The organism is Enterovibrio paralichthyis, from assembly GCF_019209835.1.
Taxonomy (GTDB): Bacteria; Pseudomonadota; Gammaproteobacteria; order Enterobacterales; family Vibrionaceae; genus Enterovibrio; species Enterovibrio paralichthyis.
Window position 1 is genome coordinate 1 of sequence record NZ_JAHUTS010000005.1, and the last position, 57671, is coordinate 57671.

General features: G+C 52.3%; 53 protein-coding genes, 7 tRNA genes and 1 other RNA gene (1 of these 61 running past the window's edge). 15 read left to right on the plus strand and 46 right to left on the minus strand.

All coding sequences use genetic code 11. The annotated features are described in order from the left end of the window. Nucleotides 1-161: 161 nt before the first annotated feature. The 21 genes from KU854_RS07560 to pncC all read right to left on the minus strand — a co-directional run bounded on the left by KU854_RS07560 (nt 162) and on the right by pncC (nt 17956). The gene (locus KU854_RS07560) at nt 162-770 is read right to left on the minus strand and encodes a transglycosylase SLT domain-containing protein (RefSeq protein WP_054779904.1); all 609 of its coding nucleotides are present in this window, start codon (nt 768-770) and stop codon (nt 162-164) included. Between the two features lie 77 nt (nt 771-847). After that, nucleotides 848-2422 (minus strand): glutamate--cysteine ligase, encoded by a 1575-nt coding sequence (gene gshA / locus KU854_RS07565; protein ID WP_418885844.1) that lies wholly within the window; start codon nt 2420-2422, stop codon nt 848-850. 113 nt (nt 2423-2535) lie between these two features. After that, complete coding sequence (locus KU854_RS07570; protein ID WP_218357831.1) at nt 2536-5370, minus strand: M16 family metallopeptidase; 2835 nt, start codon at nt 5368-5370, stop codon at nt 2536-2538. 20 nt (nt 5371-5390) lie between these two features. Continuing rightward, the gene (locus tag KU854_RS07575) at nt 5391-5822 is read right to left on the minus strand and encodes a YqaA family protein (RefSeq protein WP_218357833.1); all 432 of its coding nucleotides are present in this window, start codon (nt 5820-5822) and stop codon (nt 5391-5393) included. Further along, on the minus strand, nt 5809-6396 hold the full coding sequence (yqaB, locus tag KU854_RS07580) for a fructose-1-phosphate/6-phosphogluconate phosphatase (RefSeq protein WP_218357835.1): 588 nt from the start codon (nt 6394-6396) through the stop codon (nt 5809-5811). Before yqaB ends, KU854_RS07575 begins: the two co-directional genes overlap by 14 nt. Further along, nucleotides 6396-7328 carry an NADP-dependent oxidoreductase gene (locus KU854_RS07585; protein ID WP_218357837.1) on the minus strand — a complete coding sequence of 311 codons (933 nt, stop codon included), beginning with the start codon at nt 7326-7328 and terminating at the stop codon, nt 6396-6398. The genes yqaB and KU854_RS07585 overlap by 1 nt, the downstream gene beginning before the upstream one ends. Before the next feature lie 113 nt (nt 7329-7441). Continuing rightward, nucleotides 7442-8575 carry a sodium ion-translocating decarboxylase subunit beta gene (locus tag KU854_RS07590; RefSeq protein ID WP_218357839.1) on the minus strand — a complete coding sequence of 378 codons (1134 nt, stop codon included), beginning with the start codon at nt 8573-8575 and terminating at the stop codon, nt 7442-7444. Nucleotides 8576-8585: 10 nt separating this feature from the next. Continuing rightward, the gene (gene oadA, locus KU854_RS07595) at nt 8586-10370 is read right to left on the minus strand and encodes a sodium-extruding oxaloacetate decarboxylase subunit alpha (protein ID WP_218357840.1); all 1785 of its coding nucleotides are present in this window, start codon (nt 10368-10370) and stop codon (nt 8586-8588) included. Nucleotides 10371-10407: 37 nt separating this feature from the next. Further along, nucleotides 10408-10647 carry an oxaloacetate decarboxylase subunit gamma gene (locus tag KU854_RS07600; protein ID WP_054779901.1) on the minus strand — a complete coding sequence of 80 codons (240 nt, stop codon included), beginning with the start codon at nt 10645-10647 and terminating at the stop codon, nt 10408-10410. Nucleotides 10648-11086: 439 nt separating this feature from the next. Further along, a tRNA-Arg gene (locus tag KU854_RS07605) sits at nt 11087-11163 on the minus strand. A 45-nt stretch (nt 11164-11208) separates the two neighbouring features. Further along, nucleotides 11209-11285 (minus strand) — tRNA-Arg (locus tag KU854_RS07610). Nucleotides 11286-11383: 98 nt separating this feature from the next. Next, a tRNA-Arg gene (locus KU854_RS07615) sits at nt 11384-11460 on the minus strand. Between the two features lie 17 nt (nt 11461-11477). Next, nucleotides 11478-11570: transfer RNA gene (locus KU854_RS07620), tRNA-Ser, on the minus strand. Nucleotides 11571-11580: 10 nt separating this feature from the next. Beyond that, a tRNA-Arg gene (locus KU854_RS07625) sits at nt 11581-11657 on the minus strand. 47 nt (nt 11658-11704) lie between these two features. Beyond that, nucleotides 11705-11781, minus strand: a tRNA-Arg gene (locus KU854_RS07630). Between the two features lie 12 nt (nt 11782-11793). Beyond that, nucleotides 11794-11886: transfer RNA gene (locus KU854_RS07635), tRNA-Ser, on the minus strand. Between the two features lie 552 nt (nt 11887-12438). Then, a complete protein-coding gene (gene csrA, locus KU854_RS07640) occupies nt 12439-12636 on the minus strand; it encodes a carbon storage regulator CsrA (RefSeq protein WP_002537591.1) in 198 nt (65 codons plus the stop codon). A gap of 485 nt (nt 12637-13121) precedes the next feature. After that, nucleotides 13122-15704 (minus strand): alanine--tRNA ligase, encoded by a 2583-nt coding sequence (gene alaS / locus KU854_RS07645; protein ID WP_218357841.1) that lies wholly within the window; start codon nt 15702-15704, stop codon nt 13122-13124. Between the two features lie 144 nt (nt 15705-15848). Beyond that, entirely contained in the window at nt 15849-16301 is a 453-nt protein-coding gene (locus KU854_RS07650; RefSeq protein WP_418885846.1) for a regulatory protein RecX, read from the minus strand. Beyond that, entirely contained in the window at nt 16298-17347 is a 1050-nt protein-coding gene (gene recA / locus KU854_RS07655) for a recombinase RecA (protein WP_218357843.1), read from the minus strand. The genes KU854_RS07650 and recA overlap by 4 nt, the downstream gene beginning before the upstream one ends. 111 nt (nt 17348-17458) lie before the next feature. Further along, nucleotides 17459-17956 (minus strand): nicotinamide-nucleotide amidase, encoded by a 498-nt coding sequence (gene pncC / locus KU854_RS07660; RefSeq protein WP_218357844.1) that lies wholly within the window; start codon nt 17954-17956, stop codon nt 17459-17461. A 145-nt stretch (nt 17957-18101) separates the two neighbouring features. Between pncC and mutS the strand changes: the two genes are divergently transcribed. Further along, nucleotides 18102-20636 carry a DNA mismatch repair protein MutS gene (mutS, locus tag KU854_RS07665; RefSeq protein ID WP_255555480.1) on the plus strand — a complete coding sequence of 845 codons (2535 nt, stop codon included), beginning with the start codon at nt 18102-18104 and terminating at the stop codon, nt 20634-20636. A 63-nt stretch (nt 20637-20699) separates the two neighbouring features. On the opposite strand, the gene rpoS is transcribed toward mutS, so the two are convergent. The 10 genes from rpoS to lysE form a co-directional block, all read right to left on the minus strand. Next, entirely contained in the window at nt 20700-21677 is a 978-nt protein-coding gene (gene rpoS, locus KU854_RS07670) for an RNA polymerase sigma factor RpoS (RefSeq protein ID WP_218357846.1), read from the minus strand. A 54-nt stretch (nt 21678-21731) separates the two neighbouring features. Next, entirely contained in the window at nt 21732-22685 is a 954-nt protein-coding gene (nlpD, locus tag KU854_RS07675; RefSeq protein ID WP_218357848.1) for a murein hydrolase activator NlpD, read from the minus strand. Between the two features lie 10 nt (nt 22686-22695). Further along, on the minus strand, nt 22696-23316 hold the full coding sequence (locus KU854_RS07680; RefSeq protein ID WP_418885845.1) for a protein-L-isoaspartate(D-aspartate) O-methyltransferase: 621 nt from the start codon (nt 23314-23316) through the stop codon (nt 22696-22698). A 5-nt stretch (nt 23317-23321) separates the two neighbouring features. Beyond that, nucleotides 23322-24077, minus strand: coding sequence for a 5'/3'-nucleotidase SurE (surE, locus tag KU854_RS07685; protein ID WP_218357850.1), 756 nt, complete (start codon nt 24075-24077; stop codon nt 23322-23324). Continuing rightward, complete coding sequence (gene truD, locus KU854_RS07690; RefSeq protein ID WP_218357852.1) at nt 24058-25116, minus strand: tRNA pseudouridine(13) synthase TruD; 1059 nt, start codon at nt 25114-25116, stop codon at nt 24058-24060. The genes surE and truD overlap by 20 nt, the downstream gene beginning before the upstream one ends. Continuing rightward, nucleotides 25109-25591: a 2-C-methyl-D-erythritol 2,4-cyclodiphosphate synthase gene (ispF, locus tag KU854_RS07695; protein WP_336245240.1), complete on the minus strand. Its 483-nt coding sequence runs from the start codon at nt 25589-25591 to the stop codon at nt 25109-25111. The genes truD and ispF overlap by 8 nt, the downstream gene beginning before the upstream one ends. Further along, entirely contained in the window at nt 25591-26295 is a 705-nt protein-coding gene (gene ispD, locus KU854_RS07700; protein ID WP_218358139.1) for a 2-C-methyl-D-erythritol 4-phosphate cytidylyltransferase, read from the minus strand. Before ispD ends, ispF begins: the two co-directional genes overlap by 1 nt. A gap of 75 nt (nt 26296-26370) precedes the next feature. Next, nucleotides 26371-26643, minus strand: coding sequence for a cell division protein FtsB (gene ftsB / locus KU854_RS07705; protein WP_054779895.1), 273 nt, complete (start codon nt 26641-26643; stop codon nt 26371-26373). Between the two features lie 200 nt (nt 26644-26843). Beyond that, nucleotides 26844-27335: a YbaK/EbsC family protein gene (locus KU854_RS07710; RefSeq protein ID WP_218357855.1), complete on the minus strand. Its 492-nt coding sequence runs from the start codon at nt 27333-27335 to the stop codon at nt 26844-26846. Beyond that, on the minus strand, nt 27336-27965 hold the full coding sequence (gene lysE / locus KU854_RS07715; RefSeq protein WP_218357856.1) for an L-lysine exporter: 630 nt from the start codon (nt 27963-27965) through the stop codon (nt 27336-27338). A gap of 108 nt (nt 27966-28073) precedes the next feature. Here lysE and KU854_RS07720 point away from each other — a divergent pair, with 108 nt between their 5' ends. Together KU854_RS07720 and KU854_RS07725 are read left to right on the plus strand one after the other, a co-directional pair. Next, nucleotides 28074-28979: a LysR family transcriptional regulator ArgP gene (locus KU854_RS07720; protein WP_218357857.1), complete on the plus strand. Its 906-nt coding sequence runs from the start codon at nt 28074-28076 to the stop codon at nt 28977-28979. A gap of 99 nt (nt 28980-29078) precedes the next feature. Further along, nucleotides 29079-29780, plus strand: coding sequence for an oxidative stress defense protein (locus tag KU854_RS07725; protein ID WP_218357858.1), 702 nt, complete (start codon nt 29079-29081; stop codon nt 29778-29780). A gap of 91 nt (nt 29781-29871) precedes the next feature. Here KU854_RS07725 and serA read toward each other — a convergent pair whose 3' ends face one another. The 5 genes from serA to zapA form a co-directional block, all read right to left on the minus strand. Beyond that, the gene (serA, locus tag KU854_RS07730) at nt 29872-31101 is read right to left on the minus strand and encodes a phosphoglycerate dehydrogenase (protein ID WP_218357859.1); all 1230 of its coding nucleotides are present in this window, start codon (nt 31099-31101) and stop codon (nt 29872-29874) included. 331 nt (nt 31102-31432) lie between these two features. Further along, entirely contained in the window at nt 31433-32086 is a 654-nt protein-coding gene (gene rpiA / locus KU854_RS07735) for a ribose-5-phosphate isomerase RpiA (protein ID WP_218357860.1), read from the minus strand. A gap of 115 nt (nt 32087-32201) precedes the next feature. Continuing rightward, nucleotides 32202-32807, minus strand: coding sequence for a 5-formyltetrahydrofolate cyclo-ligase (locus tag KU854_RS07740; protein WP_218357862.1), 606 nt, complete (start codon nt 32805-32807; stop codon nt 32202-32204). A 33-nt stretch (nt 32808-32840) separates the two neighbouring features. Further along, nucleotides 32841-33023, minus strand: a non-coding RNA gene (ssrS, locus tag KU854_RS07745) — 6S RNA. A 16-nt stretch (nt 33024-33039) separates the two neighbouring features. Further along, nucleotides 33040-33351 (minus strand): cell division protein ZapA, encoded by a 312-nt coding sequence (zapA, locus tag KU854_RS07750; protein ID WP_054779892.1) that lies wholly within the window; start codon nt 33349-33351, stop codon nt 33040-33042. Between the two features lie 272 nt (nt 33352-33623). Here zapA and KU854_RS07755 point away from each other — a divergent pair, with 272 nt between their 5' ends. The 3 genes from KU854_RS07755 to KU854_RS07765 are packed head-to-tail and all read left to right on the plus strand — an operon-like array spanning nt 33624 to nt 36637. After that, the gene (locus tag KU854_RS07755) at nt 33624-34193 is read left to right on the plus strand and encodes a YecA/YgfB family protein (RefSeq protein WP_218357864.1); all 570 of its coding nucleotides are present in this window, start codon (nt 33624-33626) and stop codon (nt 34191-34193) included. Between the two features lie 27 nt (nt 34194-34220). Further along, a complete protein-coding gene (ubiH, locus tag KU854_RS07760; RefSeq protein WP_218357866.1) occupies nt 34221-35423 on the plus strand; it encodes a 2-octaprenyl-6-methoxyphenyl hydroxylase in 1203 nt (400 codons plus the stop codon). Continuing rightward, on the plus strand, nt 35423-36637 hold the full coding sequence (locus KU854_RS07765; protein ID WP_218357868.1) for an FAD-dependent 2-octaprenylphenol hydroxylase: 1215 nt from the start codon (nt 35423-35425) through the stop codon (nt 36635-36637). The genes ubiH and KU854_RS07765 overlap by 1 nt, the downstream gene beginning before the upstream one ends. 217 nt (nt 36638-36854) lie before the next feature. Here KU854_RS07765 and eno read toward each other — a convergent pair whose 3' ends face one another. From eno to rlmD, 5 genes are all read right to left on the minus strand, one after another. Next, complete coding sequence (gene eno, locus KU854_RS07770; protein WP_054779890.1) at nt 36855-38156, minus strand: phosphopyruvate hydratase; 1302 nt, start codon at nt 38154-38156, stop codon at nt 36855-36857. 80 nt (nt 38157-38236) lie between these two features. Next, nucleotides 38237-39871: a CTP synthase gene (locus KU854_RS07775; protein WP_218357870.1), complete on the minus strand. Its 1635-nt coding sequence runs from the start codon at nt 39869-39871 to the stop codon at nt 38237-38239. 144 nt (nt 39872-40015) lie between these two features. Further along, on the minus strand, nt 40016-40831 hold the full coding sequence (mazG, locus tag KU854_RS07780) for a nucleoside triphosphate pyrophosphohydrolase (protein ID WP_218357871.1): 816 nt from the start codon (nt 40829-40831) through the stop codon (nt 40016-40018). 67 nt (nt 40832-40898) lie between these two features. Beyond that, nucleotides 40899-43109 (minus strand): GTP diphosphokinase, encoded by a 2211-nt coding sequence (relA, locus tag KU854_RS07785; RefSeq protein ID WP_218357872.1) that lies wholly within the window; start codon nt 43107-43109, stop codon nt 40899-40901. 59 nt (nt 43110-43168) lie between these two features. Continuing rightward, complete coding sequence (rlmD, locus tag KU854_RS07790) at nt 43169-44485, minus strand: 23S rRNA (uracil(1939)-C(5))-methyltransferase RlmD (protein WP_218357873.1); 1317 nt, start codon at nt 44483-44485, stop codon at nt 43169-43171. Between the two features lie 191 nt (nt 44486-44676). Between rlmD and barA the strand changes: the two genes are divergently transcribed. The 9 genes from barA to KU854_RS07835 all read left to right on the plus strand — a co-directional run bounded on the left by barA (nt 44677) and on the right by KU854_RS07835 (nt 54733). Further along, nucleotides 44677-47424: a two-component sensor histidine kinase BarA gene (barA, locus tag KU854_RS07795; protein ID WP_218357874.1), complete on the plus strand. Its 2748-nt coding sequence runs from the start codon at nt 44677-44679 to the stop codon at nt 47422-47424. Between the two features lie 333 nt (nt 47425-47757). Next, nucleotides 47758-48477 carry a beta-ketoacyl synthase chain length factor gene (locus KU854_RS07800; protein WP_218358141.1) on the plus strand — a complete coding sequence of 240 codons (720 nt, stop codon included), beginning with the start codon at nt 47758-47760 and terminating at the stop codon, nt 48475-48477. Between the two features lie 133 nt (nt 48478-48610). Further along, nucleotides 48611-48871, plus strand: a complete 261-nt coding sequence (locus tag KU854_RS07805; RefSeq protein ID WP_054779888.1) for a phosphopantetheine-binding protein — start codon at nt 48611-48613, stop codon at nt 48869-48871. Nucleotides 48872-48898: 27 nt separating this feature from the next. Further along, nucleotides 48899-50254: an AMP-binding protein gene (locus KU854_RS07810; protein ID WP_218357875.1), complete on the plus strand. Its 1356-nt coding sequence runs from the start codon at nt 48899-48901 to the stop codon at nt 50252-50254. Nucleotides 50255-50276: 22 nt separating this feature from the next. Further along, nucleotides 50277-50624 carry an ApeI family dehydratase gene (locus tag KU854_RS07815; protein ID WP_218357876.1) on the plus strand — a complete coding sequence of 116 codons (348 nt, stop codon included), beginning with the start codon at nt 50277-50279 and terminating at the stop codon, nt 50622-50624. Between the two features lie 56 nt (nt 50625-50680). Then, a complete protein-coding gene (locus tag KU854_RS07820; protein WP_218357877.1) occupies nt 50681-52243 on the plus strand; it encodes an HAL/PAL/TAL family ammonia-lyase in 1563 nt (520 codons plus the stop codon). Nucleotides 52244-52327: 84 nt separating this feature from the next. Then, a complete protein-coding gene (locus KU854_RS07825; RefSeq protein WP_218357879.1) occupies nt 52328-53533 on the plus strand; it encodes a beta-ketoacyl-[acyl-carrier-protein] synthase family protein in 1206 nt (401 codons plus the stop codon). Beyond that, nucleotides 53530-54003, plus strand: a complete 474-nt coding sequence (locus KU854_RS07830; RefSeq protein ID WP_218357880.1) for a hotdog family protein — start codon at nt 53530-53532, stop codon at nt 54001-54003. The genes KU854_RS07825 and KU854_RS07830 overlap by 4 nt, the downstream gene beginning before the upstream one ends. Next, nucleotides 53996-54733, plus strand: coding sequence for a 3-ketoacyl-ACP reductase FabG2 (locus KU854_RS07835; RefSeq protein ID WP_218357881.1), 738 nt, complete (start codon nt 53996-53998; stop codon nt 54731-54733). The genes KU854_RS07830 and KU854_RS07835 overlap by 8 nt, the downstream gene beginning before the upstream one ends. A gap of 34 nt (nt 54734-54767) precedes the next feature. On the opposite strand, the gene acpS is transcribed toward KU854_RS07835, so the two are convergent. The 5 genes in view from acpS to rnc are tightly spaced (at most 32 nt apart) and all read right to left on the minus strand, a layout consistent with a single transcriptional unit that may run on beyond the window. Beyond that, the gene (gene acpS / locus KU854_RS07840) at nt 54768-55154 is read right to left on the minus strand and encodes a holo-ACP synthase (RefSeq protein WP_218357882.1); all 387 of its coding nucleotides are present in this window, start codon (nt 55152-55154) and stop codon (nt 54768-54770) included. After that, the gene (gene pdxJ / locus KU854_RS07845; RefSeq protein WP_218357883.1) at nt 55154-55885 is read right to left on the minus strand and encodes a pyridoxine 5'-phosphate synthase; all 732 of its coding nucleotides are present in this window, start codon (nt 55883-55885) and stop codon (nt 55154-55156) included. Before pdxJ ends, acpS begins: the two co-directional genes overlap by 1 nt. Next, on the minus strand, nt 55882-56595 hold the full coding sequence (gene recO / locus KU854_RS07850; protein WP_218357884.1) for a DNA repair protein RecO: 714 nt from the start codon (nt 56593-56595) through the stop codon (nt 55882-55884). Before recO ends, pdxJ begins: the two co-directional genes overlap by 4 nt. A gap of 32 nt (nt 56596-56627) precedes the next feature. After that, nucleotides 56628-57542, minus strand: a complete 915-nt coding sequence (gene era, locus KU854_RS07855) for a GTPase Era (RefSeq protein WP_218357885.1) — start codon at nt 57540-57542, stop codon at nt 56628-56630. Continuing rightward, on the minus strand, nt 57539-57671 hold the final stretch of the coding sequence (gene rnc / locus KU854_RS07860; RefSeq protein WP_218357886.1) for a ribonuclease III. The gene runs 542 nt beyond the window's last position; only the last 133 of its 675 coding nucleotides appear in the window; its start codon lies beyond the right edge, outside the window; its stop codon occupies nt 57539-57541. Before rnc ends, era begins: the two co-directional genes overlap by 4 nt.

Sequence of the window (57671 nt, forward strand, 5' to 3'; positions counted from 1 at the left end):
TCGCGAGGGTAAGGGCTGTGGTCAATTGCAAAATAAAAGGCTCTAAGTATGGGGACTTAGAGCCTTTATAAGCCATCTGTTGGATCGTTCAACCGATCATTTATCTCTTAACTGATCGGCATTAGCCGACAACGGCGCTTTTTGGCTTGATAGTGCAGGGATTAAAACGGCCACCAGCTGCGGTTGTCTTCCAGCTCCTTGCGGCAACTCTGTAGCTGAGCACCATAGGTTTTGGCCTGGCGCTCCACTTTACGAGCTACCTGCATCACCTTGGGTTTGGATTTATACACACCGCGCTTATATCCCCCGCGCCCTTCGTGATAGGCCAGGTACTGGTTATAGGCATCCCATTTGGAAATGCCCAACTGGCGCTGGGTTTCACTGGTGTACCAACCGATAAACTGCAGCGCATCCCCGAAATCTGTCCGCGACCCACCATTATCCGTCGCTTTCTGGTAATCCTCCCACGCCGGATCCTGTGCCTGCGCATAGCCGTAAGCGCTGCTCACGCGCCCCCATGGGATCACCCAAAGCACATAGTCTCGTGGTGGCAATGCATCATGAACATAGGAACTTTCCTGTTTCACAAAAGCCATGGCAACGTGGATCGGTGTTCCCCAGTCCTCTTGCATATCCACCGCATCTTCATACCAGTCGTCATACTGGCGGAATATGCTGCAGATGTTGTCCTGGTTTTTCGGTGGCGCTGCCGCGCAACCGGTCAGTGCGAGCGCCGTGAACATGAGCATCCACTTGGAACAAGCATGCATGGTGTTTTCTCTTTCTCTGGGTATCAAACGTAAAAAAGGCCGGTAATACCGACCTTTATACAAGATGTTGGGTATCACTACAGGGATACACTATCACCAAAATACTCAGCCAGGTACTGCTCAAAGCTGATTGCGTCGCCCTGTTCCACATCTTGCTGACGCTTCACACTGGCTTCGCTTTCATCTTTGAACTGCTGCTCTGAAAACGTGACATAGTCGCCGCCGGCAAACAGCTCGCGATTTCCTTTGGCGATCTCCAGACCCACTTTACCAATACTCTCGGTTTCCAGAATGGACTTCAGCATACGGGCTGACAGTGTTTTTTCCGGCTCGTCGAACCAGGTCACCAGCTCGTTACAGGTGCGCAGGTAATTATCACCGCCAAAGGCTTCGTCCATCACCACCGCCAGTGCAGACAAGTCCGCAAAGACACGGCGTCCCCACTCCGCCTGGGTTAGTTGCTCACCGTCACAACCGATCTGCAGGGTCAACCCAGGCTTACGGCCTTCCAGTACCACCTTGCTCCAGTTTTGGCGCCAGCATTGCAGCTCGCAATCAGTCATTGGTGCAGACTCTGACAGCACACTCCAGGTCAGGAACAGGTCGAGGAAGTACACCTGGTAGTCATCAATACCGACCGGACTGAACGGGTTGACGTCCAGCGAGCGGACTTCGATGTACTCAACGCCACCACGCTCCAGCGCTTCCGACGGTTTCTCGCCACTTTTCGTGACACGTTTCGGACGGATTGGCGCATAAAGCTCGTTTTCTATCTGCAGTACATTGCTGTTGAGCTGACGGAAACCGTTCTCGTCCTTCACGCCAATTCTGGCGAAATCTTCTGATGGAGTACCAATCGCCGCACGTACGCCCTGAAGGTATTGCTCCAGACCGTTAAAGCCGATTTTCAGGCTGCTTTGCGCGTTGTTGGTATAACCCAGATCGCTCAGGCGCAGGGAGGTGGCATACGGCAGGTAACAGGTACCATTGCCGACAGTTTCAAACGGCAGGTTAGTCGCTGCTTTATTGATAAAAGAGCCACACAGCGCCGGGGATGCACCGAACAGATACGGGATCATCCAGCCAAAGCGGTAGTAATTACGGATCAGGCCGAAGTACGCTTCAGACACGGATTCCTGTCTCGCGTAAGGTGTCTGATCGCCAAACAACTGCTGCCAAAAACTGTCTGAAAACGAGAAGTTGAAATGCACACCGGAAATGATCTGCATGACACTGCCGTAGCGGTGTTTCAGTCCCTGGCGGTACAGGGTTTTCATGCGGCCAACATTGGACGATCCATACTGTGCTAGCGTGATGTCATCTTCCTCACCGACATAGCACGGCATCGACAACGGCCAAAGGGACTCTTCTCCCAGCGCACGGTAGGTGAAACGGTGGATGTCCTGGAGTTGGTTGAGCATCTCCGGCACCGAATGGCTGACAGGCGTGATAAATTCCAGCAACTGCTCAGCAAAATCGGTTGTGATCCATTTGTGGGTCAGGGCAGAACCTAACGCATCAGGGTGGTGGGCGGCTGACAGGGTACCTTGCGGGGTGATCCGCAATGCTTCGCGTTCAACGCCTCTGCCAATGCCGCTGAGCGCTTCCGGGTTTGCGGAGAACGCTTCCAACCTTTGGGAAAAACTAGTCAAGGCTGCACTCTTTTATTGTAATTAAAGCAGTAAGATGACTAAGCATAATCACTCTTGGTGGCAAAAGCCATCTCACTGTTTCTCACTCGGCTTACACTGTCGGTAACGTGGCGTCAGTTCTCAATAGTCAGACGCTTAACCGGCAGTCCCAAGGTGCTCAATGATGGCGCCAGCGCCTTTGCATCACCGACAATAATCACCTGATAATCTTCGGGCGCAAACCAGATTTTTGCCAGTTCATTGAGTGTTTCTTTCGAGACTGTATCGATGATCGCTTTCTGTTTTGCCTTGTAGTCGGCGGGCAGATTGTTGCGCATCATATTGGCGATCAGTCCCGCCTTATCCCCCGGCGTTTCATAGCTCAGGGCTTCATTTTGCCCGACAGCCAGGCGCAAAAAGGCCAGCTCTTCGTCAGTCATACCGTTCTCGGCCATGTTGCGCAGTTCACTTTGCATCTCTTTGACCGTATCGGCTGTGCTGTCTGCGCGCACCTGTGCCTGATATACGACAACGCCTTTATCCTGATCGCCATAGACATAACCGCTTGCCCCATAGGTGTAACCCTTGTCTTCGCGCAGGTTCAGGTTCAGGCGTGAGTTAAAGTTTCCGGCAAGGTTGAAGTTAGCCAGCTGGGTTTTAAACATCTCGCCGGTGGCGTCGTAAGGCATGGCATGGCGCACCATCTGCACCACGCTTTGCGGTGCACCAGGTTTGTCCACCAGCCAGATTTGCGGTTTGCTGTATTCCTTAATCAGGGTCTTAGCCGGTGCCGTTGCAGGCTCCCCTTTCCATGCTGCCAAGCCGTTAATACTCGACAACAGGGTGGATTTGTCGATATCACCGACAGCAATCAGTCTTGCCGAATCCGGGGTGTAGTGACGGGCATAGAAGTCTTTCACATCGCCGACAGTCAGCGCACCCAGCGTTTCAAGGGTGCCTTCCGATGGCAATGCATGCCACGGGTCACTGAACAGCACATGGCGTCTTGCCTGACTTGCCTGCCACTGGGGTGTCTGGTGACTGAACTGGATACTTTCCAACGCCTGTTTTTTCAGACGTTCGAAATCAGCCTCGTCGAACTTGGGATGAAACAGCATATCGCCTGCAAGGGTCAGGGTTTCTTCGAGGTTTTTAGTCAGGGAAGAAACACTGATAGTGGTGCCACGGGAAGACGCACTGACGCTGATACTGGACCCAAGGCGATCCAGCTCGGCTGCAATCGCTTCACTGGTGCGGTTGGTGGTTCCCTCTGCCAGCAGATCAGCAGTCAGCGACGCCAGGCCATTTTTACCTTCCGGCTCCATCAAGCTGCCTGCAGGTAAAATCAGGTGAACGGTCACTGTTGGCGTTTCATCTGACGTTGCACCGGCAATTTGAATACCATTGTCCAATTTGGCCCTGTAAAGCTTCGGCACTTTCACCGTTACAGCGCTGTCTGGTTTTGGTATCACAGAACGGTCAAAGGTTTCCGGTGTTTCACGCAACGCTAACGATGCATCACCGGTATCCGCGTTACCGTCTGTTTTGGCACGCACCGGCGAAAAGTTGGGGGCTGCAGCAGCGAGGCTGGTTTTGCCAACCGGCACGACCGACAGGCTCAGTGATGGCTTATTCCAGATAAAGCGGTCAAAGGCTGCTTCCACTTCCCCGGTCGAGACATCGTCTAGCTCATCAAGCCAGATAGCCAGCCTATCCGGCTCGCCATAGAAGGTCTCATTGGAGGCCAGTTGTGCCACTTTACCGTGCACACTTTGCAGGCCAAATACGGCGCTGGCCTCAGCACTGCCTTTCACCTGCGCCAGATCATCCGCTTTGATGCCCCGCGTCTTGAGGGAAGCCAGTACACCCATGACATCTTTACGTAGCGATTGCAGGCTCTGGCCCTGATTGCCCAGCACGTATACCTGAAGGTTACAGGCAAGCTCGGCACAGTCCTGATATGCGCTGGCACTCAGTACCTTGCCCGGTTTAACCAGTTCCTGATAAAGCAGACTGTTACGTCCCTGCCCCAGCACAGAGGCGAGCATGTCGAGCGCGACACGGGAGTCTGCCCCTGGGTATTCCGTTGGCCAGGTCATCACCAGCATCGGCTGCTGGATATTGTCTTCAAGAGTAACGAAGCGGTTAGCGTCCAGGGTCACCGGCCATTTATCTGCGGTTTTCACCTCGGGCCCGGCAGGAATATCGCCAAAGTATTTCTCTACCCACTCTAGGGTTTTGGCAACATCGATATCACCGCCAATGCTGAGGGTGGCGTTGTTCGGGCCATACCAGTGCAGGAAGAAGGCTTTCAGATCATCCACGTCCACGCCATTGAGATCTTCGACATAGCCGATAGTCGGCCAGCTGTAGGGATGCGTCGGCGGGTACAGACTGGCTGACAGGGTTTCCTGCACCAGGCCATAAGGGCGGTTGTCGTAGTTCTGTGCCCGTTCGTTTTTTACCGTATCGCGCTGGATTTCAAACTTGCGCTGGGAGACGGCATCCAGCAAAAAGCCCATGCGGTCAGATTCCAGCCACAGCATTTTTTCCAGCTCATTGGCAGGCACGGTTTCGTAGTAGTTGGTGCGGTCTCGGTTGGTCGTCCCGTTCACGCTGCCGCCGGATTCCGTCACCAATTTGAAATGCTGCTGGTCGCCGACATGCTCCGATCCCTGGAACATCATGTGCTCAAAGAAGTGGGCAAAGCCGGACTTACCCGGCTCTTCACGAGCCGAGCCGACATGATAGGTCACATCCACATGAACCAGTGGATCGGAATCATCAGGGTGAAGCAACACCGTCAAGCCGTTGGAGAGACGGTATTTTTGATAGGGGATGGCCGGGGCGTCACCCGTAGCGCCTTTTTCTTCAATAAAAGTGACGCCATCAGGCAGCACGGGTGTGGACGGAAAGATGCCACACCCTGACAACCCAAACAGGGTTGCCGTCAGGATAAAATAACGCACACGCTATCCTTTGATAAAAATTAAAACAGTAAGCCTCGGGTCACGAGTGCCAGTATCACGTATCTGAGGGCTTTGCCCATGGCAATCAAGAGCCAGCACCAACGCTGCTTGAGTCTCAGCCAGCCAGCAGCCAGGCAAAGCGGGTCGCCGATAATGGGTAGCCAGCTCAGCAACAAGGTCCAGTAACCGTAGCGTTGAAGCCAGTTAATGGCTCTTTGACCGTGTTTCTGCTCAAGGGTTCGCGCAGGAATGAAACGACCAATCCAATAGTTGGTCATGCCCCCCAGCGTGTTACCTAAGGTGGCGACCAACACCAGTGTCGCCACGCTGAACTGGTTTTGCTTAAGCAGTAAAACGAGGTTGGCTTCCGAACCGCCAGGAAGCAAGGTGGCGCTGAGAAAACCGGTTGAAAACAACACCCACAGCGCCGAGTCACCACTAATCCAATCCAATGTCTGTCACCCGAACATCAATGACATCCATGCCTGCCGCTTTCGCTGCGTTGATACCAAACACCGCATCTTCGAACACCAGGCATTTTTCCGGTGCCACGTTTAATCGTTCAGCACAGCGCAGGAAAGTATCCGGTTCGGGTTTATGGGCAGACACCTGATCAGCACCGACAACGACATCCATCAAAGGTAAAAGACCGGTCTTTTCCAACATTCGTTCAGCAATATCTGTCAGGGTACCGGTTCCAACTGCTATCGGCTTTTTACCTGCGAAATGCCGAGCCACTTCCGCAAACGGCAAGATCTCGAGATGATCTTCCATGATGGCTTTGAATTGCTGTGTTTTATGGGCAGCAAGCACCGCCGGATCTATATCCAGGTCTTTCTCTTCCACCAGCGACTTGGCCGTCAGCAGGGTTGGGCTGCCACCGCGTGTGTGGTACCAAGCTTCATCAACGTCAAATCCAAAATCTGCAGCTGTTTGCAGCCAGGCCGCATAGTGACCCGGCATTGAATCAATCAAAGTGCCATCGAGATCGAAAATAAAGGCTTCATATTTGTCGTAACGACACATTACTGGGGGATCTCCAAAATGATTTTGCCGCGTGTGCGGCCACTTTCTATATCTTTATGGGCTTGGACGCCTTGCTTTAACGGGTAGGTGGCACTGATGGTGATGCGCAGTTTCCCTTCATCGGCGGCGTGAAGCAGAACATCCAGATCCTCTACACTTGGCTGCACCAGCATCCCTTTGGCTTCAATGCCTCGTTGCTTGGCTGCCTCGATGATACGCGGTGCAGTGATGGTAGGGACAGTTACCACGCGCCCTGACGGCTTGACGCATTGAAGCGCCGCTTCACCTACATCGCCGCCCATCAAATCAATCAGCACATCGATATCTTTCACCTGCTCTTCCACGGGAGCTTTGTGGTAATCCACCGCCTCCGCCCCCAGGGAAGAGACAAAGTCCACATTGGCTGTCGAACAAGAGGCATACACTGTTGCACCGTTGATGTTGGCAAGCTGGATTGCGATATGACCAACCCCACCGGCACCGGCGAGGATCAACACTCTGTCCTGATGGCGCACATCGGCATGTTCCAGCACCTGAAGTGCCGTCAGCCCTGCGACGGGAAATGTGGCGGCAATCTCCAGCGGGACACTGTCTGGCACCCTTGCCAACGCTGACTTGTCTGCACAGAGATACTGGCCATAGCCACCACCTTCGACAATGCGGCCGACCACACGGTCACCGGCTTTAAACTCTCCGGCATCCCGAGCAACGATACCGGCGACATCAAAGCCAGGTACCCACGGCAGGCTGTCTTTGATTTTCTCTGCGCCCCATCCCAACCCTGCGCGGGTTTTGGCATCAATCGGGTTTACCCCGGCATAAGCGACTTTGACCAATACCTGATTGTCTGCAGGTACCGGGATGTCGGTGGTTTGGAGCTTGAGGGTTTCCGGCCCGCCAAACGCGGTGATTGCCAGTTGAAGGTTAGCCATGCGTATCGTCCTTTTTTGCAGCCTCGAGCTTTTCAGTGTTAATAAAAAAGGCGGAAGACTCAATGCCTTCCGCCCTATTATTTTGTGAATGTCTTTTAAACCGGCTTTCTTGGCTAACCGCCGACCAGTGCCAAAAGCACACCCGCCGCTACCGCTGAGCCCAATACACCCGCCACGTTCGGCCCCATTGCATGCATCAACAGGAAGTTGTGCGGGTTGGCATCCAGACCCACTTTGTTCACCACACGTGCAGCCATAGGTACAGCAGAAACACCCGCTGCACCAATCAATGGGTTAATGCTGTCTTTACTCACCTTGTTGAGCAGTTTAGCCATCAACACACCCGCTGCGGTACCGATACTGAAAGCAACGGCGCCCAGAATCAGGATACCCAGGGTCTCAAAGTGAAGGAATTGATCCGCCTGCAGTTTTGAACCAACAGCCAGTCCCAGGAAGATGGTAACCACGTTGATCAGCTCGTTTTGCGCTGTATTGGACAGACGGTCAACAACTCCACATTCACGCATCAGGTTACCCAGACAGAACATACCCACCAGCGGCGTAGCTGAAGGCAGGAACAGGATTGCCATCATCAGCACTGCCAATGGGAACAGGATCTTTTCTGTTCTTGATACATGGCGGAGCTGGCGCATTTCAATCTTACGTTCTTCCTCGTTGGTCAGCGCCTTCATGATAGGCGGCTGGATAATAGGTACCAGCGCCATGTAGCTGTAAGCCGCCACCGCAATCGCACCCAGCAAGTCAGGAGACAAACGGCTGGCGAGGAAGATCGCCGTCGGGCCATCTGCACCACCGATGATAGCGATAGACGCCGCATCAGCGAGGTTGAACTCCATACCCGGCACAAGGTTCAGCAAAATCGCGCCAAACAACGTCGCGAAGATACCAAACTGCGCTGCAGCCCCTAACCAGAGCGTGCGTGGGTTGGCGATGAGCGCCCCGAAGTCTGTCATGGCGCCAACGCCCATAAAGATCAACAGCGGGAAGATGCCCGTTTCGATACCCACATAGTAGACGTAGTACAGCACGCCGCCTGGCTCTGTAAATCCCGCATTCGGAATATTGGCGAGAATGGCACCAAAGCCGATCGGCAACAGCAGCAAGGGCTCAAAGCCCTTGCGGATGGCGAGAAACAGCAAAGTACAACCAACGGCGATCATGATGAGCTGACCAAAATGGAAATTAGCCAGGCCAGTCTCCGTCCAGAGGATCCTTAAACCTTCCATGTTTACCCTCTTACGCCAGACTCATCAGCGGTGAACCGACAGTGACTGAGTCACCCTCTTTCACCATCACATCTTGAACTGTACCCGCGCGGGTCGCACGGACTTCGGTTTCCATTTTCATCGCTTCCAGGATCAGCAGTACATCGCCTTCCTGAACCTGATGGCCTTGTTTAGCCACCACTTTGAAAATGTTACCTGCCAGCGGTGCAGCCACAGCTTCAGATGGCCCTGCGCTAGGCGCTGGCGCAGTAGGTGCTGCTTGTGAAGCCGCAGGCGTTACCGACGTCAATTCGCCCTGGGGACCAACAACCACATCATAAGTCTGACCGTTCACCTGAACGCTGTAAGCTTCCACGCCCCCAGTAGACGCAGGCGCAGTCGTTGGTGCAGGAGCCACAGCTGGCTCTGTACCGGGTGCCGGCTCGAACGCTTCCGGATTACCACGGTTTTTCAGGAACTTCAGACCGACTTGTGGGAACAGTGCATACGTCAGTACGTCATCTACCTGCGCTTCAGCCAGCAAGATGCCTTCTTCTTTCGATTTGACGATCAGCTCGTCGGTCAGAATATGCAGTTCAGGCTTCAACAGATCAGCAGGACGGCATGTTATTGGGTCTGCACCATCCAGAACCCGCGCTTGCAGGTCTTTATTGACTTCGGCAGGTGCCGCGCCGTATTCACCTTTCAGCACACCGGCTGTTTCTTTGGTGATGCTCTTGTAGCGCTCACCGGTCAATACGTTGATCACCGCCTGGGTGCCCACGATTTGGGATGTTGGCGTTACCAGTGGGATATAACCCAAATCTTCACGTACGCGCGGAATTTCCAGCAGTACTTCGTCGATGCGATCTGCTGCGCCCTGCTCTTTGAGCTGGCTTTCCATATTGGTCAGCATGCCACCCGGTACTTGAGCGATCAGGATTCGGGAATCCACACCTTTGAGCTGGCCTTCGAACTTGGCATATTTCTTACGCACTTCACGGAAGTACGCCGCAATAGGTTCAATTTTCTCCAGATCCAGTCCGGTATCACGCTCCGTTCCCTGAAGCATGGCAACTACGGTTTCGGTTGGCGTGTGGCCGTAAGTCTGGCTCATGGAAGAAATCGCCGTGTCCAGAACGTCCAGACCCGCTTCAACCGCTTTCACAGCGGTGGCAGTGGAAAGGCCAGTTGTTGCATGACAATGGAGTGCCAGTGGAATATCACAGGAGGCTTTAATACGTTTGATCAGCTCTTCCGCTTCATACGGCTTGAGCAGGCCAGACATATCTTTAATACAAAGTGAATGACAACCAAGGTCCTCAAGACGCTTTGCCAGATCGGTCCAAGTGTCCAGGGTATGGTAAGGACTGGTGGTATAAGAGAGTGTACCCTGGGCGTGCGCACCGACAGAGACCGCAGCTTTTACCGCTTTCTCAAAGTTACGTACGTCATTCATTGCATCAAAGATGCGGAAAACGTCCATACCATTGGCGTGGGCACGTTCAACAAACTTATCGACGACATCATCCGCGTAGTGGCGGTAACCCAACAGGTTCTGCCCACGAAGCAGCATTTGCATCGGGGTTTTCGGCATGGCTTTTTTCAATTCGCGCAGACGAACCCATGGATCTTCACCAAGATATCGGATACAGGCATCAAACGTTGCGCCGCCCCAGGTCTCTAACGACCAGTAACCCACATCATCCAGCGCTGCAGCAATCGGTAACATATCATCCAGACGCATACGGGTCGCAAACAGCGACTGGTGCGCGTCACGCAGGACAACGTCTGTAATAGCGAGTGGCTTAGACATACGACAATACTCCTTGTAATTGTATGTTTCGCATCAGCTAACGCTGGCGATTACGGTATTTATGCACCGCTGCAGAAATGGCAGCGATGGTTTCCCCTGGAATTTGACCACTATTATTGGGCGTGGTGGTCGTGGTTGCCTGAGGTGGCAACTCTTCGGGGACAAGACGGGACATCAGTTTGACCAAACCGACCAAAACTGTCAGAAAAATAAAGACGACCAGCATGCCCGTTATCATGAGCGCTGCGGCCTGTTGGAGTGTGCTACCCAAATCCATATGTCAGCTTCCTTTCCATTTCACCACCGGTCTGACACCGACAGGTGGTCACAGCAAATCCCAGCGACGCGCCTCTCAACATTTTGTAGAGAATTTATTCACTGAGTTAAGTTATTGGTCAAAATACTAACAAATCACAATAATGACAATCCTGTAATACTCTTCATTTGCGCCATTTTCGGCCTCTGACGCAATAAAATCGCACAATTGTTATCATTTTGTTAATGCACATGCAGGGTTATCTGGGGTGTTTGATTGCAAAAACTTTATAGGAGAAATATACGGAAATTCAGGGAATTAAAAGTGGGTTTTGTTGCAGATATGACCGCTGGAAAAGCGAATTTGGAAAAACTGGAAAAGTGCGGGTAACGACAAGAAGTGTGTGTTTTGAGAAAAACGATAATCCAATCGGATTAATTGAATAGACATTCAAAAGAAATGGCGCGACCGGGAGGATTCGAACCTCCGACCGCCTGGTTCGTAGCCAGGTACTCTATCCAGCTGAGCTACGGTCGCGCAGGCAATGATTGATTATAGGTGTCAATCAGGGTGAAAGTGAAATGGCGCGACCGGGAGGATTCGAACCTCCGACCGCCTGGTTCGTAGCCAGGTACTCTATCCAGCTGAGCTACGGTCGCGCAGTAATCACTTCATGCATCATCCAGATGCCAGCGCTTCGTCGGAAACGGAGCTTCGTCCTTGGTAGGCGATAAGCCTAGGTTGGAGCAAGTAAGGATGGCGCGACCGGGAGGATTCGAACCTCCGACCGCCTGGTTCGTAGCCAGGTACTCTATCCAGCTGAGCTACGGTCGCACAACTTACTTACTAAATGGCGGTGAAGGAGGGATTCGAACCCTCGATGCGGCTATAAACCGCATACTCCCTTAGCAGGGGAGCGCCTTCAGCCTCTCGGCCACCTCACCGCACAAATCATGGCGCGCTCGGGAGGATTCGAACCTCCGACCGCCTGGTTCGTAGCCAGGTACTCTATCCAGCTGAGCTACGAGCGCACAACAATTCGGGCTTGTTTACTGACGCTATCAATAAACATAAATAATGGCGCGACCGGGAGGATTCGAACCTCCGACCGCCTGGTTCGTAGCCAGGTACTCTATCCAGCTGAGCTACGGTCGCGCAGTGCAAGAATGGCGGTGAAGGAGGGATTCGAACCCTCGATGCGGCTATAAACCGCATACTCCCTTAGCAGGGGAGCGCCTTCAGCCTCTCGGCCACCTCACCGTCTTGCGGAGGCACATATTACTTTGAGCCGAGAATAAGTCAAACATTTTATCGGGAAAAATCTGCATTCACGTTGCGTTTGCACACTTCTCACTCAACATGCGCAATATTTGATTTATCAAACCATCAATTGCGTTTTAAATGAACAACCTGACGTGTCTCCCAAATTGTATAAATTCAGGAAAGCGTTTTAAGCCATTTCTATTTTATACCGATCGATATACCTAAACGACCTGAAGATGCTCGTATTCAGAGGTCATCAATGCGTTCAATTTGAGGCAAATTTCACGAGGAATAGTCGTTCTATTTCCGTGGAATTTAACGAAGAAGTGGGTACATTGATGGCCTCCCTTCGGGCGAGTCGACTGACGCAGTGCTCTTTGTTGTTCCTTTTTGATGGAGGTGACTACACCTACAAAGGAACGCCGCGATCACAACGTCAGTCAATCTCGCTGAATCCTGCCTCTTCAGGTTGTTTAGGTATATGTATTCTTCAGATACAGAAAAGGCCGTTAAATTTTCCGGCCTTTACGAATACGTTAGTGCGTTTACTTAGAAGTTACCGCCCGTCGGTGCAGGGTTACCTTTCTCTGCTTGTATACGCATGTAGATTTCTTCACGGTGCACAGACACCTCTTTCGGTGCGTTTACGCCGATACGTACTTGGTTACCCTTAACGCCCAGTACAGTAACAGTCACTTCATCACCAATCATCAGCGTTTCACCTACGCGACGAGTCAAAATCAGCATTCTTCTACTCCTTGAGTATTTACAACTTTCTTATTAGTTGAGTCGGTATGGTCTTCATACTGCGCGAAGTCAATATGCACGGCAGCGTAAGCGCCGGGGCGGACAATCAACTACTTTCCTTCCTTGCGAGCATCCTTTTGCAAGCTTGACTTCAAATTAGCCAGCGCCAGTCTGGTTTTTCAATATGGCTTATTTCTCCAGCTAACTCCAGTTAACCCATGAGAAAATACACATCGAATCCAGACATTGTGACCCCTGTGCCCAGAAGATCACGTTGTCAGATACTGCGAGGCAGGAAAAGTTCATCCCACCGGCGCGAATAATCGAAACGGGTACTGCTCAAAAAAGTAGCCGCACCGTTATTGAGGCGATGCACTATACAGTGTTAAAAAAAAAGTGCAAAGAATAAACGCGAGTTAAGGTACTAAAGAAAAAAGGCTTCCATAGGAAGCCTTTCTTTACGCATTTGTCTCAGGGACTTTACCTTACAGGCGCTCAGTCAACCATGGTGTAACGGTTTCCAGAGCCGCAGGCAGTGCAGCAACATCGGTACCACCCGCCTGTGCCATGTCAGGACGGCCACCGCCCTTACCACCCACTTGCTGCGCAACCATGTTAACCAGGTCGCCAGCTTTTACTTTGCCAACCAGGTCTTTAGTCACACCGGCAATCAGGCCAACTTTGTCATCAGCCACGTTCCCCAGGAACACGACACCGCTGCCCATCTGATTTTTCAGATCGTCAACCATGGTGCGCAGTGCTTTGTTGTCAGCGCCATCAAGCTTGCTGATCAGCACTTTGATGCCGTTGATTTCCTGAACCTTGTTGATCAGGCTAGCGCTTTCCTGAGCCGCCAGTTTCTCTTTCAGCAATTGGATTTCTTTTTCCAGTGACTTCGCACGGCTTTGAGACTCAGCCACTTTCTGTGCGAACTCTGATTGCTGACGGTAGAACGCTTCTTCTGCACCCTGGCCGGTTACCGCTTCAATACGGCGTACGCCTGCTGCAATACCACCCTCAGAAGTGATCTTCAGCATACCGATGTCACCAGTACGGTTAGCGTGGGTACCACCACACAGCTCGATAGAAAAATCACCCATGGTCAGTACGCGCACATTGTCGTCGTACTTCTCACCGAACAGTGCCATTGCGCCTTTTGCTTTCGCAGACTCAATGTCCATGATTTCGGTGCTAACGTCGTGGTTGCGGCGAATTTGTTCGTTCACCAACTTTTCTACCGCACGCAGCTCTTCAGCCTTCACCGCTTCCAGGTGAGAGAAGTCAAAACGCAGGCCTTCAGCGCGCACCAAAGAACCTTTCTGCTGTACATGGTCGCCCAGTACGATACGCAGCGCTTCGTGCAGCAAGTGAGTTGCAGAGTGGTTCAGGGCAATCGCCTGACGACGTGATGCATTCACCTGCGCTTCAACGTTGTCGCCAACGCTCAGGGTACCGTCAACCAGCTTGCCGCGGTGGCCAATCGCCGCGCCGTATTTCTGGGTATCGATAACTTCAAACTTGCCCGCATCAGTGATCAGGAAACCTGCATCACCACACTGACCGCCAGATTCCGCATAGAACGGCGTCTGGTCAAGAATGATAACCGCTTCATCGGCAGTCGCTACCGTCTCAGCAGCCATACCATCAACAAAGATATCCGTAATGATGCCTTTGCCTTCTGTCGCGCCGTAGCCGGTGAACTCAGAGTTACCTTCTACTTTGATCACTGCGTTGTAGTCTGTACCGAACTGACCCGCTTCACGGGCACGCTGGCGCTGCTCTTCCATCGCCGCTTCAAAGCCAGCTTCATCGATAGAGAAGCCACGCTCACGCGCTACGTCGTTAGTCAGGTCAGCTGGGAAGCCATAGGTGTCGTACAGTTTGAACACGGTTTCACCGTCCAGTACATCACCTTCAACCGCTTCCAGTGCATCGTTCAGGATCGCCATACCGCGGTCCAGAGTACGACCGAAGTTTTCTTCTTCGATCTTCAGCACTTTCTCAACCATCGCCTGCTGCTTCTTCAGCTCTTCACCGGCAGTGCCCATGATGTCAGCCAGAGGGCCAACCAGCTTGTAGAAGAATGCACCGTTTGCACCCAGCTTGTTACCGTGACGCACTGCACGACGGATAATACGGCGCAGTACATAACCACGGCCTTCGTTTGAAGGCATTACGCCGTCAACGATCAGGAAGGCACATGAACGGATGTGGTCAGCCACAACGCGCAGAGACTGGTTAGACAGGTCTTCATAGCCAATCACTTCCGCAGCTGATTTGATCAGGGTTTGGAAGATGTCGATTTCGTAGTTTGAATGAACGCCCTGCATGATCGCAGCAATACGCTCAATACCCATACCAGTATCAACAGAAGGCTTAGGCAGCGGTTCCATGGTGCCATCGGCGTGACGGTTATACTGCATAAATACGTTGTTCCAGATTTCGATGAAACGGTCGCCATCTTCTTCCGGAGAACCTGGAGGACCACCCCAGATGTGATCGCCGTGGTCATAGAAAATTTCGGTACATGGACCACAAGGACCGGTGTCACCCATTTGCCAGAAGTTATCTGACTCGTATGGCTTACCGCCTTTCTTGTCGCCAATGCGCACGATGCGATCAGCCGGAATACCGATTTTCTCGTTCCACAGCGCGAATGCTTCGTCGTCTGTTTCGTACACGGTCACCATCAGGCGATCTTTTGGCAGTTGCAGTACTTCAGTCAAAAACTCCCACGCGAACGCGATAGCATCGTCTTTGAAGTAATCACCAAAGCTGAAGTTACCCAGCATTTCAAAGAAGGTGTGGTGACGGGCAGTGAAGCCTACGTTTTCCAGGTCATTGTGCTTACCACCGGCACGTACACAGCGCTGTGCTGTTGTCGCTCGGGTATAGGCGCGTTTTTCTAGGCCTAGGAAGCAATCTTTAAACTGGTTCATACCTGCGTTTGTGAACAACAGTGTTGGGTCGTTGGCAGGCACGAGCGATGAGCTAGGCACGATGGTGTGCCCTTTGCTTTCAAAGAATTCGAGAAACGCGCGGCGGATCTCGTCGGTGCTCATGTACATTGGCTAATCCTGAAAATTGGAGTGGTAGTTATCACTGCGTCGCATAACAGGCGACGTGATCAGAGTCAATTGGCGGTCATTGTAAACAACCTAACCAATTGCGAAAAGAGGCAGAAACAAGATAGAAGCAGACCGAGCAGGGATTTAATGCTCTTTTGACAGTGCGTAGTTGATTTGATCGAAGCTGAAACCGCGACTTTGCAGGTATCGCGTCCATTTGGCACGTTGCTTGAAATCGACCTCTGGCAGGTTACCGTCGATATCACCAAAACGGCGACAGGCTAACTCTTTTGCCAGTTCATACCAGTCATGCTGCTGGCTATCCTGCGCAGTTTCAAGCAGTGCGGTACTGATGCCTTTGCGTTTGGCATCAAAGCAGATACGTTGCCAACCATGGCCTTTGCCAACGCCGTGGCGCAGGAGCATTTCCGCAAACCGTTTATCATCCAGCCAGTTGTGGTAAAGACAATGTTCAATGGCAGCGTCAATTTCGTCAGCAGGGCACTGTCGCTGCGCCAGTTTTTGACGCAGCTCCAGTTCAGAATGGTCGCGGCGGGACAACATGCCCACCGCTAATTCTCGGGCAGTTAAACTCAGAACGCTTCCTCTTCAGGCAGATCTGCATCTTCAACTTGCGCTTTGCCTTGGGTGTCATTGTTTTGCAGCAACATATCGCGCAGGGTCTTATCCAGCTCCTTCGCAATCTCAGGGTTTTCTTTCAGGAACTTACAAGCGTTCGCTTTACCCTGGCCGATTTTGTCGCCGTTGTAGCTGTACCACGCACCGGCTTTCTCAACCAGTTTGTGTTTCACGCCCAGGTCAATCAGCTCGCCGTAAAGGTTGATACCTTCACCGTACATGATTTGGAATTCAGCTTGTTTAAATGGTGCAGCAATCTTGTTTTTCACCACTTTCACGCGGGTATCGTTACCCACTACTTCATCACCTTCTTTGATAGAGCCGATACGGCGGATATCAAGACGGACAGAAGCATAGAATTTCAGTGCGTTACCACCGGTAGTGGTTTCTGGGTTACCGAACATTACACCGATCTTCATACGGATCTGGTTGATGAAGATCATCAGGGTGTTACTGTTTTTGATGTTAGCAGTCAGCTTACGCATTGCCTGAGACAGCATACGTGCCTGCAGACCCATGTGAGAGTCACCCATTTCACCTTCGATTTCCGCTTTTGGCGTCAGTGCCGCCACGGAGTCGATGATGATAACGTCAACCGCACCAGAGCGGGTCAGGGCATCTGCGATTTCCAGTGCCTGCTCACCGGTGTCTGGCTGAGATACCAGCAGGTTATCGATATCAACATGCAGTTTACGTGCATAGACTGGATCCAGCGCGTGCTCAGCATCGATAAACGCACAGGTTTTACCTTGCTTTTGTGCTTCCGCAATGACTTGCAGAGTCAGTGTGGTTTTACCTGATGATTCAGGACCATAGATTTCAACAATACGGCCGTATGGCAGACCGCCAGCGCCCAGCGCGATATCTAGAGACAACGAACCGGTTGATACGGTTTCAATGTCCATCGTGCGGTCGTCACCCAAACGCATGATCGAACCTTTACCGAATTGTTTTTCGATCTGACCCAGGGCTGCGGCTAACGCCTTCTGTTTGTTGTCGTCCATTTGATTCTCCAACGGAAGCAATAATCGTTCGATAGCTGTGAATTGCTGTTAAGTATACTGTCCATTTATACAGTGTCTAGCCCTGTATAAAATTTTTTCTCCGCTTTCGTGTTACTGCTCCGGTTTTTCGCTTTCCAAGTAACTGAGCAAACGACAAAGGCTGTGGGCAATGGTATTGCGGCGGATATCATGCCTGTCTCCATCAAACAGACACTTTTCTGTTACCACACCATTACGGGTCGCCCAACCAAAACAGACCAACCCCACCGGCTTTTCTTCCGTTCCTCCGGTTGGGCCTGCAATGCCGCTTACTGCAAGGGCAAAATCTGCCTTGGCAGCTTCCAGCGCACCGGTCGCCATTTCAGCAACCACCTGCTGACTGACCGCACCATAAGCTTCCAGCGTGGCTGTCGATACGCCGACCAGATCGTGCTTCGCCTCATTACTGTACGTCACAAAACCGCGTTCAAACCATGCCGAGCTTCCTGCAACCTCTGTCAGGATATACGCAATGCCACCGCCAGTGCAGGATTCTGCCGTCGTCACTGTTTGCCCGCTCTCTTTGAGTTTTTCGCCAACCTGCGTGGCCAGTCTTACCAGTTGTTCCATCTCACCCCCTGTTATTTCATTCACACCATCGCGATATCGATACTTTACCCATTTACCGCGATTCACGTATCCTTGTTCCCTCTTCTTATATCGTAATTTTGCAGGCCAGATAGTGACAGTACAAGCGACAGCCAATCATACGCCCATGATGCAGCAATACCTGAAAATAAAAGCGCAGCATCCTGAAGAACTGCTTTTCTACCGTATGGGTGATTTTTACGAGCTGTTCTACGACGATGCCAAACGTGCATCACAGTTGCTTGATATCTCTCTGACCAAACGCGGCGCCTCGGCCGGTGAACCTATTCCGATGGCAGGCGTTCCCTACCATTCTGTCGAAGGCTACCTTGCCCGTCTGGTTCAGCTGGGAGAATCGGTGGCGATTTGTGAGCAAATTGGCGATCCGGCCACCAGCAAAGGGCCGGTAGAACGTCAGGTTGTCCGTATCGTGACACCGGGCACTGTCTCGGATGAAGCCCTGCTTAACGAACGTGTCGATAACCTGATTGCCGCAATCTTCGCGAATGGCAACCGCTTTGGCTATGCCACCCTAGATATTACCTCTGGCCGCTTTTTGCTGAGCGAACCTGGCAGCGAAGAAGAAATGCAGGCAGAGCTTCAGCGCACCCGTCCGGCAGAATTGCTTTATCCGGAAGATTTTGCTTTCCCGGCTTTAACAGAAATGTGTAAAGGCAGCCGCCGCCGTCCTATCTGGGAATTTGATCTTGAAACCGCCAAACAGCAGTTAAACCAGCAGTTTGGCACCCGTGATTTGGTGGGCTTTGGCGTAGAAAGCTGCTCTTTAGGGCTTGCCGCTGCCGGTTGCCTGATGCAGTACGTCAAAGATACCCAGCGTACCGCCCTGCCCCATATCCGTTCGCTGGTAAAAGAAAATAAAGACCAGTCAGTGATTCTGGATGCGGCCACCCGCCGTAACCTGGAGCTCACCCAGAACCTCTCCGGCGGCTTTGAAAATACCGTTGCCTCAGTGCTGGATAAAACTGCCACTGCAATGGGTAGCCGTATGCTCAAACGCTGGCTGCACCAACCGATGCGCGACTTTTCCATTGTTAATCGCCGCCTGGATGCCATTACCGCGCTGAAAGATACCGGCCTGTATGTGGAATTGGCATCAGTATTGCGACCTGTAGGTGATATGGAGCGCATCCTGGCGCGGCTGGCGCTTCGCTCCGCACGTCCACGTGATATGGCAAGACTACGCGGCGCGCTGCAACAACTGCCGGAGATTAAATGCCTGTTGGAGGAAGTGCAGGACGAATCCATCGCACCGCTGAAAACGGCCAGCATGCCGATGCCTGAGCTGACTGCGCTGCTTGAGCATGCCATTGTAGAAACGCCACCGGTGGTTATTCGTGATGGTGGTGTGATTGCCCCTGGCTACAACGCCGAACTGGATGAGTGGCGCGATCTGGCGGACGGCGCTACCCGCTTCCTCGAAGAGCTGGAAATCCGCGAACGTGAGCGCCATGACATCGATACCCTGAAAGTCGGTTTCAACTCCGTCCACGGCTTTTATATACAGGTCAGCCGTGGCCAGAGCCATCTGGTGCCACCTTACTATGTGCGCCGCCAGACACTGAAAAACGCTGAGCGCTACATCATTCCTGAATTGAAAGAGCACGAAGACAAAGTGCTGAACTCCAAATCCAAGGCGCTGGCGTTGGAGAAAAAATTGTGGGAAGAGCTGTTTGATAAGCTACTGCCACACCTGGAGCAACTGCAGAAAGCGGCAGAAGCCCTCTCGACACTGGATGTGCTTGCAAACCTTGCCGAGCGTGCAGAGTCACTGGGTTATTGCCGCCCAACATTGACGTCAGAGCGAGGCATCGCCATTGCCGGTGGTCGTCACCCTGTGGTTGAACAGGTGCTGGATGCACCCTTCATCGCCAACCCAACTTCGTTGAGCCCGGATCGCCGTATGCTGATCATCACAGGGCCAAACATGGGTGGTAAATCGACCTACATGCGCCAGACTGCGCTGATCACCCTGATGGCCCACATTGGTTCTTATGTGCCAGCAGAGTCTGTCACACTGGGCCCAGTCGACCGTATCTTCACCCGTATCGGCGCATCGGATGATTTAGCGTCTGGCCGCTCAACCTTTATGGTAGAGATGACAGAAACCGCCAACATCCTTCACAACGCAACCGAAAACAGCCTGGTATTGATGGATGAAATTGGCCGGGGCACCAGCACTTATGATGGCCTGTCTTTAGCATGGGCAAGCGCTGAGTGGCTGGCAGAAAAACTCAAGGCCATGACCTTGTTTGCTACCCACTATTTTGAACTGACCGAACTGTCAGGCCAAATCCCAGGGCTGGTCAACGTCCATCTGGATGCTGTAGAACACGGTGATGAAATTGCCTTTATGCACGCGGTGCAGGAAGGTGCGGCGAGTAAATCCTATGGCCTAGCCGTAGCTGGCTTGGCTGGCGTGCCAAAAACCGTCATCCAGCGCGCGAAAACAAAATTGCGCCAACTGGAAGCGAGTGGTCATGAAGTGGTTACTGGTGAGCATACGGTTTCCCAGCCTGCCGCGCAGCTTTCCTTGTTGCCCGAATTGAGTGAAGTAGAAAAAGCCCTGGCGGATGTGGACCCGGATAACCTGACGCCACGTCAGGCACTGGAAGCTCTCTATCGCCTTAAAGCACTACTGTAAAAATTGAAAAAGCCCCGGACGGGGCTTTTTTATTGAGCACAAAATGAAGAACTAAAGGAAGGCTTAGTGCTCAGCGTTGAACAGGCATTCAATGTTCAGGCCTTGATGGGTCAGCATATCGCGCAGGCGACGAAGACCTTCAACTTGAATTTGACGTACACGCTCACGGGTTAACCCAATTTCACGTCCCACATCTTCCAACGTGGACGCTTCGTGTCCCAATAAACCGAATCGACGCGCCAGCACTTCGCGCTGTTTTGGATTCAATTCTTGCAGCCAGTGGACGATAGATTTTTTCATGTCATCGTCTTGGGTCGTGTTTTCAGGGCCACCCTCTTTCTCATCCGGAATGATATCCAGCAGGGCTTTCTCAGAATCACCGCCAATCGGATTATCAACTGAGCTGATACGCTCATTCAGACGAAGCATGCGGTTAACGTCTTCAACCGGCTTATCGAGTTGCTGCGCGATATCTTCAGCCGTTGGCTCATGATCCAGCTTCTGTGCCAATTCACGTGCAGTACGCAGGTAAACGTTCAGCTCTTTAACCACATGGATAGGCAGACGGATGGTACGTGTTTGGTTCATGATGGCGCGTTCAATTGTCTGACGAATCCACCATGTAGCATAGGTAGAAAAACGAAAACCACGCTCTGGGTCGAATTTCTCAACCGCACGGATAAGCCCCAAGTTACCTTCTTCAACCAGATCCAACAAAGCCAGACCACGGTTTGAATAACGGCGGGAAATCTTCACTACTAATCGAAGGTTACTCTCGATCATTCGTTTGCGGGCAGCTTCATCACCACGCAGGGCACGGCGCGCATACAGCACTTCTTCTTCAGCTGTAAGCAAAGGCGAATAGCCTATTTCGCTCAGGTAAAGCTGGGTTGCATCAAGGGCTTTCGAAGAAGCAGCAAACGATATGGACTCTTCAGCCTCTTCAATCGTCTCTTCTTCATTCTCAAGCTCGATTTGCTCCATTTCGACGTCTTCAACCATCATGTCGTCGACTTTTTTTGCAGTATTATTCTGACTCATAGCGCCTCCCGATTTGGCGTAGCAGCAAGACAGTACAACAAAATCTGTCCCGGTTTACCGTTTGGGTAGATACCTCAAAGGGTTTACCGATTTTCCTTTATAGCGAATCTCAAAATGCAACCGAACACTGTTAGTACCAGAACTTCCCATCGAGGCTATTTTCTGCCCTTTTTTAACACTCTGGCGCTCTGAAACAAATATACGATCATTGTGTGCGTATGCGCTCAGGTAATCATCGTTGTGTTTAATAATGATTAAATTACCGTATCCACGAAGCGCGTTACCTGCATACACCACTTTACCGTCTGCTGATGCATTGATTTGCTGCCCACGTTTACCGGCAATATCAATGCCTTTGTTACCAAGCTCTGAGCTTGAAAACCCTGATATCACCCGACCGCTTGACGGCCATTGCCAATTTATTTTGGCAGGGGTATCAGACGATTTATTTATAGGTTTATCAACAGGTGGTTTACTTTTTGTTACAGCTCGACTGTACTCCTTCACTTTTTGCTGTTCAACATTTTTCTTAATTTGAGATGTTGATCCCGACTTATTTTGCGACACGTATTTTTGATTATCTTTCGCGGTCTTAGCAGAAGATCCTGAAACCGCTACCGGTTTAGAAGCCGCCACAACAACCGGTGCTGTCGATGCTGCAGCCACCACCACCGCCGCTTCTGGCTTGCCTTTCTTGCCGTAACTTGGCGGGACATATTTTTCCCGCCACAGGTTCAGCTTTTGCCCGGGATAAATGGTGTAAGGTTTAGACAGCTTATTTGCATCAATAATGTCATTCACATCACGATCAGTGATGTAAGCGATATAGTACAGTGTGTCGCCTTTTTGCACCTCATAGAAGCTTCCGCGGTAACTCCCCCGTTCAACTTGATTGTAATCCGGCCCGACACTGGACACAGGTGCAGGGCTTGATACCGAACACGCAGACAATAATCCCAGTACTGAGATGATTACTAATATTTTCAACTGAATTGAAAGGGCTGTCACCGCTCGTTACCTATGCCAAATCACCCGCAACAAGTGGGACAAAGCGCACAGCTTCAATCGGTGAGGTATCAAACTCATCACCGTGACGTGTCACTTTGTAGAGGGTCTGATCGGCCTCACCGACAGGAACAATAAGGGTTCCACCGTCCGCAAGCTGTGTTAACAATGCATGCGGCATGCTGGCAGCAGCGGCTGTTACTATAATGGCGTCAAACGGCCCTTTACTGGCCCATCCTTGCCATCCATCCCCATGTTTTGTCGAAATATTATAGAGCTCAAACTGCTTGAAACGGCGCTTTGCGACCATTTGCAGTTGCTTAATTCGCTCTACGGAATAAACATGCTCAACCAGTTGCGCAAGCACACATGTCTGAAACCCGGAACCGGTTCCCACCTCTAATACACGGCTATTGTGTTTAAGACCTAACAACTCGGTCATTTTGGCCACAATGTAGGGCTGAGAAATGGTCTGGCCGAAGCCTATCGGCAGTGCATTGTTGTCGTAAGCCTGATGAGCCATGGCTTCAGAGACAAACAGATGGCGTGGTAAACGACCGATTGCCTCCAGCACACGCTGATCGGTGATTCCCTGCTGACGTAATAGTTGTATAAGTGAATGCGAGTAATTCACCAATATCACCCTTTTTGTTCCGTAGTTTGTGACAACCAATGCGTTAAGGTCGCAATAGAATCATGCGCGGTTAAATCAACCTGCAATGGTGTCAGTGAGACGCAATTGTTTTCAATGGCATAAAAGTCAGTCCCTGGACCGGCATCCTGTTTGGCACCTGGAGGGCCAATCCAGTAAATCGCATGTCCACGGGGATCTGTGTCTTTTATCATGTCTTCAGCACGGTGACGCGCACCAAGACGGGTGATTTCCCACCCTTTGAGTGCTTCCAGAGGGCAATCCGGTACATTGATATTCAACAACCGGTTACGAGGCAACGGGTGCTCTTTATCACTGAGCACCACCTCTTTTACCACCTGCGCCGCAGTATGGAAATGCGTGTCACCACAAAGGGAGACCGCTATCGCAGGGGCTCCCATGAAAAAGCCTTCTGTTGCTGCCGCAACCGTGCCCGAATACAGCACATCGTCACCCAGGTTGGCACCATGGTTGATTCCAGCAATAACGAAATCCACTTTCTCGGTCAGCAACGCATTTAAAGCCACATGTACACTGTCCGTCGGCGTTCCCTGCACGGCATAACGGTTTTCACCCACCGCACGGACACGCAGGGGATTTTCCAGCGTCAGTGAGTTAGATGCGCCAGAACGGTTCCGATCCGGCGCTACCACGGTCACTGTGGCAATGTCTGACAGCACCTCTGCCAGTACATTGATCCCTTCTGCAAACACACCATCATCATTACTGATCAGTATGTGCATCAGCATCTCCGTCTGATAAATCTTCGATGACTTCCCGCATCACTGCCGTTGCAAAACAGCCTGCTGGCAAAGCGAACTCCACCTCCAGGGTGTTTCCGTCACGTTGCCACTGCATATCCTGTGGGTAGAGCAGCAATGGACGGCGCTCGTGACGCATACGGTTGGAACGGATCACAGCCAGTAAATGTGGCTCGGTATCCACGATGTCCTGCTCAAATTGCTGCGCTTCACCTTGGGTTGGCAATGCATTGTCGCCGGTCATTGGGCCAGAGATCTGCCAGTGACGCTTGGTGAGCTTTTCTTGCGCAGTTGCAATGTCGTCCACCAGCTTTGTGTTTTCCTGATCATCAATGAGCAAGTCACCTAATATTGGTGTATGGCAGAGTTGCTTTTCAATACGTGCAGATAACACCTGGTTGAACAGGTAAGAGCGTGCGGCTGAAAGATAGAAACTGCGCTTGCTCTTGTCGCGGACACGGAACTTGTCCTGTCCCCAGTCACGGGCTGACGTCACGTTATTGCCGTTACGGCCAAAACGCTGGCTGCCAAAATAGTTTGGTACACCTTGGTCGCGAATGTTGGCCAGACGGGTTTCAATCGCATCATCACCATCAAAATCTGTGATCACCAACTTGAAGTGGTTACCGATAAGGTCACCCGGACGCAATTTCTTGTCATGGCGGGCGGTTTCGAGAATCGCATCCACCCCTTCATGGGTCGCCACAAATTCGCTCAGATCCGGATCCGGTTGCCCTGGCAGGTGTACACTGAACCACTGCTCGGTTACTGCATGGCGATCCTTCAGACCAGCCCAGCTGACATCCCGGGAAGTCACACCACATGCTTTTGCCAGTTCATTGGCAACATATTTGGTGTTTTCACCAATTTTACGGATGCGAACCAGGAAATGCTCGCCGTGCCCTGCAGGGGTGAAGTCGAGGGTTTCACTGACAAAGAAATCTTCAGGTTTTGATTTCAGACGGCCAGTGGCGGTCGGCTGGCCATGCAAATAGGCCAGCGAGTTCATTAAATCAGTCATTGGAGTCCTTACGGATGATTACCACGGCTTCGCAGGCGATGCCTTCTTTGCGGCCGGTAAAGCCCAGTCGCTCCGTGGTGGTAGCTTTCACATTAATGTTTGTGACATCCGTTTCCAAATCTTCGGCAATCGCCGCACACATGGCGTCGATATGCGGTGCCATTTTCGGCGCCTGTGCCATGATGGTGACGTCCAGGTTACCTATCACATAGCCTTTCGCTTTCACTTTGGCGAACACATCGCGCAATAAAAAGCGGCTGTCTGCCCCTTCCCATTCTGCGTCAGTGTCCGGGAAATGACGGCCGATATCGCCAGCTGCAATTGCCCCCAACAGGGCGTCACAGACTGCGTGTAATGCAACGTCGCCATCAGAGTGGGCAACCAGCCCCTGCTCGTAGGGAATGCTGACGCCACCAATAATTACCGGGCCTTCGCCGCCAAACTTGTGAACGTCAAAGCCGTGTCCAATTCTTATCATTTGCTTTCTTCCAATCCGTTATCCTGACGGCGCTGTGCCAGGAAAAAAGAGGCCAGAGCCAGATCTTCCGGCTGTGTCACTTTGATATTGTCTGCGCGTCCTGCAACCAGCTTTGGGGCGCCGCCTGTCAGTTCAATGGCCGATGCTTCATCGGTCACATTCAACGATTTTTCCAGCGCACTTTTCAGCGCCTCAAGCAGTTGGGTACGGCGAAACATCTGCGGCGTCAGGGCATGCCAAAGCTGCTCCCGGCACACGGTGGTCTCAATGCCGCTTTCAGCATTTCCACGTTTCATGGTGTCACGCACCGGCGCAGCCAGAATAGCGCCATCATTGTGGCTTACAGCGGTAGCAATCAAAGCGTCAATATCGTCATGGCGAACACATGGGCGGGCAGCATCATGCACCATCACCCATTCTGCATCCGTGGCTTCGAGCCCGGCCAACACTGAGTCTGCCCGCTCACCACCACCGGTCGCAATCACCACTCGTGTATTGCCGCTCAGTGACGTGGAATGAAAATAGGCGTCTTCGGCACTTATCGCTATCACGACCTTTGAAATTGCCGGATGCTCCAGCAGGTAGTGCACCGTGTGCTCCAACAGGGTTTTATTTTCGATGGTCAGATATTGTTTGGGCACGGCAGATTGCATCCGCTTGCCCACACCAGCCGCAGGAACAATGGCAACAATGCCAGAAATGGTGTTCTGCGTTTGGTGCAGTGTTTCTTCACTGGACGGGGTGGTCATCTTTCTCTTCTTTGATAGGTGAGCGGGTTATTCGCTAACGATGCGGAAGAAGGTTTCTCCCGGCTTGATCAGCCCAAGCTCATTGCGCGCACGCTCTTCAATGGCTTCCTGCCCGCGTTTCAGATCGGCAATTTCTGCGTACATCTGCTGGTTACGCTGATGAAGGTTTTCATTGGCCAACGCAACAGATTCAGCAACGGCACTCACCTCCAGGTAGTCGGTGACCCCGTTCTTTCCCCACCATAAGTGGTACTGGAGCCATCCAAACAACACGAGCAACATCAGTGTCAGCATTCGCATCGTGTTTTGCCCTCCGCCACAACGCCAATTAACAAGATAGATTATACCCAAACATCCTGATCTTGTTGGTTTTGAGGCCGCTTGGGTATAGGAGAGCTAATAATCCCATATTCGCTACTGCCACACCAGCAATGGCAGTGGCAGATCATGCAATTGGAAGTGGAAAAGGTGCAATATGCGCAGCGCTGTGACAGCAATTGTCACGCATTGAGATAATAGACAGGATTAGGTAATGCCCCCAGGATATCTGGAAGGGCTTTGGCGGGAAACGCAAAGGTCAGCTCTGGTGGCCCCGGTGTGTACATCAATTCGTCGAAAGTAAACAAAACCTCATCAACAACCAGTGGAATATCTTCAGGCAGAGCAAATGGGCACACTGCACCTGGCCTGCACCCTAGTTGTGTGATCATTTCTTCATCCGAGGCAATTGACGGACGTTTACCGAGCAAGGTTTTGATTTGTTTACTGTCCAGTCGGGCATCACGGTGTGTCAGCAGCAGCGCGTTCCCGCCATTTTTCAACCGAAGGAAGAGGCTTTTGGTCGGCGTTGCCGTCCAACCTAACTCGGCGCCGATTTTCCCATCCATCTCAAAGTCCAGGATCGGCTCATGCGTCCATTGTCGGTATGCCACTCCACAACTTTCAAGCAGGTCGATATTGCGCTGTAAAATCTGCGCCAAAGTCATTGCCATTTATCCCCCCAACATCCATTTTTGAGCCAGCAGAAAAGCCACATATATCATCATCGCCGCCACCAGCACATCAATCACCTGGCGCACCCTTGGTTTTGACAACCAGGGAGAAAGCGACGCCGCACCGATTGAGATACCGTAAAACCAGACACAGGACGCCAGCATGGTACCGAGGGCAAACGCCACCCGTTGTGAAGCATCAAACTGTCCGCCGATAGAGCCCAGCACCACCACGGTATCGAGATACACATGCGGATTGAGCAACGTCACCGCCACTGCACCGGCAAGTACCGCAAGCATGCCTTTTTTTGCCTGTCCGCTTGCGACCTCCACCTCCTCATCCTCCCCTCGCCAAGCGCGTTTCAACGACTGAAATGCATAGGTCAGCAGGAAGGCTATCCCCCCAATAGTCACCACACTGAGCAACATTTCATTGCTGGCAAGCAGCGCCCCACCGCCGAATACCCCAAGGAAAATCAACGCCACATCGCAAATAAAACAAAGCGTTGCCGTGGCGATATGATGATGACGCCGAATGCCCTGATTCAGCACAAAGGCATTTTGTGCGCCGATAGGAATGATCATACTCAACCCTAAACCAAATCCCTGTAATACGATTGCACTGCTCATGACTATTCCCTGATTCCCGTCATCTTTAAACAGCTTCAAGGTAGGAGGATGACAAAGGTAAGTAAATCTAATAATTTTAATCACAAATAAGACTAGCTAATGAGAATCATGAAAGGACTCGATTACCGCTGGCTGGAAGCACTGGATGCCGTGATTGCCCACGGCGGGTTTGATAAAGGGGCTGAGGCGCTGTTTATCACCCAGTCCGCCGTGTCACAGCGAATCAAACAACTGGAAAAGTGGCTGGCACAACCTGCGTTAGTGCGTGAATCCCCGCCTCAACCTACCGCCATTGGCAAAAAACTGTTGGGGCTCCATCGCCGGGTACAATTGCTGGAAAAAGAACTGTTGCCGGAGCTGGCTACTGAAGGGCTTTCCCATGCGGTGCCGGTGTCGATTGCCACCAACGCCGACAGCCTGGCGACCTGGTTGCTTCCTGCCCTGACCCCGCTCATGAAAGCACAGGCGTTGGAAATCAGCCTGCTTGTCGATGATGAAAGCCGCAGCCTGAACCGCCTGCGCTCCGGTGAAGCAGTGGTTGCCATCAGCGCTGAGCCGACGCCCCTTCATGGCTGCAGCGCCCAGTTTCTCGGTGCAATGGATTATCTGTGTGTCTGCACACCGGAATTTAAAGCGCGGTACTTTCCCGAAGGTCTTAATGCCGATACTGTTAGCCGCGCCCCCGCGGTGGTTTTTGATCGCTTCGATGATATGCACACTCAATTTGTTTACGAGCGCTTCCGCTTGCCCGCGGCAGGCTGGCGCAGCCATATGGTTCGCTCATCCGAGGCATTCGTAAAAATGGCTAAGCTTGGGGTTGCCTACTGCCTGATCCCCCGCTTGATGATTGAGGATGAACTGCAATCCGGCGCGCTTATCGATTTGTGTCCGGGCGATGGGATCACCCGTCATCTATACTGGCATCACTTTACAACTGAAAGCGGCATTCTGGCTGAGATGACACAGGCGTGTCTGAACCATGCCCGTCAGGTGCTTCGCTCAAATACAGACTAGGTTGAAACGGCCAGCGGCTGAAAATTTTTCCCTTGCTGTGAATCATTTGATATCCAATGTGGTCATACAACCAAACATCATCAGGATGGAAATATCACCATGCGAAAACTTCTTCTTGCTTCTATCGTCAGTGCAACGGCTGCCCTGTCCCCCTTTGCCCTAGCCGATACGCCTAGCTTTCCCCATCTGGAAACAGTCGGCGTCGGCGAAGTAAGCGTTCAACCGGATATGGCAACAATCAATGTCGCCGTGTCCTTAAACCGCACCACAGCCCAGGCAGCAAAGAAAGCCTCTGATGATGCTATTACCGCACTGCTGGGCAGATTGGAAGGCATGGGTATCGCCCGAAAAGATATCGAAAGCGCCAACCTTTCCCTGCAACCCCAATACAGCTACCCGAAAAACGGCGAGCCCAAGCTCACCGGCTACAGGGCCACACGAAATGTTTCCGTGACTGTCCGCGAACTTGCCAGCCTCAACGATATCCTCGATGGCGCACTTGCCGATGGCCTGAACCGCGTCAATACCATCTCCTTCTCTTCCAGCAAGGAAGGTGAATACAAAGACCAGGCGCGGATGGCAGCGATTGCAGACGCAAAAGCCAAAGCCGCGTCTTTGGCAAAAGGTTTTGGAGAACCGCTTGGCGGCGTGTGGCAGATCAGCTACATGACAGAATCACCAGTTCGCCCGATCATGATGCGCATGGCGGCAGAAGCTGTTTCCAACACCAATGCCAGCTATCAGGACGCAGAAATTACCATCCGCGATCAGGTGGAAGTGATATACGCCCTTGGCGAATAAACTAAAAAAAATGGCCGCTGTATGCGGCCATTTTGCTTAATTGAGAAAGAGTCTGTCGGGGGAAACAAACTCGTCAATCTGTCAAAAACAATCAGTGAAGAATACGCGCACGCAGTGTGCCGTCGATCGCTTTCAGCTTCTCCAGCGCTTTTTCTGAGTGCTCGGTTTCCACATCAATTACCACATAGCCGTATTCCGCATTGGTTTGCAAATACTGGCCGGCAATGTTGATCCCTTCTTCAGCGAAGATGGTGTTGATTTTGGTCAGGATGCCCGGCTTGTTCTGGTGAATGTGCAGCAGACGCGAAGTACCGCGGTGCTCAGGCAGCGACACTTCCGGGAAATTCACGGAAGACAGGGTTGAACCGTTGTCGGAGTACTTCACCATTTTGCCGGCAACTTCGATGCCGATATTTTCCTGTGCTTCCTGCGTTGAACCGCCGATGTGTGGCGTCAGGATAACGTTATCAAACGCCATCAGCGGTGAACTGAACGGATCGCTGTTAGTTTTTGGTTCAGTCGGGAACACATCGACAGCTGCACCGCCGATATGGCCGCTTTCCAGTGCGCCACACAGCGCATCAATATCCACCACGGTGCCACGCGCCGCGTTGATAAATACTGCGCCAGGTTTCATACGGGCAAACTCTTCGCTGCCCATCATGTTTTGGGTGGAATCGGTTTCCGGTACGTGCAGGGAAATCACATCACACTTGTTGAGCAGCTCAGACATTGATGCCACTTGCTGTGCATTACCCAGAGTTAGTTTGTTCTCGATATCGTAGAAATACACGCGCATCCCCAGGTTTTCAGCCAGAATGCTGAGCTGGGTGCCGATGTGGCCGTAACCAATAATACCGAGGTTTTTACCGCGCGCTTCAAAAGAACGGTCTGCAGATTTCATCCATTTGCCGCGGTGCGCCATGGCGTTTTTCGCTGGAATGCCGCGCAACAAAAGCAGGATTTCACCCAACACCAGTTCAGCCACGCTGCGGGTGTTGGAAAAAGGTGCGTTGAAAACAGGAATACCGCGTTTGGCGGCCGCATCCAGATCAACCTGATTGGTACCGATACAGAAACAACCGACAGCAACCAGTTTCTGCGCTTTTTCAAATACCGCTTCTGAGAGTTGGGTACGGGAACGAATGCCGACAAAGTGCGCATCAGCGATAGCTGTTTCCAGTTCTTCGCCCGCCAGTGAACCTTTGTGGTATTCGATGTTGCTGTAGCCGGCGCTTTGCAGCACTTCTAATGCAGATGGATGGACACCTTCAAGAAGAAGGATCTTTATTTTGTCTTTTTCAAGCGACACTTTAGCCATTCAATTCTCATCCTTAAAAAACAAACCTACGATTAAAATCGGTTTCCGTCGTCCAGACGTGGGTGCCATTGCATTTGTTTGCAAGAGATCCCGGAATATACCCAACCGGCCTCATTTTGAGGTTGCTTATCCTGCAACGGTGAGGTCGCTTGGGTATATTTAGTGACTAAGGTAACAAAAATTTTTTTGAATGGGTAAGAATATTACGTCATATAGACGAAAAAAAACGGCGCCAAAATAGCGCCGCTAACTTATTGAGAAACTTATACGCAAACGTTTGGCTTTTGCTTCAAAAAAACGACAGCGTTAACTTGTTCTCATCGTTCTGTTTTTAGCTTTTTACTACACCGTTGGCAGTACCTTCCAGAACCACGTCCGCACCACGGTTCGCAAACAGTCCAACCGTCACCACACCCGCGATGCCGTTAATTTTGTCTTCCAGCTCTTTTGCTTTGGTGATTTGCAGATTGTGCACATCCAGAATCACGTTGCCATTATCTGTGATGCAACCTTCACGGTAGCAAGGATCGCCGCCCAGTTTAACCAGCTCGCGCGCCACGTAAGAGCGCGCCATCGGGATCACTTCAACCGGCAGTGGGAATTGACCCAGCACGTCCACTTTTTTGCTGTCATCGATGATGCAGATAAATTTCTCAGCGATAGCTGCAACGATCTTTTCACGGGTCAGGGCTGCGCCGCCGCCTTTGATCATTTCGTTGTTTGCGTTGATCTCGTCAGCGCCATCTACATAGATATCCAGACTCGCCACTTCGTTGGCGTCAAAAACTGGAATGCCAATTTTTTCCAGACGCTCAGTAGAAGCAACGGAGCTTGATACCGCACCTTTGATTTGCTCCTTCATGGTTTCGAGCGCGTCGATGAAGTGATTAACGGTTGAACCAGTGCCGACACCGACAATGCTGCCTTTGGTCACGTATTCCAACGCAGCCCAGCCAGCCGCTTTTTTCATTTCATCCTGAGTCATGAGGATCTCCTGCTAAATAGGGGTAATTTGCGACGCCGATTATACAGATCTCATTTTAGAGCGGGCAGATTTTTGCGAACGCAGATCCCGTTATTCGGGATCGATGCAGATCACATCAGATCGACCATTGCCAGTGCTTAGATGACGTTAAGATCTCCGGTAACGGCACATCCCAGGCTTCCACAGGCAGCGTTTCCACCCGCTGGCAATCATGGGCAATACCAACAGGTTTCGCCCCATTACCACTTTGATACCAAGGTGCCAGGGTTCTGTCATAGTAACCCCCGCCCATACCCAGCCGCTGACCACTCCCATCAAAAGCGACCAAAGGCGTACAGATCACATCGAGCTGATTGGCAGGTAACACGTCCAGCACGTTAAGCCTTGGCTCTAAAATACCGTAGCGGTTTGGCACCAGCATTGAATCTGGCCGGTAATGCAGGAAAAGAAGATGGCCTTTGCTGAAAGGATGGATAACTGGCAGATAGACGTCTTTGCCTTCGCGCCAACAATGCGCAATCAAAGGTTGGGTATCCAGTTCACCATCGACAGAAAGGTAGAGCGCAATACGTTTGGCTTGCTGGATGGACTCGGCGCGTTGGAAATGGTGAAGCAAATCGCTGGCCGCCTGTTGCTGCTCACATGCAGTCAGGGATTGTCGTCTGGCCCGGATAATTTTCCGCAGGTCACTGCGGGAGGTAGATGGGGTTGTCGCTCGCATCGGCTGTCCTTGCCGTTAAAGCTTTTTTGGAAAGAAGGCCCCGGAGTGCCGTTGGGATCTTTTGCCCTTGAACCCTGCGGTTCAAGGCGGATGAGAAGAACACACCGTAGGCTTCTCGGTACAAGCCGAGCCTGCTCAATAGCATGTAACATCCCACCCTTAGATGTGCTTATCGGCTCAGGGACGCGGATCCGCTGACGCACACTCCAGGGTCAAACAGGTTGGAAACGTCTTACGCTTCCTTCGACGCGCTGTGTTTTAACAACGCCTCTTCAATCGTTTGTTGTAACAGCAGAATTCGCTGTTCCATGTCCGTTTTATCGTCGACATTCTTTTGCTTTTCAGCCCGCAATTCATAGCAGACGTTCAGTGCCGCGATAGTGAGCAACTGCTCTGTATTCGTTACTTTAGTGCGCTCGGACAATTCGTGCAACCGTTGATCAAAGTCATCTGCTGCATCTTTCAACGCCTGCTCCTGACCTACCGGACAGTTAACACGCATCAATTTGCCAAGGATCTGAATTTCAACAGCCTGCGTAGTCATATCTTTTTCTGAGCTCCCTTCAAAGCGCGATGTCGCACCCTGACGTAACGGGCGCAAACTATAGAAAATGGCAGATTAAACTGCAAGTCTATCCTAACGTGGAACGTCTTCCGACGAACTAAGCAGACGAAAAGCAATCAATGTGATGAAAATCAGCGCTATTTGGGGTGACCGTAACGCAATTGCCGCCACCAAGTGACACAGAGTAGTTCGAACAGTTGGCGTGAAATGGTAGGATAACCCAATACACAATCGGTACCCAAGGTGATCCCGTGAACCAAGTAACACTTCCTGAATACAGCAAAATGGCATCGACCCTCCGCTCTGATTCACTGGCCGTTACGCCAGCTGAAATGCATGGCCTGCTGGCCGGCATGCTCTGCGGCGGTCTTGATCCTGAGTTGGGAACCTGGATGCCGATGCTTTATGACTACACCAACGACGGTGCTGGCTGGCCACACGAATCGAAAGCACTGGCAGCAACTGCAGTGAGTTTGGCAAACAGCCAGCTGGCAGCAGGCCAAATGGACTTTGAACTCTTAATGCCTGATGAGGATGAGTCGCTGCTGGATCGTGGCGATGCGCTGTCTGAGTGGGTAGGTGCATTTATCGCCGGTATCGGCCTTGTGGGCGTCACTGCTGGCAAACTGTCTGACGATGCCAAAGAGGTACTGACCGATTTAACGGAAATTGCCCAGCTTGGCATCGATGAAGATGATGACATGGAAGAGCAGGCCCTGCTGCTTGAGCAGGTCATTGAACACGTTCGCGTGTGCGCCATGACACTGCATGCCGAGCTTGGCATCAAAGCACAGCCTGAAGAAAAACCGACCCTGCACTAACAGCAAACGCGCCGGAGAATTAAAAGAATGGACGCAGCGCCATCTGAACATGATTTTGATGTTGTCATCGCCGGCGGGGCGATGGCGGGGGCAACCCTGGCGCTCGCCATTGAACGCCTGACAAACGCTGGATTGAAGGTCGCGGTGGTTGAAGCCGTGATCCCCGATAATCGCCATCCAGGTTATGATGCCCGCAGCATCGCCCTCTCCTACGGCAGTTGCCGTCTGCTGGCAGATATCGGCATTTGGTCAGGTTTATCCCCTTTTGCGACGCCAATCAGCAGCATTCATGTGTCTGACCGCGGTCATTTTGGCCTGACAGAGATGCATGCAAGCAACGAAGGCGTAGAGTATCTCGGCAGTGTGGTTGAACTTGCTGATGCTGGTCGCGTTTTTCACCAGGCCCTCAGCAAGGCAAAAAACATTACCCTTTACTGCCCGGCCTTTGTGACCGACATAGAACGCAGTATCAACCAAGTTACCCTGACATTGAACGATGGGCAGACGCTCACCACCAAACTCATGGTGGCCGCGGATGGTGCGGTGTCATCTTGCTGTGACATGGTGGGTATTGAGCGCTTTGAACATGACTTCCAGCAAGTAGCTCTGATTGCCAACGTGACCACCGACATGGCACACCAAGGCCGTGCATTCGAGCGCTTTACCCAAACTGGCCCTGTTGCCCTGCTGCCAATGTCCGAAGGCCGCAGCTCGCTGGTGTGGTGCGTCAAACCCCACGAGGCACCGGCAATGCTGGCGATGTCTGACGACCAGTTTGCCGATGCGCTGCAACGCGCATTTGGTTGGCGTTTAGGCAGGTTATTGCATATTGGCGAGCGCGCGAGTTACCCACTGATCTTGCGTCAGGCGACACGGCTTATCAGTCACCGCTTTGTCGTGGTGGGTAATGCCGCCCAAACCCTGCACCCGATTGCGGGTCAAGGCTTTAACCTTGGACTTCGCGATGTGGTGACGCTGGCAGAAGAATTAGCCAATGCGTTTCACGAAGAACAGGACATCGGCGCCATGCCAATGCTGCAAGCGTATCTCACGCGCCGCGAGCCTGATCGCGATGCCACTGTCGCCATGACATCCGGCTTGGTACACGGTTTTTCCAACACCACAGCACCACTTATTCTGGGACGAAACGTCGGGCTGGCTGCGATGTCAGTCTGTAGCGAATTAAAAGCGCCATTGCTTAAACGCGCCATGGGCTTGGTAGAACGATAATGAAAATGACAAATGTAGACATCGCCATTATCGGCGGTGGCATGGTTGGGTTGACCCTTGCAGCTGCGCTGGCTGACAGCGATTTGCGTATCGCCATCATCGAAGGCAAAGAGCCAGAGCCGTCGTTGAATGCACTGCCTGATCTGCGAGTCTCTGCACTCAGCCGTGCCAGTGAGCGTATCCTGAAAAACGTCGGCGCATGGGAAGGTATCCTGTCCCGTCGCGCTGCGCCCTACCAGAAAATGTCGGTGTGGGAACAAGACAGTTTCGCGGCGATTGATTTCGATGCGATGGATTTGGGACAACCAAACCTCGGTTATATCGTCGAGAACCGCGTTATCCAGCTGGCACTGCTTGATCGCGTCAAACAACAGCACAATGTCACCCTTTTCTGCCCAGATCGCTGCCAGACATTGATGTTCGGTGAAACCGAAGCCTGGCTGACGCTCGAATCCGGCAACGCCATTACCGCCAAACTGGTGGTCGGTGCTGATGGTGCAAACTCTTGGGTGCGCAACCAGCTTTCTATCCCACTCACGCATTGGGATTACGGCCATAGCGCACTGGTAGCCAATATCCGCACTGAAGAGCCGCACGGTGGTGTTGCCCGACAGATCTTCACGCCGGACGGTCCACTGGCCTTCCTGCCATTGTCAGACCCATATCTCAGCTCCATCGTGTGGTCTCAATCTCCGGAAAATGCCGATGCACGTTGCTCAATGCCAACAGAAGAGTTCAACAAAGCGCTGAGCGCGGCGTTTGACCTTCGTCTTGGACTTTGCACCGTGGAAGGCGAACGCGCCGCATTCCCTCTTAAAATGCGTTATGCGCGGGACTTTGCGGTTGAGCGCGTGGCCTTAATTGGCGATGCAGCCCACACCATTCACCCGCTCGCAGGTCAGGGCGTAAATCTGGGACTTTTAGATGCCGCCACGCTGGCACAAGAGCTGATCCGCTTAAGTGATGAAGGTAAAGACATTGGTGAGAAAACCAACCTACGTGCTTTCGAACGCTGGCGAAAAGCAGAGGCGGCGCAAATGATTGCTGCGATGCAAGGGTTCCGCGATTTGTTTGCGGGTGAAAACCCGGCGAAGAAACTCATTCGTGGTATTGGCCTAATGGCAGCCGCCACACTCCCGGGCATCAAAACGCAATTTATTAAACGAGCTTTAGGTTTAACGGGTGATTTGCCGGAATTGGCGAAGAAGAAATAGATTTGAGATTTGAGATTTGAGATTTGAGATTTGAGATTTGAGATTCATCAACATGATATGAGGTAAGGTGGTTAATAACTATCAACCTTAATCTAGGATGATGTTTTGATCTTTTATCTCCCAACTCGAATCTGCTCTTTCTCGCATTCTTCCATACATAAAAAAAACGGCACCTTTCGATGCCGTTTTTCAATCTAAAACAGTTTCAGGTAAGCGATTACGCTTGGCCTTTAACTTCTTTCAGACCGTTGAAAGGTGCGCGCTCGCCCAGTGCTTCTTCGATACGGATCAGCTGGTTGTACTTAGCAACGCGGTCAGAACGGCTCATAGAACCAGTTTTGATTTGGCCTGCTGCAGTACCTACCGCCAGGTCAGCGATAGTTGCGTCTTCAGTTTCGCCTGAACGGTGAGAGATTACTGCTGTGTAACCTGCATCTTTAGCCATCTTGATAGCAGCCAGAGTTTCAGTCAGAGAACCGATCTGGTTGAACTTGATCAGGATAGAGTTAGCGATGCCTTTCTCGATACCTTCTGCCAGGATCTTAGTGTTAGTTACGAACAGGTCGTCACCAACGATTTGGATTTTGCTGCCCAGTTTCTCAGTTTGGTATTTGAAACCATCCCAATCAGACTCGTCCAGACCGTCTTCGATAGAAACGATTGGGAATTGTTGAGTCAGCTCTTCCAGGAAGTCAGAGAAACCGTTAGAAGTGAAGATACGACCTTCGCCTTTCAGGTTGTATTCTTTCTTCTCTGCGTCGTAGAACTCAGATGCTGCACAGTCCATCGCCAGAGTGATGTCTTTGCCCAGCTCGTAACCAGCAGCAGCAACTGCTTCTGCGATTACTTCAAGAGCTTCTGCGTTAGATTTCAGGTTCGGCGCGAAACCACCTTCGTCACCAACTGCAGTGTTGTAGCCTTTAGACTTCAGTACTTTTGCCAGGTTGTGGAATACTTCCGCACCCATGCGAACTGCTTCTTTCAGAGTTGCAGCGCCAACTGGCTGAATCATGAACTCTTGGATGTCAACGTTGTTGTCTGCGTGCTCACCACCGTTGATGATGTTCATCATTGGCAGAGGCATAGAGAATACGCCAGCAGTACCGTTCAGCTCAGCAATGTGCTCGTACAGTGGCATGCCTTTCGCAGCAGCTGCTGCTTTTGCGTTCGCCAGAGAAACAGCCAGGATTGCGTTTGCACCGAAGTTAGATTTGTTCTCAGTACCGTCCAGGTCGATCATGATCTGGTCGATTTCTGCTTGGTTTTTCGCGTCTTTGCCTTCCAGAGCAGCGGCGATTGGGCCGTTAACTGCTTCGATTGCTTTCAAAACGCCTTTACCCAGGAAACGTGCTTTGTCGCCGTCACGCAGTTCCAGTGCTTCGCGAGAACCGGTAGATGCACCAGATGGAGCAGCTGCCATACCTACGAAACCACCTTCCAGGTGAACTTCTGCTTCTACAGTTGGGTTACCGCGTGAGTCAATGATTTCACGGCCCAGAACTTTAACGATCTTAGACATTGTGTTTCCTCTCATATGTCAATAGCTTAGAAATGCGAAAAAGCGGCTGCACGTCATACGCAACCGCTTCTTTGTTTCAGTTACAGCTCACCACGCTGATTTTTACCTGCTGCCGCCACGAAGCCTTCAAACAGAGGGTGGCCATCGCGTGGGGTAGAAGTAAATTCAGGGTGGAACTGGCACGCCACAAACCATGGGTGCTCAGGGTTTTCGATGATCTCAACCAGCTTTTTATCCGCAGAAAGACCAGATACAACCAGACCCGCTTCTTCGATCTGCGGACGCAGCACGTTGTTCACTTCGTAGCGGTGACGGTGACGCTCATGAATCGTTGCGTTGCCGTACAGCTCACGTGCTTTGGTGCCTTCTGCCAGGTGACACAGTTGCGCGCCTAGACGCATGGTGCCGCCAAGATCAGATTTTTCAGTACGCTCTTCGACTTTACCTTCGCCATCAACCCACTCAGTGATCAGGCCAACAACCGGGAACTTGCTGTTCTTGTTGAACTCGGTAGAGTTTGCACCTTCCATACCCACAACGTTGCGTGCGTATTCAATCAGTGCAACCTGCATGCCCAAGCAGATACCCAGGTAAGGGATTTTGTTTTCGCGAGCGTATTTCGCTGCCAGGATTTTGCCTTCAATACCACGGTCACCGAAACCACCAGGAACCAGGATTGCATCCAGACCTTGCAGAACTTCTGTGCCTTTGGTTTCAACGTCCTGAGAGTCAACGTACTTGATGTTGACTGTCAGGCGGTTTTTCAGGCCACCGTGCTTAAGCGCTTCGTTTACAGATTTGTAAGCGTCTGGCAGCTCGATGTACTTGCCAACCATACCGATAGTGACTTCACCGGTTGGGTTCGCTTCTTCAAAAATAACTTGTTCCCATTCAGACAGATCAGCTTCTGGTGCAGTAATGCCAAAGCGCTGACAGATCAGGTCATCAAGACCTTGAGAACGGATCAGTGAAGGGATCTTGTAGATAGAATCCACGTCCTTCATTGAAATAACCGCTTTCTCTGGAACGTTACAGAACAGGGCAATCTTAGAGCGCTCGTTCGCAGGAATTGCGCGATCGCTACGGCAAACCAGAATGTCTGGCTGAATACCGATAGACAGCAGTTCTTTCACAGAGTGTTGGGTAGGTTTGGTTTTCACTTCACCAGCAGCCGCCAGGTAAGGAACCAGCGTCAGGTGCATGAACATTGCGCGCTCACGACCCAGCTCAACCGCCATTTGACGGATTGCTTCCAGGAACGGCAGTGATTCGATGTCGCCCACGGTACCGCCGATTTCTACGATGGTCACATCATGACCTTCGCCACCAGCCAGTACACGCTCTTTGATTGAATTGGTGATGTGAGGGATAACCTGAATCGTTGCACCCAGGTAGTCGCCACGGCGCTCTTTGCGCAATACGTCGGCGTAAACGCGGCCAGAGGTAAAGTTATTGCGTTTGGTCATCTTGGTGCGGATGAAACGCTCATAGTGACCCAAGTCTAGGTCGGTCTCTGCGCCGTCTTCCGTAACGAATACTTCACCGTGCTGGGTTGGGCTCATTGTGCCCGGATCCACGTTGATGTAAGGGTCAAGCTTCATCATGGTCACTTTAAGACCACGTGCTTCTAGAATTGCCGCCAGTGACGCTGCTGCAATACCCTTACCTAGGGAGGAAACCACCCCGCCCGTAACAAAAATGTAATTCGTTGTCATGCTAAACCTGAGAGTTGGATTTAGGGGAAATTATTGGAAATCTGGACGGGACGACATGATACCAGAGCCCGAAACTTCCCACAACGTGAAAACTATCACACAGAATGCCGAATTTTTTTGTCGTAAATCAATGGAGTGATTTACCTAGATTTTTTGCGCCTCTTCACGTTTCACTTCTTGCCACAGCATTTCGAGCTCATCCAGCTGACTTTCCTGCAAGTTTTTACCATTATCGCGTAATTTCATTTCAACTTTACGAAAACGTTTTTCAAACTTCAGGTTGGCCTTGCGAAGTGCTTTTTCCGGGTTTGTGCCAAGGTGGCGGGCAAGATTGACTACCGCAAACAATAAGTCGCCGACCTCTTCGTCGACACGCTCCTGATCGATATCCGCCATCACGGCTTCTTCCATCACTTCTTCGAGCTCCTCCTGCACTTTTTCAGCCACAGGCCCAAGCGTTCCCCAGTCAAACCCAAAACGGGCACAACGCTTTTGCAGCTTGCTGGCGCGCCCCAACGCAGGCAGCGCTGTCGGGACATCATCGAGAATGCTGAGCGGCTCTTCCGGTTTGGCTTTGGCAGCACGCTCAGCGGCTTTGATGCCTTCCCAGTCGGCTTCCACCAGAGGATTACCCTGCTCGTCTTTCTCACCGAAGACATGTGGGTGACGGCGTACCAGTTTGTCGCACATTGCCCCCGCGATGTCTTCGAAGTCAAACAGCCCCTGCTCTTTACCGAGTTGACTATAGAACACGATCTGAAACAGCAGATCCCCCAGTTCATCCCGCACATCTGCCCAGTTCTGGCGCTCAATGGCATCCACCGTCTCAAAAGTTTCTTCGATGGTGTAAGGAATTATGGAATCGAATGTCTGTTTTTTGTCCCAGGAGCAGCCGTTTTCCGGGTCCCGTAAGGTGGCCATAATTTCGAGCAATTCTTGCATTCGCGACATGTTTTTCATCTGTAACCTTTGGTGTCCGTAAAGAAAAAAGGGAAAGACCAGCTTTCCCTTTTGACCGTGATGTTTTTTAGTGCAGCCGCTTGGCCTGGTGCACATCCTTGACCTGTTCAAGACGGGCAATCACCCGCCCCAGCACTTCGAGATCGCTCAGCTCCAGATCAAAGTCCATGATGGACATCTGCTGCTTATAGTCGACCCGCGACTGCATGCCGGAGACTTTCACCTTCTCGTTAGTCAGGACGCTGTTGAGATCCTTAATAAGACCACTGCGTTCCGACGCAGAAACGCGCACAGTGATTTGATAGCTGCCGATATAACCGCCGCCCCACACCGTATCAATAATACGTTCCGGCGCATGGTGGCGAAGCTCGGCAAGCTGCTCACAGTCCGCGCGGTGTACGGAGATCCCGCGCCCCTGCGTCACATAGCCTTCGATATCGTCGCCCGGAATAGGCTGACAACAACGGGCCAGGTGAGTCATCAGGTTATCTACCCCTTCCACCACCACAGCGTCGCGGCGTGGCTTCTTGGGTGCAGAGCTGCTGTCGCCGTGTTCCAGCTTTTCACGCAGCTGTTGATCTTCTTCTTCCTTGGTCAGTTTGTTGACCACGGAGTTGATGTAGTTCACCACCTGGTTGATACGCAGGTCGCCACTGCCCACACCCGCGTAGACTTCATCCAGACTGTTAACATTGAAGCGCTTCATGGCCAGCGCGGCATCTTTGCTGGCTGCGCCAATCTTGGCCAGCTCCGCATCAAGGATCTCTTTCCCCGCCTCGACGTTTTTCTCACGCGCTTGTTTACGGAACCAAGCATTGATCTTGGCTCGGGCTCGGCCGGAGGTGACAAAACCCAGGCTTGGGTTCAGCCAGTCGCGGGACGGGTTAGGCTCTTTCTGGGTGATGATTTCAACCTGATCGCCCATGTGAAGCTGATAGGTGAACGGCACAATGCGGCCTTCCACCTTGGCACCAATACAGCGGTGCCCTACTTCAGAGTGAATGTGGTAGGCAAAATCCAGAGGTGTCGCGCCAATTGGCAAGTCAACAACGTCCCCTTTTGGGGTAAAGGCGTAAACGCGGTCATCAAACACCTGACTGCGAAGCTCATCAAGCATCTCGCCTGAATCTGACATCTCTTCCTGCCAGGCCAGCAGTTTACGCAGCCAGGTAATTTTCTCGTCATAGCCGCTGCGGCCTGCTGATGAACCTTCTTTGTATTTCCAGTGCGCGGCAACACCCAGTTCGGCATCATCGTGCATCTGCTTGGTGCGGATTTGGATTTCTACCGTTTTCCCTTCTGGGCCCAACACCACAGTGTGGATAGACTGGTAACCATTGGGTTTAGGGTTAGCGACGTAGTCGTCAAACTCTTTAGGAAGATGGCGGTATTTGGTGTGCACCACGCCAAGGGCGGCGTAGCAGTCTTGTAATTGGTCAGCAATGATACGCACGGCACGCACGTCGAAAAGCTCGTCAAAGGCGAGGCCTTTCTTCTGCATTTTGCGCCAGATGCTGTAGATGTGTTTCGGGCGGCCGTAGACCTGTGCATTAATGGCGGAAGCTTCCATCGCCTCCTGCAAATCAGACACAAAGGTTTCGATGTACTGCTCGCGGTCGATACGACGCTCAGCCAGCTGTTTGGCGATTTGCTTATAGGTGACCGAGTGCTGGTAGCGGAAGGCGTAGTCTTCAATTTCCCACTTGAGCTGGCCGATACCCAGTCGGTTTGCCAGCGGCGCGTAGATGTTGGCGCACTCTTTGGCGACAGACTGACGCACGGCATCCGGCTCGTTTTTTACTTCACGCAGGTAACTGATGCGCTCGGCAAGCTTAATCACCACGCAGCGAAAATCATCCACCATGGAAAGCAGCATACGGCGGACATTGTCCACCTGTGCCGCGGTGGCTTCTTCGTTGTGGGCGTTAAGATGGCGGATAGCCGCCATTTCCTGCACACCGTCCACCAGCTTGGCGATGGTGTTGCCGTAATGCTCTTTGAGGTCTTCAGCAGACAGCAGACCGTCCTCGGCGACCGGGAACAGCAAGGCTGCCAGCAGGGTATCCTTGTCCATACTCAGGGTGACGAGGATTTCAATCATCTCACGGCCAGACCACAGCGGCTGCGCCAGTGTCTGCTCATCGCCCAGCGTCTGGCAATGGTGGTAAGCGTCAATCAACGCTTTGGAGATGGCGGCATCCTGAGCCAATCCTTCTACCCAGCGTTCAAGTACAAATTCTTTGTTGTCATTGAGGTGCGCGCCACGAATTGCGACCATTTCACTATCCTGTTTTTCTTATCCTTAACCGGGCAGCCCTGAAGCTGCCCGCTGAACACTCAATCTTTGACAAACAGCGCCATCGACTCCAAGTGTCCGGTGTGAGGGAACATGTCCAACATGCCCAACCTAGCCAGCTTGTACCCGTTTTCCAAAAGCACCTGACTGTCACGTGCCAGTGTCGCCGGGTTGCAGGACACATAAACGACCCGCTCTGCGCCAGATTGTGCCACATAAGGCATAACCCCTAAAGCACCTGCGCGTGCAGGATCGAGCAAAATTTTATTGTGCGATTCTTTACCCCAGACCGTCTCCGCCGGATCAAGTTCCAGGTTGGCGTGATAGAAACGCGCATTCGACAACGCATTGCGCGCAGCGTTATCCGTTGCACGCGACACCATCTCTTCCACACCTTCAATGCCGACTACGCTTTTCACCTGAGCGGCGAGAGGCAGGCTGAAGTTGCCAAGGCCACAGAAAAGGTCGAGCACAGTGTCGTTCTCATCCAGTGCCAGCCACTCCAGCGCCTGGGCAATCATCTTTTCATTGATGTCGGCATTAACCTGGATAAAGTCCTGCGGCTCAAAGGCCAGCGCTTGGTTGCCGAGCGAGTAGAAAGGCTGCTCACCACAAACGCGGCTTGCTGCATCGTCTTCCTGCTGAAGATAGAAAATCAGGCCGCTTTGCTCAGCAAACGCTGTCAGGCGCAGCACATCGTCTTCGTGCAGTTTCTTGGTGGTTCGCACCAAAAGCACGCGACCGGCATCAGACGCCACCAGCTCAACATGGCCGACAATACGGCGGCCACGCAAGCCATCAAGCAGAGTGTAGAGGTCAGGCAGCAGAGCATTGAGTTCAGTGTTCAGCACCGGACAATCAGTGACGGTGACAATGTCATTGCTGCTGCGCTGGCGGAAACCCATTTCCAGCTCACCGGTTTTGCTGATTTTGACACTCAGTCGCGCACGGCGGCGGTAACCGGTTTCTGCCGAGACCACAGGGGCATCCTGCGCCAGATCGGCTGATGCGAATTTTTTCATCAGCTGGGACAAGGTTTGCTGCTTGGCAGCAATTTGCGCTTCATGTCCCAAATGCTGCAGGTTACAACCACCACAGGTGCGGTAGTGCTGACAAAACGGCTTGATGCGCTCTGCACTTGGCGAGACCACTTTCATCAGGCGCGCTCGGGCAAACTGGCGCTTGTCTTCTGTCAGTTGCACCAATACATCTTCACCCGGCAAAGCACCCGCGATAAACACCGGTTTCTTGCCTTCAAAGGCCACGCCATCGCCCTGGTGATCAAGACGTTCAACCGTCATCGCCTTGTGTTTGGTATCAATACTCTTTTTTTTCTGAGGCTTAAAAAAGCGCGCCATGCTCGTGTTCCAGCTTGCGCAGCGGAAGGACGTAGAGTCTGCCGCCGCATTAATCGGTCGCCCGGCGGGAGATCAGGTGTGATAACCTGCTGAATTCTCGCCGTCAGCGTTGGTGTCATCGCATACCTTGTTTAGAATGTTGACTAGGTACGCCGCAAAATTGGCGGCAATTCTCCCACAGAATAGACAGCATGACCAAATACGGACTTCGCGCCAGAGTAATCACCCTCACCCTTGCCCCGACGCTCATTATCGGCATTTTGCTGAGCGCGTATTTCATCACCAACCGCTATCAGGAGCTGGAGCAACAGCTTTCCGTTGCCGGTCAGGCCATCATTGAACCGCTCGCCATCGCCAGTGAAATCGGGCTCACCAACGAGAGCCGGGAAAGTGTGCGCCGCCTGATTGGCCACACCCACCGGCAGCAAAGTCAGTATATCCGCAGTATTGCGGTGTTTAACGACAACAATGAGCTGTTTGTTACCTCTAATTACCACCGCAATCTCGACTTGCTGGCCATCCCCGCAGGTCAGCCGTTGCCGGACAGTCTGGAGATAAGCCGCACCAAGGACACCCTGCTGCTGCGCACGCCGATCCGGGCGATTGCCGGTATTCACGACACGCTGGCCGTTGAGCAGCCGATTGGCTACATCACCATGGAGATGGATCTCTCCACGGTAAAACTCAAGCAATATCAGGAGATCATCTCCGCCGGTGTGGTGCTTATCCTCGGTATTATTCTCTCAGGCTTTTTTGCTTACCGTCTGTTGCAGGATGTCGAAATTCCTATCAAGCAGATGATAAGCATGATCGACAGAATCCGACGCGGGCATCTCGATGTTCGGATTGAAGGCAAGTTGCTGGGCGAACTGGATACGCTGAAAAACGGGATCAACGCCATGGCTATCTCCCTGTCGGAATACCACCTGGAAATGCAACAAAGCATCGATCAGGCGACTTCCGATTTGCGTGAAACGCTAGAGCAGCTTGAGATCCAGAACGTGGAACTCGACATCGCCAAGAAAAATGCCCAGGAAGCAGCGCGGGTGAAATCCGAGTTTCTGGCCAACATGTCCCACGAACTGCGTACACCGCTGAACGGTGTCATAGGCTTTACCCGCCAGATGCTGAAAACTCAGCTTTCCAGCAGCCAGCATGACTATCTGCAGACCATCGAAAAATCCGCCAATAACCTGCTGACCATCATCAACGACATCCTTGATTTCTCGAAACTGGAAGCCGGCAAACTGCTGCTGGAAAATATCCCATTTGATTTTGAAGACTCGCTGGACGAAGTCATGCGTCTGCTGGCACCGATGGCGCACGAAAAAGGGCTGGAGCTTAATCTGCGTATCGACCCACGTATCCCTGCTGGTGTGATCGGCGACCCGCTGCGCATCCAGCAAGTGCTCACTAACCTGATTGGTAACGCCGCCAAATTTACCGAACGTGGCAATATCAGTGTCAGCGTCGATCTCAAGCAACAGCGCGATGAAAGGCTGGAACTGCAGTTCATTATCCGCGACACCGGTATCGGTATTTCCGAGCGCCAGCAATCCCAGTTGTTCCAGGCATTCCGTCAGGCAGATGCCAGTATCAGCCGCCGCTATGGCGGTACCGGTCTTGGTCTGGTGATCACCCAGAAACTGGTACAGCAAATGGGCGGAGACATCGGTTTCAGCAGCCGACTGCACCAGGGCTCGACCTTCTGGTTTACCCTGACCCTTATCCAGACCGACTTGCCTCTGGTACAGCCAATTGACTGCGCGGCACTCAAAGGCCAGTCCCTGATGATTGTCGAGCCGGACACAGAAAGCCGCCAGATGATGGGCGAGCGACTCGGTAACCTGCCTTTGGACATCCATAGCTTTGCCGCCCTCCCTGACAGCTCAGAACCTGTTTCCTCGGTACTGATTTGTGTGGATGCCGCGGATGTGCCGGATAACAATGCGCTCATCACACTGGCTAAACGGGCAGAAGCGTTTAGTAACAAGGTGATTTTCTGCCTGCCAACCACAGAGCTTGCTTTGTCTGAAGCGCTGCTGGCTTCCGGGGTAACTGCCTGTCTGGCAAAACCGCTTGCAACCAGAAAACTGGTTGAGCTGATCCAGGGTGCCCAAGCGACCCCGGCATTGTTACCACCTGTCGTTGAGACGCAAACAACCAAAGTGCCTATCACCGTCATGGCAGTGGATGACAACCCAGCCAACCTCAAACTGATTACCGCATTGCTTGCCGAGCGGGTTGACAATGTAGTGGCTGCCTCTGATGGCCGACATGCGGTCAACTGTGCCCTGACGCAGAAATTCGATCTCATCTTGATGGATATCCAGATGCCGGAGATGGACGGCGTCACCGCCTGTAAAGAAATCCGCAAAACGCCGCTTAACCAACACACCCCGGTGGTTGCGGTAACAGCACATGCGATGTCCGGCGAGCGAGAACGACTGCTGGAAGAAGGGATGGATGACTACCTGACCAAGCCGATCGAAGAGCATATTCTGGAGCAGGTGTTACATCATTGGACCCATCCCCACGCCAGCGATGTGCAGCCGACGACACCGCTTATCAAGCCGAACAAAGTGGGCGAATCGCTTAGCATTGACTGGTCACTTGCGATGAAGCAGGCGGCGGGCAAAAGCGATCTGGCCAAAGACATGCTGCAGATGTTGGTGCGCTCTTTTGATGAAGTCACAGACAAAGTGAACCGCGCGATAGATGATGGCGAAGCCGAGGATTTGTGGCCTGTGGTGCACAAACTGCATGGCAGCTGTGCCTACAGCGGCGTGCCGCGGCTGAAAAAACTCTGCTACGAGCTTGAAACGCAACTCAAACAGGGCGCATTCATCGAAGATATCGAACCCGAGCTTTTTGAACTGATGGATGAAATGCAGAACATCCGCGATCAGGCACCACACTACCTCGACGAAAACGACTGATCTGACTCTATCCGAAACGCGGTGACAAACTCAGTCACCGCTTCTGGTTTCGTCCCAAAGACGCCCGACTGAACCACCATCACACATTTTCACTGTGGCGTAGTCTATTTTCTCCATCACCCGCGTATTTACTTTCAAAAAAGTAATCCCCCTCACGGCTAATTTTCCAAAAAACCGACTCACCACATATCACAAGATGTAACTATTAGACTTAACAGTAGCATTTACGCCAATTCACTCTTAACTCAATGCTTATTTATGGACAAAAATTAACAACTAAATACTTTGTGAATTAAATGACGCTTGCCATTAAAGAATAAGTCAATGAGCAGTATTCACTTTAACATCACAGAGATTCATGCACTTTCACCGGGACTGGAAAATAAATCCGACTGGATGGCGTGGGCATTGCAAAAAAGCCCGCCACCTCAAAATCCTGACTTTCCGGCGATCGCTTTAGTTCCTCCTGCGATGCGTCGCAGAATGAGCAACCTGAGTAAATTGGCAGTTCAGGTTGCCGCAGAGCTTTCAGAAAAAGAAGAGATTCACTACACCGTTTTCTCCAGTAAACACGGTGAGATACAAAGAACCCTGGCGTTATTGTTGAGTGTACTTTCCGGTGATGATGCCTCACCGATTGCATTCTCCCAGTCAGTCCACAATACCGCTGCTGGGCTTTTCACCATCGCAACCAAAAAGGCCATTCCAGCCAACTCAATCGCCGCCGGAGAAGACTCATTTCACTGCGCCCTGCTCGATGCCTTTCTCTACTTACACGATCATCCAGAACACAGGGTATTGGTGATCGACTTTGATGATTCATTGCCGGATATCTACCGCCACCATGTGCCATCCCCTGATGCGCCCTACGCGATTGGCATGGTACTGAGTGCAGGGCGTGATATCGAAATAACCCGGCAGGCGCAAAAAATCACACCAACATATCCGAAGCTGCCTCAATCCCTGTCTTTTTATTCCTCCTGGTTAACGGAAATTCGCGCATTTTCCATTGCCGGAAGAACGCAATGGGACTGGAAAATACATCGCAGGTAAAAATAAAAATCAGCAGCACATAAAAAGCCTCATAAAAAACAAACAAGGCGCTGACAAATTATTTAATCAGTTCAAAAAAACGCACCGACTTGTTATTCACAAACATATTTTTGGCTAGGTAATGGAGAAAACCATGTCTGAACTTCACCTTGAAATTAAAAAGCTCATCATCGAAACGTTAAACCTCGAAGATATGACACCGGAAGATATCGAAACGCAGGACCCACTTTTTAATGACGGTCTCGGCCTGGACTCGATTGATGCCCTGGAGCTGGGTCTGGCGCTTCGCAAAGCGTATGGCGTTGTTCTCGATGCGGATGACAGCAACACCCGTACCCACTTTGCATCGGTCGCCAGCCTGGCGGACTTTATCTCTGCCAGCAGACTGCAATAACGTCCAGCAATCCAGGGAAGCCGCAAATTGAAACACTTTGGCCCACTTGCCTCGCTCTGCCTGTCAGGGCAGGCACAACAATGCATTGCTATCCGCGACAGGCATGAGATTACCCGGGAGACGTTTATCCAACAAGTCACCCAGTTGGCGCAAGCGCTATCAGCTTCGCCATCCCAGCGCTGGGCGTTGGCGTTTGAAGACAGTTACCTGTTTGCCACAGCATTTTTCGCCTGTGCCCATGCAGGTAAGGCAATCGTCTTACCCGGCAACCTCCAGCAAGGTGCGCTCAGTGAACTCTCACCGCACTTCGATGCGCTGCTGCACGATGAAAGAAGTGATGATCTGACACATTTTCCGTGTCTTTCCCTGCCATTGGAGAGGGTGTCCGATTCTGGCGAAGCGCCACTGGCAAAGATTACCTCGCTGAATTTAACCCTTTTCACCTCAGGCTCCAGCGGCTCCCCCAAAGCTGTCAGCAAAACACTGGCGCAGTTGCAGGCTGAGCTGTTTGAGCTTGAATGCCAATGGGGAACATTGTTGGCGGGCACTCAAATTCAAAGCACGGTTTCCCACCAGCATATCTATGGCCTGCTGTTTCGCGTGTTATGGCCGTTGTCCGCGGGCAGGCCATTTCACAGCCGCGATCTTGTTTACCCTGAACAGGTCTGCAACCGCGCTGACAAAAATCAGGTATTGGTAAGCAGCCCTGCCCTGCTTAAGCGGATCACCGAGCAAGGCGGCGGGCAATACCGCGCTATCTTTTCGTCCGGTGGCCCCCTGCCTTTTGCCGCGGCACAGCAAAATAAACAGCTTTTAGGGATATTGCCCCTAGAGGTATATGGCAGTACGGAAACCGGCGGGATCGGATTTCGCCAGCAAACTCACGAGAACACGTCATGGCAATTCTTCCAGGGCATTGATGCACAACTCGACAAGGAAAGCTGCCTGGCGATCCTGTCCCCTTACATCGACCCGGAAACCTGGTATCAGACTGCCGACATCTGCGAATTTGGCGACGGGCACACCTTCACCCTGAAAGGGCGTGCTGACCGTATCGTCAAAATCGAAGAGAAGCGGGTGTCACTGGCTGAAGTGGAACAGCGACTTTGCCAAAGCCCTTGGGTAACCGACGCTTTTTCACTGCTTCGACAGGAAAACGAACGCCAGACCATCGCCGCAGCAGTCGTTCTCTCAGCCAAAGGTCAGCAAGCGCTCACCGACAACGGCGCGGCCAGGTTCAAACTGGCTTTGCGACAACATCTCCGTGACTGGCTGGAGCCCGTAGCCATCCCAAGGCAATGGCGCTTTGTTGATGCTATCCCCCAAAACACGCAGGGGAAGCGTCAGGTACCGGCGATTGAAGGGCTGTTTACCCAGCACTAACCCAACATCGAGAAGGATAACGATGCGAACTCCCACTTTGCTTCAGGAAGAAGCGTCACCAAGCGGCACAACACTGACCGTGAGAATGGATGCCCAGTTGGATGTGTTTAAAGGCCACTTCCCTGATTTCCCCCTTCTGCCCGGGGTGGCACAAATTGATTTTGCTGTGCGCTATGCCCGCCAGTATCTGGCCGTTGACGGTGAGTTTGTCGGTATGGACGCCATCAAATTCCAGGATCCCATTCTGCCGGGCAGCACAGTGACGCTGACCCTGGAATGGGCGCCGGAGAAAGAAAAACTCGGGTTCAGCTTCCGCTCAGGGAACCGAGCGCATTCATCCGGGCGCATCCTGCTAAAACAAAGCGCTTAACTCATTAAGAAAAAACCATTTCTTGTTTTATTTACGTCAGTTAACGAGTAGAAAATATGAATCCCCACTCAGATAGCACCATCGTTTTCGGTAGCGAACGACTCACCATAGAATCCGTTGCTGCCATAGCCGGCGGCAGCCGCGCACAGCTCAATCCTTCAGACGAATTTTCGGCGCGCATAACCAAAGGTTCACGATTCCTTGAGCGCTTGCTTCAGGAAGAAGGCGTCATCTATGGGGTGACCACAGGCTATGGTGACTCCTGCACAGTGAGTATCCCCCCTTCTCTTGTGCATGACCTTCCCCTTCACCTGACACGCTTTCACGGTTGTGGTCTGGGTGAGAATCTGGACGCTATGCAAAGTCGCGCCGTACTGGCAACCCGCCTGAACTCCCTCACTCAAGGCGTATCCGGTGTCAGCATGGAATTGCTCAACCAGTTGGTGACTTTGATCAACCACGATATTTCTCCGCGCATTCCTCAGGAAGGTTCGGTGGGCGCAAGCGGCGACCTTACTCCACTGTCATACGTTGCTGCGGCACTGATTGGCGAACGTGAAGTGATTTACAAAGGTGAAATCCGCCAGACTGCTGACGTATTCAGAGAGCTGGGCATCAAACCTATCCGCCTGAAGCCGAAAGAAGGGCTAGCGCTGATGAACGGAACCTCAGTAATGACGGCGCTGGCCTGTCTAGCATTCAAACGCGCTGAGTATCTGGCACAGCTTTCCACCCGCATCACGGCCATGGTATCGCTCGCCATGCATGGCAATGACTTCCACTTTGACGAGGCTTTGTTTGCAGTAAAACCTCACCTTGGCCAACAACAAATTGCCCAATGGCTGCGTGACGATTTGCAGGCAGACAAGCCACCACGCAACAGTGACCGCCTGCAGGATCGCTACTCGCTGCGCTGTGCCCCACACGTGATTGGTGTCTTGCAGGATACCTTGCCGTGGGCGCGCCAGATGATCGAGAACGAACTCAACAGTGCTAACGACAACCCAATCATCGACGGTGAAAATGAGCGCGTGCTGCACGGTGGGCATTTTTACGGCGGACACATCGCCATGGTGATGGACAGCCTTAAAACCGCCATTGCCAATATCGCCGACCTGCTCGACCGCCAGATGGCGCAGCTGATGGATTACAAGTTCAACAATGGCCTGCCGTTTAACCTGACCGGCGCTGAAGGCAGCCGTAAACCGATCAACCACGGCTTTAAGGCGGTACAAATCGGTATCTCTGCGTGGACAGCAGAAGCGCTGAAACACACCATGCCTGCGAGCGTTTTCTCCCGCTCCACCGAATGTCACAACCAGGACAAGGTCAGCATGGGCACCATTGCCGCCCGCGATTGCCTGCGCGTATTGCAACTGACCGAACAGGTGACAGCAGCGAGCCTGCTGGCCTCCACTCAGGCGCTGCAGCTTCGCCTTCGCAGTGGTGAGCTGGACTTCAACCACTTCAGTCCGGCGCTAAAAGAAATGACTAAGCAAGTGACCCGTGAGTTTGATGTGGTGATTGAGGACCGTCCACTGGAGCAGGATCTGCGCCGTTTCGTCGCCAGCATCCAGACCCAGTACTGGCCGCTGTATCCAGACAATCGCGAAGTCTGATTACAGGTTTAGCAACACACCCTCGGTACGCAATTACCGTGCAGAGGGTGGTGATTTGTTCTCGACGTACAGGGAATTTCGCCTATGAAGGATTCAACCCATCACCCACAGCCTGTTTATATCCATGCCTGTGGTTCGCACTCGGCTTTGGGCTTGACCCATGACGACATCCACCACAGTCTGATTTCAGGCATTGGCAAAGGGATGTCAGGTGCGCCCTTTACCCTCAGCAATGGACTGACTGTCAACGTTGGGCGGGTAACTGACGCACTGCCAGACATTGCCGATTCATTTAGCCACCAGCAAACCCGCAACAACCGGTTGGCTCTATCAGCGTTGTTGCAAATTTCTGATGCAGTCGAGCAAGCCAAGGCCACCTATGGTGCCGATCGCGTCGCTGTCATTGTTGGCTCCAGCACCTCCGGCATTGCCGATGGTGAAGATGCGCTGAAAAGCTATCAAGCAGAGGGTGAACTACCCAGTGAATACAGCTATTACCAGCAGCAACTGAACAACTTGTCTGACTTCATTGCGGACTACTTTGACGTAACCGGCCCAGCTTATGTGGTGTCCACAGCCTGCTCATCAAGCGGGCGGGTATTTCTCAGTGCCAAACGTCTTCTACGTTCAGGGCTGGCTGATGCTGTGATTGTGGGCGGTGCAGACACCCTGTGCAACCTGACCTTGAATGGCTTTTTCGGGCTGGATTCGGTTTCCAGCGGATTGTGTAAACCGTTCAGCGATGAGCGTGATGGCATTAATATCGGGGAAGCTGCCGCTTTTATGTTGCTCTCCCTTGAACGGCCTGATGCACCGGAGGCCATTGCCTTGTTAGGGTCGGGAGACAGTTCCGATGCGCACCACATTTCCGCCCCCCACCCTGAAGGTCTGGGCGCAGAGGTTGCCATGCGCAACGCACTGGCAGATGCTGGCCTGACCGCCGCAGACATCGCTTATGTCAATGCTCACGGCACCTCGACACCACTGAACGATGCCATGGAGTCCAAGGCTATATTCCGCGTTCTGGGTGATAACGTGCCGGTCAGTTCCACCAAACCCTTAACCGGCCACACACTGGGCGCCGCAAGCGCCATTGAGGCCGCTATTTGCTGGCACCTCCTCAGCCACGGCCTTCCACTGCCAGTCTCCATCCACCAGCAGTCACGGGATCCTGAGATTGCCCCAATCCGCCTGGCAACACGCGGAGAGTCACTGAAAGGACACGCCATTTTGAGTAACTCATTTGCCTTTGGCGGCAACAATGTCTCACTGATTTTGGGAAAACTATGAATCCACTACCTTCAGTGCAGGACATCCTGCCCCACAAAGCGCCGATGGTGCTGATTGACAGCCTCGTGAGTGTCGGTGATGACTCAGTGCATTGCCGCGCCACTATCGAGCGTGAAAACCTGTTTTTCGACCCGGCAATCAATGCTGTGCCTGGGTGGGTGGGTTTAGAGATCATGGCGCAATCTGTCGCAGCCTGGGCGGGTTATCACGCCCAAAAAGCTCACCGTCCACCACAGGTTGGCTTTCTACTTGGCAGCCGCCGCTATCAGGCACAGCGGGCAAGTTTCTTCGGCGGACAAACGCTGGATATCAAAGCAGAGAAAGTGCTCGAAAACGCAGGTATGGCGGTATTTGATTGCATCATTGTTATCGACGATGAAGAGGTTGCTAGAGCGCAACTCAATACCTATGTGCCGTCCCAGGAAAAACTCGCCGAGATGGCAAATCAGGAGGTGACTGAAAATGGCTGACAACTCACAACGAGACGTTCTGGTGACAGGGGCCAGTAAAGGCATTGGCCGCGCCATTGCGCTGGAGCTAGCCAAAGCAGGTTTCCCCCTCGTGGTGCACTATGGCCGGGACAGGAAAGGCGCAGAAGAAACCCAGACGCTGATTGCTGAACATGGCAGCCACGCCCGACTCATCACCTTTGATATTGCAGACAGAGCGCAATGCCAAACCGTCATCGAAAACGATATCGCCGAACATGGCGCTTACTACGGCGTGGTCAATAACGCAGGTGTCACCGCTGATACCGCCTTTCCCGCCATGAGCAGCGATGCCTGGGATGGCGTGGTACACACCAACCTCGACAGTTTTTACAACGTCCTGCATCCGTGCATCCTGCCGATGATCAAACGCCGTCAGGGCGGACGCATTGTCACCATGGCGTCGGTATCCGGCATGATGGGAAACCGCGGCCAGACCAATTACAGCGCAGCGAAAGCGGGCATTATCGGGGCAACCAAAGCGCTGGCACTGGAGTTAGCCTCTCGCAAGATCACGGTCAACTGTGTGGCACCAGGGTTGATTGATACCGGTATGGTGGATGAACAGACCAAAGCCCATGTCATGCCCCAGGTGCCGATGTCCCGCCTCGGCAAGCCGGAAGAAGTCGCCGGGTTGGTGGCGTACCTGATGTCAGACAATGCGGGCTATATCACCCGTCAGGTGATTTCGGTTAATGGTGGGATTATCTAGATAGGTTCACGCGGGAGAAAGAAAAAGTCCGGGACTAGTGCCCGGACTCCAGCAATACCGTCGCCACCGCGTATTGTTTTTCATCGGCGATAGTGAGCAGAATATTGGTCACCCCACGCTCATCCGCCAGCTTTCTGGCAACACCTGAAAAGGTCACCATGGGCTTTCCCAACTCATCGTTTGAAACGTCAAAGTCATGCAGGGTGACACCGCAGGCGATGCCTGTGCCGAGCGCTTTGGAGGCGGCTTCTTTGACCGCAAAGCGTTTAGCGAGGAAACGGGCAGGAAACTTGGAGCCGGAATAGCTTTCCAGCTCCTTGTCGGTGAGGACGCGCCGTGCGAACGCATCCCCGGTGCGCGCGATGACTTTCTCAAGGCGCGCGATTTCTACAATGTCGGTTCCTAGGCCAACAACTGCCATTAACGGCGCGCTTCCAGCATCAGGGCTTTCATATCCGCTACCGCTTTCGGCATGCCTTCAAATACAGCGCGGCCAATAATTGCATGGCCAATGTTCAGCTCATAAATTTCAGGAATCGCCGCAATCGCTTTCACGTTGTGGTAAGTCAGGCCGTGACCTGCGTTTACCTTGATACCCAGATCGTGCGCGTATGATGCACCGGCGGCAATTTTCTTCTGCTCTGCCAGCATTTCTTCTTCTGTCTCGGCATCAGCATAATGACCGGTGTGCAGCTCAATGAACGGCGCGCCACACGCTTTTGCCGCATCAATTTGAGTGCGGTCAGCGTCAATAAACAGGGACACCTTGATGCCTGCCGCGGTCAATTTTTCAGTTGCTGCTTTGACTTTCTCAAGCTGGCCCGCCACATCCAGGCCACCTTCTGTGGTCAGCTCTTCGCGCTTTTCCGGTACCAGACACACATAGGCAGGTTTGACATCCAGCGCGATGTTGACCATTTCATCGGTCACTGCCATTTCCAGGTTCATACGGGTTTGCAGGGTATCTTTCAGGATGTAAACATCGCGGTCTTTAATATGGCGGCGATCTTCACGCAAGTGAACGGTAATACCATCCGCACCGGCACGTTCAGCGATATCTGCTGCGTGAACCGGATCAGGGTATTGGGTGCCACGTGCGTTACGAACAGTTGCGACGTGATCAATATTGACGCCCAGATAAATGGTATTCATTGCGTTGATTTCCTTGTTCTTAACAAAAATAGCTCACGGCTTTTGAGCGGTTTGGAGCCAAGATAAGGCTTGAGGGCCATACGTGTAAAGCGCTTCGCCGCTTTTAGCTGATCGGCGGTGGTAAATTGTCTCGCCGCCAAGGCTTGCAGTTCATTGCCGGTAAACGCGAGGTTATTGCTCTTCATCAGCGACGCCACAAAACCCTGTTGTTCTCGGAAGATATAGCTCATGCCGTCTGCGACCGGCTCACCGCTGCCCGCACAGTGGAGAAAATCCACCCCGTAACCGAGCGAGTCCAACAGCGCGAGTTCAAAGCGGCGCAGGGCTGGCTCCGGGTTACTGTGCTGGGCAAGTTCGGTCAGGGCGCTGACGTAATCAAAGAAAAGCTGGTGATACGCGGTTTCAGGCTCGACAACGCGGCTTAGGATTTCATTGAGGTAAAAACCGGAGAAAAGTGCATTGCCGGAAAGTGGAATAGCCAGCCCCATGGCTTCAGCATGACGCAGGGTATGCATCTCACCACGACCGGACCATTTCATCAAAAGCGGAGTAAAGGGCTGGAGCGCCCCTTTCAAGGGAGAGCGTTTACCACGGGCGCCTTTTGCCATCAGGCTGACGCGCCCGTGATTTTCGCTGAAGACATCCAGAATCAGGCTGGTCTCACTGTAGGGTCGTGAGTGCAGGACAAAGCAGCGCTGCAAGCCTTCCATATTGCTCCTGAATGTATTTTGCAGTGGAACTGTTACAGGTCGTCGATGTAACCGAGGCTGCGCAGGGCGCGCTCGTCATCTGCCCAACCGGATTTCACTTTCACCCACAGCTCAAGGTAAACCTTGCGCTCGAACAGCTCTTGCATGTCCAGACGGGCTTCACGACCGATGGTTTTGATTTTCTCGCCACCTTTACCGATCACCATTTTCTTCTGGCCGCTGCGTTCAACCAGGATCAGACCATTGATTTCAAAACCGTCGGTTTCCGGGTTGTAGTCAAAGCGCTCGATTTCTACGGTGACAGAGTATGGCAGTTCATCACCGGTGAAACGCATCAGCTTTTCACGGATGATTTCAGACGCCATAAAGCGCTGTGAGCGGTCAGTCACGTACTCTTCCGGGAAATACCATTGGCCTTCCGGCAGGTGTTCACGAACCAGCTTTTCGACCACGTCGATGTTTTTGCCGTTCTTGGCAGAAACCGGCACCACGTCCACGAAGTCCATCTTATCGCTCAGCGCTTGAAGATGCGGGAACAGCTCACTTTTCTCTTTGACGTTGTCCACTTTGTTGATCAGCAGCACTACCGGCAGTCCAGACTTTTTGAGCTTGTTCAGCACCATTTCATCGTCGGGAGTCCAGACGGTACCATCGACCAGAAACAGTACCAGTTCAACATCGGTCAGAGAGCTTGCCGCCGCGCGGTTCATCAAACGGTTGATGGTGCGCTTTTCTTCAATGTGAAGTCCTGGCGTGTCCACATATACCGCTTGGTAACCGTCGCGGGTATCCACACCCATGATACGGTGGCGCGTGGTTTGTGGTTTACGCGAGGTAATAGACAGCTTCTGCCCAACCAGACGGTTCAGCAGGGTCGATTTACCCACGTTAGGGCGACCTACAATGGCAATAAAGCCACAGTGGTGTGTTTGATGCGTGTCTGTCATGAGTCCAGCTTTTGCAATGCCAGTTCTGCAGCCGCTTGCTCAGCCTTGCGACGACTGCTGCCCTTACCTACAACAGGTCGTTCCAGACCTGCTACTTCACATTCCACGGTAAATTGCTGGTTGTGCGCT

What these genes read in the sequence shown, in the direction of transcription:
- mazG (WP_218357871.1), bottom strand. Translation starts at nt 40,831, where the DNA reads ATGAAAAACATGTCGCGAATGCAAGAATTGCTCGAAATTATGGCCACC.
- csrA (WP_002537591.1), bottom strand. Translation starts at nt 12,636, where the DNA reads ATGCTGATTTTGACTCGTCGCGTAGGTGAAACGCTGATGATTGGTGAT.
- KU854_RS07835 (WP_218357881.1), top strand. Translation starts at nt 53,996, where the DNA reads ATGGCTGACAACTCACAACGAGACGTTCTGGTGACAGGGGCCAGTAAA.
- KU854_RS07725 (WP_218357858.1), top strand. Translation starts at nt 29,079, where the DNA reads ATGCGAAAACTTCTTCTTGCTTCTATCGTCAGTGCAACGGCTGCCCTG.
- KU854_RS07815 (WP_218357876.1), top strand. Translation starts at nt 50,277, where the DNA reads ATGCGAACTCCCACTTTGCTTCAGGAAGAAGCGTCACCAAGCGGCACA.
- KU854_RS07805 (WP_054779888.1), top strand. Translation starts at nt 48,611, where the DNA reads ATGTCTGAACTTCACCTTGAAATTAAAAAGCTCATCATCGAAACGTTA.
- KU854_RS07560 (WP_054779904.1), bottom strand. Translation starts at nt 770, where the DNA reads ATGCATGCTTGTTCCAAGTGGATGCTCATGTTCACGGCGCTCGCACTG.
- surE (WP_218357850.1), bottom strand. Translation starts at nt 24,077, where the DNA reads ATGCACATACTGATCAGTAATGATGATGGTGTGTTTGCAGAAGGGATC.
- recA (WP_218357843.1), bottom strand. Translation starts at nt 17,347, where the DNA reads ATGGACGACAACAAACAGAAGGCGTTAGCCGCAGCCCTGGGTCAGATC.
- acpS (WP_218357882.1), bottom strand. Translation starts at nt 55,154, where the DNA reads ATGGCAGTTGTTGGCCTAGGAACCGACATTGTAGAAATCGCGCGCCTT.
- KU854_RS07710 (WP_218357855.1), bottom strand. Translation starts at nt 27,335, where the DNA reads ATGGCAATGACTTTGGCGCAGATTTTACAGCGCAATATCGACCTGCTT.
- KU854_RS07765 (WP_218357868.1), top strand. Translation starts at nt 35,423, where the DNA reads ATGAAAATGACAAATGTAGACATCGCCATTATCGGCGGTGGCATGGTT.
- KU854_RS07825 (WP_218357879.1), top strand. Translation starts at nt 52,328, where the DNA reads ATGAAGGATTCAACCCATCACCCACAGCCTGTTTATATCCATGCCTGT.
- lysE (WP_218357856.1), bottom strand. Translation starts at nt 27,965, where the DNA reads ATGAGCAGTGCAATCGTATTACAGGGATTTGGTTTAGGGTTGAGTATG.
- alaS (WP_218357841.1), bottom strand. Translation starts at nt 15,704, where the DNA reads ATGTACATGAGCACCGACGAGATCCGCCGCGCGTTTCTCGAATTCTTT.
- mutS (WP_255555480.1), top strand. Translation starts at nt 18,102, where the DNA reads ATGATGCAGCAATACCTGAAAATAAAAGCGCAGCATCCTGAAGAACTG.
- truD (WP_218357852.1), bottom strand. Translation starts at nt 25,116, where the DNA reads ATGACTGATTTAATGAACTCGCTGGCCTATTTGCATGGCCAGCCGACC.
- KU854_RS07590 (WP_218357839.1), bottom strand. Translation starts at nt 8,575, where the DNA reads ATGGAAGGTTTAAGGATCCTCTGGACGGAGACTGGCCTGGCTAATTTC.
- oadA (WP_218357840.1), bottom strand. Translation starts at nt 10,370, where the DNA reads ATGTCTAAGCCACTCGCTATTACAGACGTTGTCCTGCGTGACGCGCAC.
- ftsB (WP_054779895.1), bottom strand. Translation starts at nt 26,643, where the DNA reads ATGCGAATGCTGACACTGATGTTGCTCGTGTTGTTTGGATGGCTCCAG.
- KU854_RS07820 (WP_218357877.1), top strand. Translation starts at nt 50,681, where the DNA reads ATGAATCCCCACTCAGATAGCACCATCGTTTTCGGTAGCGAACGACTC.
- pdxJ (WP_218357883.1), bottom strand. Translation starts at nt 55,885, where the DNA reads ATGAATACCATTTATCTGGGCGTCAATATTGATCACGTCGCAACTGTT.
- yqaB (WP_218357835.1), bottom strand. Translation starts at nt 6,396, where the DNA reads ATGTGTCGTTACGACAAATATGAAGCCTTTATTTTCGATCTCGATGGC.
- rpoS (WP_218357846.1), bottom strand. Translation starts at nt 21,677, where the DNA reads ATGAGTCAGAATAATACTGCAAAAAAAGTCGACGACATGATGGTTGAA.
- era (WP_218357885.1), bottom strand. Translation starts at nt 57,542, where the DNA reads ATGACAGACACGCATCAAACACACCACTGTGGCTTTATTGCCATTGTA.
- KU854_RS07720 (WP_218357857.1), top strand. Translation starts at nt 28,074, where the DNA reads ATGAAAGGACTCGATTACCGCTGGCTGGAAGCACTGGATGCCGTGATT.
- eno (WP_054779890.1), bottom strand. Translation starts at nt 38,156, where the DNA reads ATGTCTAAGATCGTTAAAGTTCTGGGCCGTGAAATCATTGACTCACGC.
- rpiA (WP_218357860.1), bottom strand. Translation starts at nt 32,086, where the DNA reads ATGACTCAGGATGAAATGAAAAAAGCGGCTGGCTGGGCTGCGTTGGAA.
- barA (WP_218357874.1), top strand. Translation starts at nt 44,677, where the DNA reads ATGACCAAATACGGACTTCGCGCCAGAGTAATCACCCTCACCCTTGCC.
- relA (WP_218357872.1), bottom strand. Translation starts at nt 43,109, where the DNA reads ATGGTCGCAATTCGTGGCGCGCACCTCAATGACAACAAAGAATTTGTA.
- serA (WP_218357859.1), bottom strand. Translation starts at nt 31,101, where the DNA reads ATGGCTAAAGTGTCGCTTGAAAAAGACAAAATAAAGATCCTTCTTCTT.
- ubiH (WP_218357866.1), top strand. Translation starts at nt 34,221, where the DNA reads ATGGACGCAGCGCCATCTGAACATGATTTTGATGTTGTCATCGCCGGC.
- KU854_RS07775 (WP_218357870.1), bottom strand. Translation starts at nt 39,871, where the DNA reads ATGACAACGAATTACATTTTTGTTACGGGCGGGGTGGTTTCCTCCCTA.
- recO (WP_218357884.1), bottom strand. Translation starts at nt 56,595, where the DNA reads ATGGAAGGCTTGCAGCGCTGCTTTGTCCTGCACTCACGACCCTACAGT.
- zapA (WP_054779892.1), bottom strand. Translation starts at nt 33,351, where the DNA reads ATGACTACGCAGGCTGTTGAAATTCAGATCCTTGGCAAATTGATGCGT.
- pncC (WP_218357844.1), bottom strand. Translation starts at nt 17,956, where the DNA reads ATGGAACAACTGGTAAGACTGGCCACGCAGGTTGGCGAAAAACTCAAA.
- KU854_RS07830 (WP_218357880.1), top strand. Translation starts at nt 53,530, where the DNA reads ATGAATCCACTACCTTCAGTGCAGGACATCCTGCCCCACAAAGCGCCG.
- KU854_RS07740 (WP_218357862.1), bottom strand. Translation starts at nt 32,807, where the DNA reads ATGCGAGCGACAACCCCATCTACCTCCCGCAGTGACCTGCGGAAAATT.
- KU854_RS07600 (WP_054779901.1), bottom strand. Translation starts at nt 10,647, where the DNA reads ATGGATTTGGGTAGCACACTCCAACAGGCCGCAGCGCTCATGATAACG.
- rlmD (WP_218357873.1), bottom strand. Translation starts at nt 44,485, where the DNA reads ATGGCGCGCTTTTTTAAGCCTCAGAAAAAAAAGAGTATTGATACCAAA.
- KU854_RS07585 (WP_218357837.1), bottom strand. Translation starts at nt 7,328, where the DNA reads ATGGCTAACCTTCAACTGGCAATCACCGCGTTTGGCGGGCCGGAAACC.